Genomic DNA, 43,736 nt, shown 5'->3' with positions numbered 1-43,736 from the left:
CCTCCCCCCCCCCCCCCCCCCCCCCCCCCCCCCCCCCCCCCCCCCCCCCCGCCCCCCCCCCCCCCCCCCCCCCCCCCCTCCCCCCCCCCCCCCCCCCCCCCCGCCGCTCCTAACGTCCCTCCCATGACCCCTGACGACGCCTTCCCCACCGCCGAGACCCCCTCCACCGCCGGAACCGGCCCCTCCCCCGCCCCGGACTGCGTCGAGGTGCTGCCCCAGTTGCTGATGCTCCGCTTCCCCATCGGACAGGCCTATCTGTGGCGGGACTCCGACGACGACCTCACGCTGATCGACGCCGGGTGGGCGGGTGCGGCCCCGGCGATCGAGGCGGCGATACGCGGCCGGGGACTGCGCCCCGAGGCGCTGCGCCGGATCGTGCTGACCCACTGCCACCGCGACCATGTCGGCGCGGCCGGGGAGCTGGCCGCCCGGTACGGCGCCGAGGTGCTGGCCCACCCGGCCGACGCCCCGGTGGTACGGGGTGAGGCTCCCGTACCCGAACCGGTCCTGCTGGACTGGGAGGTGCCGCTGTACGCGCACGGGCTCACCGTCCCCGAGGCGCCGCCGACCCGGGTCGACCGCGAGGTGGTGGACGGGGAGGAACTGGGCTTCGGCGACGGGGCGCGGGTGGTGCACGGCCCGGGCCACACCGAGGGGTCCATCGCCGTCCATCTGCCGCGCCACGGCGTGCTGTTCACCGGTGACACGGTGGCCTCGGTGGGCCGGGTGGGGCTCGGTGTCTTCCATGTGGACCGCGAGCGGGCCAGGGCCTCGATGCGGCTCTTCGCCCAACTCGCCCCCACCACCGTCTGCTTCGGCCACGGCGACCCCCTCACCACGGACGCCGCCGCCCTGCGAGAGGCCGCCGAGCGGGACGCGACCTAGCAGCGTGCCGTCGCCGGCCCCCGCCCCGCCGCTCTCCCACTACTCAGTGATACCGTATAGCGGTACTCGGCAGCACGTAGTACCGACGGCTGAGGAGCATCCGCGATGGACGACCTGACGGAGATGTTGAAAGGCACGCTCGAAGGGTGCGTGCTCGAAATCATCGGCAGCGAGGAGACCTACGGGTACGCCATCACCCGCCGACTGAACGAGCTCGGCTTCGCCGATGTCATCGAGGGGACCGTGTACACCATCTTGCTGCGGCTGGAGCGGAACGGGCTCGTTCAGGTGGTGAAACGACCCTCCGGGATCGGTCCGCCGCGCAAGTTCTACACGCTCAACGACGCCGGCCGCGAGGAACTCGCGAAGTTCTGGGCGAAGTGGCAGTACCTCTCATCACGCATCGACCGGCTCAAGGAGGGCGGCAGATGAACTTCTGGGAGAAGGCCACCGGCAGCGATCTCACCAGGGAATGGAAGGCGTTCGAGGCCCGGGCCGATGTCCTGCCGGACGACCACCGGGCGGCGTGGGGCCAGATCATCGCCCACCTCTTCCCCTACGGGGACTTCACCGGTCGCAACCTGATGCCGATCCTCGACTCCGCCCTGGGGCTGCTCGAAGTAGCGGCGGCGGACGGCCAGAGCGTCCACGAGGTGCTCGGCGCGGACATCCAGGGCTTCTGCACCGCACTGGCCGGCGGCGCAGGGGCCCGGACCTACCGCGACCGGTGGCGCGAGCAGTTGAACAGGAACGTCGCGAGGAAACTGAGCCGGCTGGGAGGCTGACGTGGGCATCCAGGACATCATCGAAGGCAAGAAACAGTGGCGGGCGCACACGGCCCGGGTCAAGGCACTCCCGCCGGACTACCGGATCGTCTACGCGGAGATGCGGAAGTACCTGTTCAAGGTCGGGCCGATCAGCCTGCCCGACGGGCCCCTGCTCCCCGGGATCGTCGACTTCTTCGAGGAGGGCGCCGCCGCGGGCAAGGGAGTGGTGGAACTCATCGGCACCGACGTCGCCGCGTTCTGCGACGACCTGGTCAAGGACTCCCCCACCTACGCGGACGTCTACCAGGCATCCATCAGCCCGGAACCCGGCCCGGACGAGAAGTGACGCCCACCGCCCGGGTACGGGCCGCCGTCAAGGGCACCGCGTAACCGTCGACCGCCACCCCTCCGACCGGACCACCGGAGGCCTACCGGCGGGCTACCGTCGAGAAGGTCCCGAACGGCCCCTGGACGACCGCGCCGCGCCCCCGAAGCGTCCGCCGCCCAGGAGGACGCTCCCCTCGATCCCGTAACCGCACCTGTCATTCCACATCGCGCACCAACTCCCCCATGCCGACCGGGACTCCCGCCTCCAGGTTGAGCACCGTGCCGCTCTCCCGGGCCCGCAGGGCCCAGCGGAGCCGCTCGAAGCGGACCGGCGGCAGCATTCCGGCCGCCTCGCTCTCGGTGGCGAACCGCCAGCCACGCAGTTCCGCGCCCGGCAGCAGCAGTCGTGCGGCGCGGTCGGCGGCGATCCTGCCGCCGTCGAAGAGCAGCCGCAGTCCCCCGTAACCGGGAGGCCGCGGCCGCTCCCAGTCGACCACCAGCAGCCGGGGCACGGTGTCCAGGCGCAGCCCTATCTCCTCGGTGACCTCCCGCATCCCGGCGCGCGCCGGGGGTTCGCCCGCCTCGACGACGCCGCCGGGGAACTCCCAGCCCGGCTTGTAGGTCGGGTCGACCAGCAGCACCCGGTCCCGTTCGTCGAAGAGAAGCACCCCGGCCGCCAGGGTCTCGCCGGTCGGCTCGGGTGTCTGCACGATGCTGCATGCGCCTGCCTGTCCCCCGCGCACCGCGTCGGCGATGGCGCGCGCGGTCTCGGCGGGAGTGAGCCGGCCGTTGTCCACCGGGTAGGCGTCCCTCGCGAGCCAGCCGTCCCGGGCGGCCCGGTAGGGCTCGATGTGGTCGGCCGACCACTGGCGCACCCGCTCCTCGGTCTCGGGATCGCCGGGTGGGACCTCGCGGTCGGCGATCCGGGTGCGAAGGATCGTTTCGTCTGGCGTGAGCAGCACATGGTGCACCGGGATCCGCCGGGCGGCGAGCCCACCGAAGACCTCGTCGCGGTACTCCTGGCGCAGCAGGGTCATGGGCACCACGAGCACGCCGCCCACTTCGGCGAGCATGGCCGCGGCCGCGTCCACCACCATCCGCCGCCACATCGGCAGGTCCTGGTAGTCCATCACCTCGGCGAGCCGCTTGGGCGGCAGCAGCCGGCGCAGTGCTCCGCCGACGACCTCGGGGTCGTACAGGGTGCTGTCCGGGATCAACTCGACCAGTTCACGGGCGGCACTAGTCTTCCCGGCACCAAACGCACCGTTGATCCAGATGATCACGGTTCCCCCTCTTCGGTAGCCCCCAGAGGCTTGCCCGCAACACCCTGCCACGGAAACCCGCGCCGTCACGCGCCGGTCGCCCGCCAAAAGACTGCGACGGTATGTCGAGATGCCGGCGTGAGCCGTAACGCCGGGGGAACAAGCGTCGTTAGCACGGCCTCAGGAGTGGATCGAGCACCACAGGGGGTGCGGGATGCTGCGTACGGTGATGGAGAAGTTCCCGGCTGGAGGCCCGAGGGGCAGCTGGCCCGCGGAGGAGATGGCCCGGGCCTGCCGGGACGAGGGAATGGCCGCCAAGGTCGTCATGGACCTGGAGAACGACGCCTTCCTGGTCGTCGTCGAACGAGAAGCGGTACCGGCCGCGGCCGTGGGCTGACCCCACGTCACCCGCGCCCCTACCGGCGGCCGCCCTTCCGCTTTGGCGACCTCTCGCCATCCGTGCTCATCGGGCACTTCGGGCACCCCTCAGTTCGTTGCCCGAGAGAGAAGGAAGCGGCAGGGCGGCAAAGGCAGGGACGAGGGTGCCAGGGGCGGGGCCAGCCGCAAGGCGATCGGCGAGTGAAGGAAGAAGCGGTACCCAGGCCCTCAGGTCGCTGAAGAGCAAGCCCCGGGGGACCCCGGTCCTAGGACCGCAGGAGAGCCGGGAAAGCAATGCCCGAGCCCGAGGCCGCCGAAAAGCGGTACCCCAGCCCGGGGCCGCCGGAAAGCGGCGCCCGGGCCCAGGACCGTTGAAGAGCATGACCCGGGCTCAGCACCGCCGGAAGCAGGGCCGGGGCTCAGGGCCGCCGGAAAGCGGCGCCCGGGCCCGAGGCCGCTGAAGAGCAGTACCAGGCCTGAGCACCGCCGGAAGCAGGGCCGGGCCCCGGGGCCGCCGGAACGCGGGACCCGGGCCCGGCGGCGCCGAAGAGGGGTGCCCAGGGCTCAGGGTCACCGAAGAGTTCGGCGCTTACGCTCAGGCCCTAGGCCCAAGGTCGCCAAAGTGCAGGCCCTGGGCCCGAGCGTCACCAAATGGCGTGACCCGAGCCCAGGATCCCCGAGTACGGCCGCGCGGCCGGGGCCCGCCTACGGGCGGTGGGAGCAGGGCCCCGGGGCCCGGGGTGGCCGAAGAGCACGGCCTGGGGCCCCGGGGCCGCCGGAGAGCGGGCCCCGGGCTCAAGGTTGCCTGCCGAGCGGACCCCGGGCCCAGGGCCGCCGGAGAGCAGGACCCGGACTTAAGGATCGCCGGCCAAGCGGGCGCCGGGCACAGGGGCGCCAAACAGCAGGATCCGGGCCTCAGGGTCGCCCAACCAGCAGGACCGGGCCCAGACCGGGGAGTCGCGGCGCGGGTGGGCTGAGTGGGCTCGCCGAGCCGGCTCGCTGAGTCGGCTCGGGGCGGGGTCAGCCGGTGAGGCCGCCTACGCCGGCGGGCAGGCCGGGGTGGGGGTCTCGGTGCGCGGTGGCGGCGGCTGCGGCGCCGAGGAGGCCGGCGTCGGTGCCGGTGCGGGCGGGAGCGACGGACAGGTCGCGGACGAAGGAGAGGGTGGCGTAGTCGCGCAGGGCGCGCCGCAGCGGGGTGAAGAGCACATCGCCGGCGCCCGCGACTCCCCCGCCGACCACCGCGATGTCGATCTCGACCAGGGTGGCCGTCGCGGCGATACCGGCGGCCAGGGCCTGCGCGGCGCGTTCGAAGGAGGCCAGGGCCACCGGGTCGCCGGCGCGGGCGGCGGCGGCCACCCCGGCGGCGGTGGTGTCGCCGTCCGGGCCGGGGCGCCAGCCGTTCTCCAGGGCGCGGCGGGCGATGTGCGGGCCGCTGGCGATCCGTTCGACGCAGCCGCGGCCGCCGCAGGGGCACCGCTCGCCGTCGAGGTCGACGCTGATGTGGCCGATGTGCCCGGCGTTGCCCGTGGGCCCGGGGTGGAGGCGGCCGCCCAGGACCAGCCCGCCGCCCACGCCGGTGGACACCACCATGCAGAGCGCGTTGTCATGGCCGCGGGCGGCGCCCAGCCAGTGCTCGGCCGCGGCGATCGCCACCCCGTCACCGACCAGCCGCACCGGCAGCCGGCCACCGGCCGCCCGGTGGACCCGCTCCACCAGCGGGAAGTTCCGCCAGGCGGGCACGTTGACCGGGCTGACCGTGCCAGCGGAGGCGTCCACCGGCCCCGCGCTGCCGATTCCCACCGCCCGGACGTCCGGCCAGAGCGGGGAGGCGGTGAGCTCGGCGAGCACCGCCTCGACCGCACGGGCGACGGTCTCGCCGCTCTCCCCGGCCGGGGTCGGCCGCTGCGCCCGGACGAGGATCCCGCCGGCGCCGTCCACCAGCGCGCCGGCGATCTTGGTGCCGCCGATGTCCAGCGCGGCGACGAGCTCGGAATGCATGATGTCGGGTCCCCCGATGGGTGAAGTCGGTGCGAGGGCACCGGAGGGCGGTAGTCCGGTTCGCCCCGAGGAGCCTGCGGTGATCAATGGAGAACGGTACCGTCAGTCTCGCTTCTCCTGACAACGTTGTCCAGGGCCTATGCTTCGAGCCACACCGCCGATGACACGACACGACAGGACAGCGCACCGTGGCCGAGACCGTCCGCCGCTCCACCTCCCGCTACGGCAGCCGACCGACCATGAAGGATGTGGCCGCGCGCGCGGGCGTCGGGCTCAAGACGGTGTCCCGGGTGGTCAACGGCGAGGCGGGGGTCACCCAGGACACCGAGCGCCGGGTGCAGGAGGCCATCGAGGCGCTGGGCTTCCGGCGCAACGACAGCGCCCGGGTGCTGCGCAAGGGCCGCACCGCCACGGTGGGGCTGGTGCTGGAGGACCTGGCCGACCCGTTCTACGGGCCGCTCAGCCGGGCCGTGGAGGAGGTGGCCCGGGCGCACGGGGCGCTGCTGATCAACGGCTCCAGCGCGGAGGACCCGGAGCGGGAGCGGGAGTTGGCGCTCGCGCTGTGCGCGCGCCGGGTGGACGGGCTGATCGTGATCCCGGCCGGGTCGGACCACCGCTATCTGGAGCCGGAGATACGGGCCGGGGTGGCCACGGTCTTCGTGGACCGCCCGGCGGGGCGGATCGAGGCGGACGCGGTGCTCACCGACAGCTTCGGCGGCGCCCGGCAGGGGGTGGCGCATCTGATCGCGGGCGGCCACCGGCGGATCGGCTTCATCGGCGACCTGCCGCGGATCCATACGGCGGTGGAGCGGTTGCGGGGCTACCGGGCGGCGATGGAGGACGCGGAGCTGCCGGTGGCGGACGGCTGGGTGTCGCTGGGTCCGACCGATCCGGAGCGGGTGCGGGAGGCGGCCGCGGCGATGCTCTCCGGTCCGGAGCCGGTGACGGCGCTGTTCGCGGGGAACAACCGGGTGACGGTGACCGTGGTGCGGCTCCTGGCGGAGTGGGAGCGCCCGGTGGCCCTGGTGGGGTTCGACGACATCGAGCTGGCGGATCTGCTCGGCATCACCGTGGTGGCGCAGGACGCGGCGGCGCTGGGCCGTACGGCGGCGGAGCGGCTGTTCCGGCGGCTGGAGGGCTTCGATGACGCCCCGTCGCGTACGGAGCTGCCCACGGTGCTGCATGCGCGGGGTTCGGGCGAGGTGCCGCCGGCGGAGGACTGACGGCTGCCGGGGATGCGGGGCTGCGGAGGCCGCGATCACGGCGGCTGTCGCGGGCGCCGGTTGACGGCTGCTCCCCTGCCCCCAATGACGGTGACCGGTCGGCGGCTGACGGGCGTCGGCTGATGGCTGCTGCGGACCTCGGCTGACGGGGGCGAGGGGCCGTGTGCCCCTCCCTCGGCGCGGGGAGGGGCTGGGGGGCGGCGGTCAGCGGGTGTGGGTGGTCAGTTCGGCGCGGCGGGGGGCGGCGAAGGCGTCGAGGTCGGCGCGGGTGAGGCCGGTGTGCCGGGCGACTTCGGCGGTGTCGAGGGCGCCGCAGTCGATGCCGCGCAGCAGGTAGGAGCTGAGGGCCTTGGCGGTGGCGGGCTCGTCCATGACGTCGCCGCCGGCCCGGTTGGCGTAGGCGGCCAGGCGGGCGGCGGCCTGCTCGAAGCCCTCGCGGTAGAAGGCGAAGACGGCGGCGTACCGGGTGGGCAGGTGGCCCGGGTGCATGTCCCAGCCCTGGTAGTAGGCGCGGGCCAGGGCGCGGCGGGTGAGGCCGTAGTGGAGCCGCCAGGCGTCGTGGACCTTCTCGGTGGTGCCGACGGGCAGCACGTTGGTGGAGCCGTCGGAGACGCGTACGCCGGTGCCGGCGGCGGCGACCTGCATGATCGCCTTGGCGTGGTCGGCGGCGGGGTGGTCGCTGGCCTGGTACGCGGCGGAGACGCCGAGGCAGGCGCTGTAGTCGAAGGTGCCGTAGTGGAGGCCGGTGGCGCGGCCCTCGGCGGCGTCGATCATGCGGGCGACGGCGGCGGTGCCGTCGGCGGCCAGGATGGACTGGCTGGTCTCGATCTGGATCTCGAAGCCGATCCGGCCGGGTGCGAGGCCGCGGGCCTTCTCGAACTGCTCCAGGAGCCGGACCATCGCGGTGACCTGCTGGGGGTAGGTGACCTTGGGCAGGGTGAGGACCAGCCCCTCGGGCAGGCCGCCGGCCTCCATCAGGCCGGTGAGGAAGATGTCGAGGGTGCGGATGCCGCGGTCGCGTACGGCGGCTTCCATGCACTTCATGCGGATGCCCATGTACGGGGCGGCGGTGCCGGCGGCGTGGGCCTCGGCGATCAGCCGGGCGGCGCGGGCGGCGTGGCCGTCCTCGTCGTCGGGGGACGCGGGGGTGTAGCCGTCCTCGAAGTCGACCCGCAGGTCTTCGACGGGTTCGCGTTCCAGTTTGGCGCGGACGCGGGTGTGGATGTCGTCGGCGAGTGCGCCGGGCAGGCCGAGGACGGCGGCGAGGGTGCCGGCGTCGGGGGCGTGCTCGTCCAGGGCGGCGAGGGCGGCGTCACCCCAGGAGCGGGTGGTGTCGGCTGCGAAGGCGTCGCCGGGGACGTAGACGGTGTGGACCGGCTGCCGGGTGCCGGGGTCGCCGGGGTAGCGGCGGGCGAGCTCCTCGTCCACCGGGGCGAGGGAGGCGCTGATCTCCTCGCTGACCGCTCCGGTCAGGCTCGTCGCCGGCTTCTCCTGCTGACCCATTCCCACACCCTTCTCCGTGCCGCCGCCGCTGCTCATTGTCCTCGCGGGGCCGTGCTGTCTGCGCCTGCCGACCGCATGCCTGGGGTGGCATGCTTTCCGCTGGGCGGAATCAGTAGTCCGTATGGTGAAGTTAGTATCCGCTGTGAGCTGCGTCAATGGGTGTCTTGAGCGGCGACCGGGGGCGGCGGTGAGGGTGGGGGGCCGGGGGAAACGGCCGGGGGCCGCGTGGCGCAGTGCGCCGCGCGGCCCCCGGACCGTCGATGAAGCCGTGCGGGTCAGCCCTTGCGGGACTTGACCTCCTGGGTCAGCTGCGGGACGACCTCGAAGAGGTCGCCGACCACGCCGTAGTCGACCAGGTCGAAGATCGGCGCCTCGGCGTCCTTGTTGACGGCGACGATCGTCTTGGAGGTCTGCATGCCGGCCCGGTGCTGGATGGCGCCGGAGATGCCGGTGGCGACGTACAGCTGCGGGGAGACCGACTTGCCGGTCTGGCCGACCTGGTTGGTGTGCGGGTACCAGCCGGCGTCCACGGCGGCGCGGGAGGCGCCGACGGCCGCGCCGAGCGAGTCGGCGAGCTCCTCGATGATCGAGAAGTTCTCGGCGCCGTTGACCCCGCGGCCGCCGGAGACCACGATCGCGGCCTCGGTCAGCTCCGGGCGGCCGGTGGACTCGCGCGGGGTGCGGCCGACGACCTTGGTGCCGGTGGCCTGGTCGGAGAAGGACACCGACAGGGCCTCCACCGCGCCCGCGGCGGGGGCGGCCTCCACGGCGGCCGAGTTCGGCTTGACCGTGATGACCGGGGTGCCCTTGGAGACACGGGACTTGGTGGTGAAGGAGGCGGCGAACACCGACTGGGTGGCCACCGGGCCCTCGGCGCCGGACTCAAGGTCCACGGCGTCGGTGATGATGCCGGAGCCGATGCGGACGGCGAGGCGGGCGGCGATCTCCTTGCCCTCGGTGGAGGAGGGGACCAGTACGGCGACCGGGGAGACGGCCTCGTGGGCGGCCTGGAGCGCGTCGACCTTCGGTACCACGAGGTAGTCGGCGAACTCGGGGGCGTCGGCGGTGAGGACCTTGACCGCGCCGTGCTCACCGAGCACGGCGGCGGTGGCCTCGGCGCCGGCGCCGAGCGCGACGGCGACCGGGTCGCCGACGCGGCGGGCGAGGGTCAGCAGCTCCAGGGTCGGCTTGCGGACGGCGCCGTCCACGTGGTCGACGTAGACGAGGACTTCAGCCATGGGACTTCTTCTCTCCTGCTTGCGACGTGTGAAGGGGGGCGGGTGCGCGGCCGGAGCCGGTGCGGGGCTCCGGGCCGGCCGGGGCGGGGATCAGATGAACTTCTGACCCGCCAGGAACTCGGCCAGCTGCTTGCCGCCCTCGCCCTCGTCCTTGACGATCGTGCCGGCGGTGCGGGCCGGACGCTCGTCCGCGGAGTCGACCTTGGTCCAGGCGCCCTCCAGGCCGACGAGCTCGGCGTCGAGGTCGAGGTCGTCCAGGTCCAGAGACTCCACCGGCTTCTTCTTGGCGGCCATGATGCCCTTGAAGGACGGGTAGCGGGCCTCGCCCGACTGGTCCGTCACGGAGACGACGGCCGGCAGGGACGCCTGGAGCTGCTCGGAGGCGGTGTCGCCGTCCCGGCGGCCGGTGACGGTGCCGTCCTCGACGCTGACCTCGGAGAGCAGGGTGACCTGCGGGACGCCCAGGCGCTCGGCGAGGATCGCGGGCAGCACGCCCATCACACCGTCGGTGGAGGCCATACCGCAGATGACCAGGTCGTAACCGGTCTTCTCGATCGCCTTGGCGAGCACCAGGGAGGTGCCCATGACGTCGGAGCCGTGGAGGTCGTCGTCCTCGACGTGGACGGCCTTGTCGGCACCCATGGACAGCGCCTTGCGCAGCGCGTCCTTGGCGTCCTCGGGGCCCACCGTGAGCACGGTGATCTCCGCGTCGTCGGCCTCGTCGGCGATCTGCAGGGCCTGCTCGACCGCGTACTCGTCGAGCTCCGACAGCAGGCCGTCGACGTCGTCCCGGTCGACGGTCAGGTCATCGGCGAAGTGCCGGTCGCCGGTGGCGTCGGGCACGTACTTCACACAGACAACGATCCTCAAGCTCACGCCGGCTCTCCTACTGCATCGTCTTAACTGAGCTGCCTTCTTGCAGGCAGCATAGGCGCCTGATCGGGCGGTTTCCGCTCGGGGCGGAGGGTGCCGCCGCCGAAAATATTACTCGCCAGTACATCCACTCCGTACCCGCTGAGCAAGCGCTTTGCACTGTGACCTGAATTACGCTCCGTAACCGGAGCCGGGCGGTCCCGGTCGGCCGGTGCCAGGCGGTCCCGCCCGGTCCGGCCGGGCTTTTGCGGTCAGTCCCGCAGACCGCGGAAGCGGCCCTGGTGGTAGACGAGCGGGGGTCCGCCCGGCTCCTCGTCGAGGCCGCCGACCACCACCTCGGCCAGCACCAGCCGGTGGTCGCCGGCCGGGACCAGCGCCACCACCCGGCACACCAGCCAGGCCGGCACCCCGTCGAGCACCGGCACACCGTGCGGGCCGGTGGACCAGCGGGTGGGCGGGGCGAAGCGGTCGGCGCCGCTGCGGGCGAAGGTGGCCGCCAGCTCCCGCTGGTCCTCGGCCAGGATGTGCACGCCCACGTACTCGGCCTCGGCGAGGGCGGGCCAGCTGGAGGAGCCGGTGCCCACGCCGAAGGAGACCATCGGCGGTTCGGCGGAGACGGAGGTCACCGAGGTGGCGGTGAATCCCACCGGCCGTGCGCCCGAAGCGGTGACGACGGCGACCCCGGCGGCGTGCCGCCGGAAGGCGGAGCGGAGCAGCGCGGGTGAGGCGGGGTGGCGGGCATGGGAGGTGGCGAGGTCCGGCTGGACCGTCATGGAGTCGTCCTTCTGCGTCGGGCCGCGTCGGGCGCGGGCGGGGTCCGGGGCTGTCGGCCACCCGTCGGCCGGGCGGGCCGAGCGGGTGTGCGCGGTTTCAGTCCGGACAGCGCGCGCTGGCGGTACGGAGAAGGTCGACATGGACCCGCCGGCGGAGAAGCAGTTTCCTGGCCACGGCGCCAGCCTGTCCGCGCGACACGGGCGCAGTCAAGGGCGCCCGGACCGATGCGAGATGCATCACCGCACGTCAGCGGGGGTGCGACGGACATCACGCGGACCCGGCGCACCTCAGCGGCCGGATGGCACACCCCAGAGGCCACCCGGGGGCCTTGCGGGGTCAGCCGGCGGTGACGGCGGCACCGAGCGCGGCGACGACCTCGGCGGTGCGCGGCTGCCCCTCGGCCCGCCGCACGATCCGCCCGGCGGCGTCCAGGACGAGGGTGGTGGGGGTACGGGCGATGCCCAGCGCGCGGACCAGGTCGAGCTCCCGCTCGGCGTCGATCTCGATGTGCGCCACGCCCTCGACCATGGCGGCGACCCCGGCCAGCACCCGGCGGGTGGCGCGGCACGGCTGGCAGAAGGCGGTGGAGAACTGCACCAGGGTGGCCCGCTCCCCCGGCTGCGCGCCGAGCTCGGCCGCGCCCAGCCGGTCCGGCACCCCACCCGGCCGGTGCGGCATCCCACTTGTCCGGTACGGCACCCCACCCGGCCGGTCCGGCATCCCACGTGTCCGGTCCGGCCCCGGCGTCGAGCGGTCCGGCTCCGGGGGCAGCCGGTCCGGGGCCGAGGTCGACCGGTCAGGCCCCGGGCTCGGGCGGTCGAGGCCGGGGTGCGGGTCGCCGGGGTTGTCGACGGCCGGTGGCCGTACCACGTCAGGTCGGGCGGGCGGGTGTGCGCCCGGCATCCGCTCCCCGCGCCCGCGCGGTTCGCCGCTTCCGTCCCGTACCGCCATCGCTCTCCTTCCCCGCCGTTCCCGGCACTCCCGTGGTCACACTCCGCCACAACGTGACGAGAATCTCGCTCTCCGGAGTCACCAGGGCTGGCCTGTATGGCCGCCATGGTGCACGATCGGCCCAACGCGGGGTACCTACGCCTGCGTAACCTCCACCGGGAGAACCCTCCCCAGTGCCCATCACCAGAAGGGTCATCTCCAGATGGCAGAGCTCGTCTATCGGCCGGTCGTCGGCGCCGCACTCACCCTGTTCAAGGCGCTGGACCTGAAGATCGACGTACAGGGCGCGGAGAACATCCCGCGCCGGGGCGGTGCGGTGCTGGTCAGCAACCACATCAGCTATCTGGACTTCATCTTCACAGGGCTGGCGGCGCTGCCGCAAAAGCGCCTGGTGCGGTTCATGGCCAAGGACTCGGTCTTCCGGCACCGGATCTCCGGGCCGCTGATGCGCGGGATGAAGCACATCCCGGTCGACCGCGCGCAGGGCGAGGCCGCCTACCGGCACGCGCTGGAGTCGCTGCGCTCCGGCGAGATCGTCGGGGTGTTCCCGGAGGCGACCATCTCCCAGTCCTTCACCCTGAAGAGCTTCAAGTCGGGTGCGGCCCGGCTGGCCCAGGAGGCCGGGGTGCCGCTGGTGCCGATGGCCCTGTGGGGCACCCAGCGGCTGTGGACCAAGGGGCGGCCGCGCAACTTCAAGCGCCAGCACATCCCGGTGACCATCCGCGTCGGCGAGGCCGTGGAGGCGCCCACGGACCAGTACGCGGGCGCGATCACCCGGCGGCTGCGGGAGCGGGTGCAGGAGCTGCTGGAGGCCGCCCAGCGGGCCTACCCGGTGCGCCCGAAGGACACCGGGGACACCTGGTGGGTGCCGGCCCATCTGGGCGGTACGGCGCCCACGCCGGCGGAGGTCCGCGAGGCCACCTGAGCCAGGCAGTGGCCGGGGCCGGGCCCCTCGCCGCCGCGAGCGCATATCGAGCGACCCCGCCGTCACCGTACGGCGGGGTCGTCCGCGTCCAGGCCCCGGGGCAGCAGGGTCTCCAGGTGGGCCCGGTCCCGGGCGGAGCGCAGGGCGCGCAGCACGGCCGGGTGGGGCGCGGCGTACAGCAGCGGGTGGTCCGCCTCGCCGGCCTCGGGCCGTACGGTGAACGCCGGCCGCTCCCGGTCGGCCGAGAAGCGCGCGGCGCTGCCGGCGGCTCCTCCGCGCGGGTCCTGGCGTATCCACTCCCTCCCGCCGGGGAGCCGTACCGCGACCAGTCCGTGGACGGTGGGGAAGGTCTGGTAGCAGAGGGCGGCGGGGAGGGCGCGGGCCCGCAGCAGGGCGGCCAGGGCATGCGCCTTGGCGTGGCAGATGCCGGTGCGCTGCCCGATGGCGTCGGAGGCGCGCCAGGTGACGCGGGGGTCGCCGGTGTCCATGGAGTGCCCGATGGCGTCGCGGACGAAGGTGAAGGCGGCCTCGGCGTACGCGAGGATGCCGGGGTGCCGGACGGCGAGGCGGTCGGCCGCCTCGCGTACCCGCGGGTGGTCATGGTCGACGGCCTCGTCCGCGGCGAGACAGGCGGAGAGGTCCGGGCCCCGCTGGACGAGTCGCATGGCAGCGACGGTAGGGGAACGGCCGACCGGATGCCAATGGTCTTCCGGTCGGCCGTATGGTTATGCGCTGCTTCGAGCGTGCGCGGTGGGCCGCTCAGCCGCGGGCCATCTCCTCCTTGAGGGCGAGCAGGAAGGCGTCCACGTCGTCCTCGGTGGTGTCGAAGGAGCACATCCAGCGGACGTCGCCGGCCGTCTCGTCCCAGAAGTAGAAGCGGAAGCGCTCCTGGAGCCGGCGGGTGACCTGGTGCGGCAGCCGCGCGAAGACGGCGTTGGCCTGCACCGGGTAGAGGATCTCCACCCCGTCCACCGCCCGTACGCCCTCGGCGAGGCGCTGCGCCATGGCGTTGGCGTGCCGGGCGTTGCGCAGCCAGAGGTCCTTGGCGAGCAGCGCTTCGAACTGCACGGACAGGAAGCGCATCTTGGAGGCGAGCTGCATCGACATCTTGCGCAGGTGCTTCATATGGCGGGCGACAGCCGGGTCGAGGACGACGATCGCCTCGCCGAAGAGCAGCCCGTTCTTGGTGCCGCCGTAGGAGAGCACGTCCACGCCGACGGCGTTGGTGAACGCCCGCATGGGGACGTTCAGCGAGGCGGCCGCGTTGGCGATGCGGGCGCCGTCCAGGTGCACCTTCATGCCGAGGCCGTGGGCGTGCTCCACGATGGCGCGGATCTCGTCCACCGTGTAGACGGTGCCGAGCTCGGTGTTCTGGGTGATCGAGACGACCTGCGGCATGGCGCGGTGCTCGTCGTCGAAGCCCCAGGCCTGCCGGTCGATCAGCTCGGGGGTGAGCTTGCCGTCCGGGGTGGGCACGGTGAGCAGCTTGAGCCCGGCCATCCGCTCGGGCGCGCCGCCCTCGTCCACGTTGATGTGGGCGGACTCGGCGCAGACCACGGCGCCCCAGCGGTCGGTGAGCGCCTGGAGGGCGGTGACGTTGGCGCCGGTGCCGTTGAAGACCGGGAAGGTCTCGGCGGTGGGGCCGAAGTGGCTGTGCATGACCCGCTGGAGGTGGTCGGTGTACTCGTCCTCGCCGTAGGCGACCTGGTGGCCGCCGTTGGCGAGCGCGACGGCGGCGAGCACCTCGGGATGGGCGCCGGCGTAGTTGTCGCTGGCGAAGCCCCGGACGGCCGGGTCGTGGCGCCGGCGGGCGTCGGTCTTCGCGGGGTGCGCGGTGGGTGCGGGCTGTGCGGGATGGCTCACGGCGTGGCGGTCCAAGCTTGGTCGGTCACGGCTCGGTCGAGGGGTCCCCGGTCGACGGGGCGGTACGGCGGACGGGCGGGGGCGCCGGGGCCGCTCCCTCGCGGGGGCGGCCCCGGCGCCGGGGCCGGTGCCGGGTGGGTCAGGGCTGCGGGGTCAGCCATACGCGCTGGGCGTTGACGTCCGCGGCGGGCCGGTCCCAGATCCCGGCGATCCGCTCGGCCAGCTCGCCGACGTCGGTGAAGCCGGCGAACTTGGCGTGGGGGCGTTCGGCGCGCATGGCGTCGTGCACCAGGGCCTTGATGACCAGGACGGTGGCGGCGGCCTTCGGGCCCTGCTCGCCGCCCGCCTTGCGGAAGGCGTCGCCGAGGGCGAGGGTCCAGGCCTCGGCGGCGGCCTTGGCGGCCCCGTACGCGGCGTTGCCGGCGGTGGGCTTGCTCGCGCCCGCGGCGCTGACCAGCACATACCGTCCGCGGTCGCTGCGCAGCAGCGGGTCATGGAAGGCGAGGGTGGTGTGCTGGACGGTCTTGACCAGCAGCTTCTCCAGCAGCGTCCAGTGGGACAGGTCGGTCTCCGGGAAGGAGGAGGAGCCGCGCCAGCCGCCCACCAGGTGGACCAGCCCGTCGATGCGGCCGAACTCCTTCTCGGTCTTGTCCGCCCACTCGCGGGTGGCGGCCAGGTCGAGCAGGTCGACGGTGTCGCCGGTGACGGTGGCCCCGCCGTGCGCGTAGCGGGCGGCGTCCACCGCCTCGGCCAGCCGCGCGGGGTCGGCGTCGGCGCCGACCACGGTGGCCCCGGCCTCGGCCAGCCGCAGCAGCGCGGCGCGTCCGGCCGGTCCGGCGGCTCCGGCCACCGCGATCACCGCGCCGTCCAGCACTCCGCTCGTCTCGCCCTTGCCCGTCATCGCCGTCGCCTCCTCCGTACCCGTACCCGCGTTCACGCGGCCACCGGCCCGACCGTATCCGCGGTGATCCCCTTGGTGGAAGCGATCACGTGCTTCAGCTTCTTGGACAGGGCCTCATAGAACATGCTCAGCGGAAACTCGTCCGGGAGCACGTCGTCCACCAGCTTGCGGGGCGGCAGGGTCAGGTCGAGGGCGTCGGGGCCCTTGGCCCAGCGGGAGCCGGGGTGCGGGGCGAGGTAGGTGGAGACCAGGTCGTAGGCGGCGAACCAGTGGACCAGCTTGGGCCGGTCGATACCGTCGCGGTAGAGCTTCTCGATCTCGGCGCAGAGCTGGTTGGTGACCTTGGGGGCCCGCTCCCAGTCGATGCGCAGGGTGTTGTCGGTCCAGCGGACGACGTCGTGCTTGTGCAGGTAGGCGAAGAGCAGCTGGCCGCCGAGGCCGTCGTAGTTGCGGACCCGGTCGCCGGTGACGGGGAAGCGGAACATCCGGTCGAAGAGCACCGCGTACTGGACGTCCCGGCCGTGCGGGTTGCCCTCGGACTCCAGCTTGACCGCCTCCTTGAAGGCGGTGAGGTCGCAGCGCAGCTCCTCCAGGCCGTACATCCAGAACGGCTGGCGCTGCTTGATCATGAAGGGGTCGAACGGCAGGTCGCCGTGGCTGTGGGTGCGGTCGTGGACCATGTCCCAGAGCACGAAGGCCTGCTCGCAGCGGGCCTGGTCGGCGACCATGGCCTGGATGTCCTCGGGCAGGTCGATGCCGAGGAGGTCGACGGAGGCCTCGGTGACCCGGCGGAAGCGGGCGGCCTCGCGGTCGCAGAAGATGCCGCCCCAGCTGAAGCGCTCGGGGGCCTCGCGCACGGCGATGGTCTCCGGGAAGAGGACGGCCGAGTTGGTGTCGTAGCCGGCGGTGAAGTCCTCGAAGGTGATGCCGCAGAACAGCGGGTTGTCGTAGCGGGTGGCCTCCAGCTCGGCCAGCCACTCCGGCCACACCATCCGCAGCACGACCGCCTCGAAGTTGCGGTCCGGGTTGCCGTTCTGGGTGTACATGGGGAAGAGGACCAGGTGCTGCAGGCCGTCCACGCGGTTGGCGGCGGGCTGGAAGGCGAGCAGCGAGTCCAGGAAGTCCGGTACGGCGAAGCCGCCGCCGGCCCAGCGGCGCAGGTCGGCGACGAGGGCGCGGTGGTATTCGGCGTCGTGCGGGAGCAGCGGGGAGAGCTGCTCGACTCCGGCCACGACCCGGTCGACGGCCGCCTCGGCGGTGGCCCGGGAGGGGGCGTCATCGGCGTCGAAGCCGATGGAGCCGTCCGCGGACTGCCAGACGCGGATCTCCTCCACGGCATTCTTGAGCTCGGACCACGCCGGATGGCCGATCACCTGGGCTGCGGTGGATACGTCCGCGCCGACTACGTCCTGCACAAGAATTTCCGTCATCTCACTTCCTCCACGGGAGAACCTCGCGTCAACGCACCGTATCTATTCACGGATCTCCACCACAAGTGCGTTCGAAACAAATTATCCTGCGCAGCCGCATCGTTACCGGGAATCTTCCTGTCGGACCCGCTCGCGGGGGCCGGTACGCCGCCGGTCGTGGTGCGCGGTCCTCGGAGGCGGCCTTCCGGGGCGGCCCTCCGGGACGGTCTCCGGTACGGGTCGGAGACCCACGGTCCCGTACCGCCGGCCGCGCCGCGAACCGGGCGGACCGCCCCCGGTCCAGCCCGGGCCGGCGCCGGTTCGGCGCCGGTTCGGTTCGGTGCCGGTTCGGTTCGGTGCCGGTTCGGTTCGGTGCCGGTTCGGTTCGGTGCCGGTTCGGTGCCGGGGGGCGGCCGCTACCCTGCCGGGTGACCCGCCGTACGCACTCCCCGGAGGCGCCCGTGAGCACGGTTCCACCCGCCGACCTGCCCACCGGCGGCCGGGGCCGCCCGTTCCGGGTGCTGGGCCACCGCGGGGTGATGGGCGTCGAGCCGGAGAACACCCTGCGCTCCTTCCGCCGCGCCGAACGCGCCGGGCTGGACGCCGTCGAGCTGGACCTGCATCTGAGCGCCGACGGGGCGCTGGTGGTGATGCACGACGCCGAGGTGGACCGCACCACCGACGGCACCGGGCCGATCGCCGGGCACACCCTGGAGCGGCTGCGGGCGCTGGACGCCGGGCGCGGTGAGCGGGTGCCGGTCTTCGAGGAGGTGCTGGACGCGGTGGACTGCCCGATCCAGGCCGAGATCAAGGACGTGGCGGCGGCCCGGGCGCTGGCCGGGGTGGTGCGGGCGCGCGGGCTGACCGGCCGGGTGGAGGTGTCCTCGTTCCATGACGAGGCGGTCGCCGAGACCGCGCGGCTGCTGCCGGGCGTACGGACGGTGCTGATCGCCAGCCACTGGGGCGGGGACATCGCCGAGCGGGCGCTGGCGGTGGGCGCGGCGACGCTGGCGCTGAACATCCGCAGGCTCACCCTGGAGACCGTCGAACGGGCCCGGGCCGCCGAGCTGGACCTGATCGGCTGGGTGGTCAACACCCCCGAGCACTGGCGGCTGGTGCGCGCCTTCGGGCTGGACGGGGCGACCACGGACTTCCCGCCCGAGGGCCCCGGGTCTCGGCGGTCCCAGCAGCCCCAGGTGTAACGGGGAGGGCGCCGGGAACCCGCGTCGTGGACTCACGGCAGGTCTCACGTACAGCGTGTCCCGGTGCGGCGTGCGCGTGCCGTAGGACGTGTGCCCGCGCGCCTCCGGGGACACCGGAACGGAAGCGATATGAGCAGTCCTTTCCCGGGTCCGGAGGGATACGGCTCCGACCCCTTCAGCGAGTTCCTGGCCCGCTTCTTCGGCAGCGGACCGGCATCGCCGGCGGGCGGGCGCCAGGTGCCCCGGTACATCGACATCGGGCGCCTGATGAGCGAGCCGGCCCGGCGGATGGTCGGCGACGCCGCCTCCTACGCGGCGGAGCACGGCAGTACGGACCTGGAGACCGAGCACCTGCTGCGCGCCGCGCTCGCCACCGAGCCGACCCGCGACCTGATCGCCCGGGCGGGCGCCGACCCGGACGCGCTGGCCGAGCAGATCGACCGGTCCGCCGGGGACGGGCCGCCGCAGTCGCGGATCGCCGTCACCCCGGCGGTCAAGCGGGCCCTGCTGGACGCCCACGACCTGGCCCGGCACTCCGGCGCCTCCTACATCGGGCCCGAGCACGTGCTGTCGGCGCTGGCCGCCAACCCCGACTCGGCGGCCGGCCGCATCCTCAACGCCGCCAAGTACGACGGCGGCGGCCCCGCGGTGCACGGGCGCGGTCCGGGGCGCGGCGGCGGGCCGGGCCCGTGGGTGGGCGACCCGGAGGCACGGCCCGCGCCGCAGCACGGCACCCCGACGCTCGACACCTACGGGCGCGATCTGACCGACATGGCCCGGGAGGGCCGGATCGACCCGGTGATCGGGCGCGAGGAGGAGATCGAGCAGACCGTGGAGGTGCTCTCGCGCCGCGGCAAGAACAACCCGGTGCTGATCGGCGACGCCGGTGTGGGCAAGACCGCGATCGTGGAGGGCCTGGCCCAGCGGATCGCCGAGAACGACGTCCCGGGCACCCTGCACGGGCGCCGGGTGGTCGCCCTCGACCTGTCCGGGGTGGTGGCCGGCACCCGCTACCGCGGCGACTTCGAGGAGCGGCTGAACGCGATCATCGAGGAGATCCGGGAGCACTCCGAGGAGCTGATCGTCTTCATCGACGAACTGCACACGGTGGTCGGCGCCGGCGGGGGCGGCGGCGGTTCGGAGGGCGGTTCGATGGACGCCTCCAACATGCTGAAGCCGGCCCTGGCCCGCGGTGAGCTGCATGTCATCGGCGCGACCACGATGGAGGAGTACCGCCGCCACATCGAGAAGGACGCGGCGCTCGCCCGCCGCTTCCAGCCGATCCTGGTGCCCGAGCCCAGTGCGGAGGACGCGGTGGAGATCCTGCGCGGGCTGCGCGACCGCTACGAGGCCCACCACCAGGTCCGCTACACCGACGAGGCGCTGCTGGCCGCGGTCGGGCTGTCCGACCGCTACCTCACCGAGCGGTTCCTGCCCGACAAGGCGATCGACCTGATCGACCAGGCCGGTGCCCGGGTGCGGCTGCGCGCCCACACCGACACCGACATCCGGGCGCTGGAGCGCCAGGTGGACCAGCTGACCCGGGACAAGGACCAGGCGGTGGCCGCCGAGCAGTACGAGCGGGCCACCGAACTGCGGGACCGCATCCAGGACCTCCAGACGCGGATCAGCACCGGCCGCGGCGAGGAGCCGGCCGGGGACGGCCGGGTGGTGGAGGTGACCGCCGCGGACATCGCCGAGGTGGTCAGCCGGCAGACCGGCATCCCGGTCGCCAGCCTCACCCAGGAGGAGAAGGACCGGCTGCTCGGCCTGGAGGAGCAGCTGCGCAAGCGGGTCATCGGCCAGGAGGACGCGATCGCCGCCGTCTGTGAGGCGGTGCTGCGCTCGCGGGCCGGTCTGGCCGATCCCAAACGGCCGATCGGCAGCTTCCTCTTCCTCGGTCCGACCGGGGTGGGCAAGACCGAGCTGGCCCGGGCGCTGGCCGACGCGCTGTTCGGCAGCGAGGAGCGGATGGTGCGCCTGGACATGAGCGAGTTCCAGGAGCGCCACACCGTCAGCCGGCTGGTCGGGGCGCCTCCCGGGTACGTCGGCCATGACGAGGCCGGGCAGCTGACCGAGGCGGTGCGCCGCCACCCGTACTCGCTGCTGCTGCTGGACGAGGTGGAGAAGGCCCACCCGGACGTCTTCAACGTGCTGCTCCAGGTGCTGGACGACGGGCGGCTGACCGACTCGCAGGGCCGCACGGTGGACTTCAAGAACACGGTCATCGTGATGACCAGCAACCTGGGCTCGGAGGCGATCGGTTCGGGCCGGGGGCTGCTGGGCTTCGGGGCCGGGCGCGAGGGCGCGGACGACGACGCGGCCCGGGACCGGGCGCTGCGGCCGCTGCGGGAGCACTTCCGGCCGGAGTTCCTCAACCGGATCGACGAGATCGTCGTCTTCCGCCGCCTGGACGAGGAGCAGCTGCGCCGGATCACCGATCTGCTGCTGGACGAGACCCGGCGCCGGATGCGGGCGCAGGACATCGCGGTGGAGTTCGCCCCGGACGCGGTGGACTGGCTGGCCCGGCGCGGCCATGAGCCGGAGTACGGGGCCAGGCCGCTGCGCCGCACCATCCAGCGCGAGGTGGACAACCGGCTCTCCCGGCTGCTGCTGGACGGGCGGCTGCCGGCCGGCTCCCGGGTGCGGGTCTCGGAGGGCGACGGAACCCTGGTGTTCCGCACCGACGAGCCGGGCGACCCGACGGAGTAGGCCGGGGAAACGTGCGGGAGACGCCCGGTGCGCCGCGGGTCTCCCGCGGGAAACCCGGGGTCGAGGGGAAACGGCCCGGGGAACCCGTGCACGGGTGGGAAACCCGGCACCCGGGCGGGCAACCCGGCGCCCGCCCGGGAAACCCCGGTGGTCTGGCGGGAAACCCGGTGATCGGTCGGGAAACCCCGGTGCCCGGGCGGGAAACCCGGGAGACACCCGGGGAAACGTGCGGCCGCCTTCCGTACCCGGGCCGGGTACGGAAGGCGGCCGTTTCCGCGCTACGCCGCGGGCGCCGCGGGCAGGTCGGACAGGACCGCCAGGGCCGGGAGGTCCTTGACCAGCAGCTCGAACTCCAGGTCCGGACGCTGCGGCAGGCCGAAGCGCTCGTCGCGGTACGGGAAGGGGGTCATCGTCCCGGTGCGCCGGTAGCCGCGCCGCTCGTACCAGGCGATCAGCTCCTCGCGGACCGAGATCACCGTCATCTGCATCTGGCGGGCGCCCCAGTCGGCGGCGGCCAGCCGCTCGGCCTCGGCGATGACCTGGCGGCCCAGGCCACCGCCCTGGAGCCCGGGGCGGACCGCGAAGGTGCCGAAGTAGGCGGCCTCGCCGCGGTGTTCCAGCTGGCAGCAGGCGACCAGCGCGCCGTCCCGTTCGACCACCAGCAGCCGCGAGGCGGGGGCGGTGATGACCGCGCGGATGCCCGCGGGGTCGGTGCGCCGGCCCTGGAGGATGTCGGCCTCGGTGGTCCAGCCCGCCCGGCTGGCCTCGCCCCGGTAGGCCGACTCGACGAGGGCGACCAGCGCCGGGATGTCGGCCTCGGTGGCGTCCCGGTAGGTGAGGGCGTCCGCTCTGCGGGGTGCTGCGGTGTCCATGGCGGGTGGCTCTCCTCCGGTCGGCTCTGGCGGGCGGCCCCGAGCGTAACGCGCCGGTCGTACGCCCCCGTACTCCCCTCGTACCTCCTCGCGCCCGCGTGCGCGACCCCGGGGCCGGGCATCGTCCAGGGCGGACGCCGGTCCGACCGGGACCGCGCGCCGGGGGAGGTGCGAGGTGCACGGACCTGTGGTGCCCGGCTGGCTGCTGGTGGCGTTGTGCGCGGTCGCCGGGGTGTCCTGTCTGGTGCGGGCGCACGGCTGCCCCGGGCATGTCGGGCGGTCGGCCGCCGCCGGTGAGGCGGTGATGGGGCTGGGGATGGCCGCGATGGCGGTCCCGGCCGCGGTGGCGGCGCCGCCCGCCTGGGTGTGGTCCGGGTACGCGGCGCTGTTCACGGCGGCCGCCGTCCCCGCCGTCGGGGCCGTCGGGCCGCTGTGGCGCGGGCGGACGGGTGGCCGCGGGCAGGTGGTAGGCCGTGGAGGAGCGGGTGGCCGCGGGTGGGCGGCGGACCACGGCCACCATCTGGTGGGCTCGCTGGCGATGGTCTACATGGCCCTGGTGATGGCCGCCGGCGGTGGTACGGGGCCGGGGCCGCATCCCGGGCACGGCGGGCCGGGCGGTGGGCTGCCGTTGCTGACGGCCGCGCTCCTCGCGTACTACACGGTGTACGTACTGCGCGCGGGAGGCCGGCTGGTGCCCGCGGGGACGGCGTCACCCGGGGTGACGGAGGGCTGGGCCGCCGGGCCGCAGCCTGCGCTCGCCTGCCGGCTGGCGATGGCCCTGGGGATGGTGGCGATGCTGCTCGCCTTGTGAGGAGGCTCCCGGCTCTCGGGGAGGTGCGGAATCCGAAGCTCCGGTGCTGCGGTTTCCGTGGTGTGCGTCACTTGCTGTGCGAGGCCGTATCTATCAACCCCGGCCCGCTCATAGGGTGGACGCATGGTCATCCCCTTGACGCTGCTGGCGCTCGGTTCCGTGGCCGCCGTACTGGCCCCCTCCCTGCTGGCGCGGGCCCGCTGGCCGGAGCGCGAACCGGTGGTGGCCCTGTGGGTGTGGCAGTGCGTGGTGGCGGGGGTGCTGCTCAGCTTCGCCCTGTCCATGGTGTTCAGCGCGGCCGCGGCCTGGCAGGAGGTGCGCGGGCACGTCTTCGCCCCGGCCCCGCGGGCGGTGGTGGAGGCGTACGCGCTCGGCGCGGACGGCCCCTGGTCCGGTGCGCTGGCCGTGCTGCTGGCCTGCGGTGGGCTGTGGAGCGGGGCGATGCTGACCCGCGAGGTGCGCCGGGCGCGGGCGCGCCGCCGCCGGCGCCGGGCCGAGCTGCTGGTGCGGTCCCCGCTGCTGCCCGGTGAGGAGGCCGGCCGGGAGCCGCTGGTGCTGCTGGAGGGCGAGCGGCCGGACGCCTGGTGGCTGGCCGGGCCCACCCCGCGGCTGGTGGTCACCACGGCGGCGCTGCGGCGGTTGAAGGGGCGGCAGCTGGATGCCGTACTCGCCCATGAGCAGGGGCACGCCCGGGCCCGGCACGACTGGCTGCTGCACTGCTCCTCGGCGCTGGCCACCGGCTTCCCGCAGGTCCCGGTGTTCGCCGCGTTCCGCGACGAGATGCACCGGCTGGTGGAGCTGGCCGCGGACGACTCGGCCTCCAAGCGGTTCGGCCGGCTGACCATCGCGCTGGCGCTGGTGGAGCTCAACGAGGACCGCGGGGTCTTCGGCCCCTGCCCGGCGCAGGACGCCCAGCTGCCGCGGCGGGTGAACCGGCTGCTGACCGCCGAGCCCCGGTTGACCGCGGGCCGCCGGCTGCGGCTGACGGCGGCCGCGGCGCTGGTCCCGGTGGTGCCGCTGCTGGTGGCCTTCGTCCCGGCGCTGCGCACCCTGGGGTAGGAGGGCGCCGTGTCCTCGCGGTTGCCCTCGGGTGTCCTGCCGGTTTCCCTCGGGTTGCCCCGGTGGGCGGGTCGGGGGGCGTAGCCGGGCGTTCGCCGGTAAGGATCAGGGCATGCACGCCCCCTCCCCCACCCGCGGCCTGCCCGCTTCCGTCGCCCTCTGGTCCGGCGCCCTGTCCGGGCTGCTACTCGCCCTGGTGGTGGTCGAGGCGGGGCCGGTGGTCTCCTTCGACCGCACGGTAGCGGACGGGTTGCACGCCTCGGCGGTGCGCAGCCCGGTGCTCACCCGTACCGCCCGGGTGCTGACCGACTGGGTGTGGGACCCGTGGGCGATGCGGCTGCTGGTGGCGGCCGCGGTGGTGTGGCTGTGGGGGCGCGGGGAGCGGGCGCTGGCGGTGTGGGCGGTGCTGGTCAGCGCGGTGGGCACGGTGTGGCAGCAGGGGTTGAAGGCGCTGGTGGGGCGGGAGCGCCCGGTGTGGCCTGATCCGGTGGACACCGCGCACTTCGCGTCCTTCCCGTCGGGGCACGCGATGACGGCGGCGTTCACGGTGGCGGTGCTGCTGTGGCTGGCCCGGAGGTTCGGCGCCGGCGGCTGGGTCTGGCGGCTGGCGGTGGCGGCCGGGGCGGTGTCGGTGCTGGGGGTGGGGGTGACCCGGCTGTATCTCGGGGTGCACTGGTTCTCGGATGTGCTCGCGGGCTGGCTGATGGGGGCCTGCTTCGCCGCGCTGGCGGTCGGGGCGTACGAGCGGTGGTACGCGGCCCGGCGGCCGGAGGGCGGCGGGGCGGTGGTGAGCGGAGGGGCGCCGGACAGGCGACCCGGGCAACGCGGGCAGTGAGAAGCCGTACGGCCCGGACGATCCCCCGCGTCGCCCGGTCCGCACGGCATCCACCGCGTAGACCCTCGGGCAGCGGCCGTCGCGGTGGCGATGGCCCGAGTATATTGGCTGCCAGCCAGTCAACGCAGGAGTTAAAGCATGACCCCGCGGAGCGCATCGGTCAATGAAGAGCTCCGTCGGCGTTCCCGGGAGCGGCTGCTGCAGGCGGCGGTGGAGCTGGTGGCCGAGCGGGGGTACGAGGACACCACGCTGGGGGCCGTCGCGGACCGGGCCGGGTCGGCGCGCGGGCTGGTGTCCTACTACTTCGCGGGCAAGCGGGAGTTGCTGCAGTCCGCGGTGCACCGGCTGATGCATCTGAGGCTGGCGGAGGCGCTGGAGCGCGAGCCGCGCTCCGAGGACGGCCGGGAGCGGCTGGCCCGGGCCATCGACGCGGTGCTGGGGCTGGCGGTGGAGCAGCCCCGGCTGATGCGGACGCATATGGCCGGCATCCTGCAGGCCGAGGGGTTCGTCCGCTGCGACGAGCAGCAGCGGCTGGCGGCCCTGCTGCGGGACACGGTGGTCCGCTACGGCTCGCGGGACGTGGACGTGGACTATCCGCTGCTGCGGGCGCTGCTGATGGGCGCGGTGTTCGCGGTGGTGCTGCCCGGGGCGCCGATGCCGCGGGCGCGGCTGCGTTCGGAGCTGTTCCAGCGCTACGGGCTGGACTGGGAGGCGGGTACGCCGCCGGGCGGCCCCGAGGAGAGGCCGCCCGGCGGTGGTGAGTGGTCGCCGGGGCCCGGTGGACTGCCACCGGACCCGTGGGCTCAGTCGCGGTCGAAGTCCTCGAAGTAGTTTGGCTGCGTCTGGACGTTGAGCTCGTCCATCCGCACCCGCTTCGCCGGGTCGGTGCGCCGGTCGTCGAGCCTCAGCACGTCGAAGCCCTTGGCCATGTCGTTGGAGTAGATGTGGCCGTTGTAGTAGTACGCGGACCACGACCCGCCGGTGACGAGCTGGGTGGTGCTCAGCGGCCCGCGCTCGAAGTAGGCGATCTCCTTGGGCTTGGCGGAGTCGGTGAAGTCCCAGACGGAGATGCCGCCCTGGTACCAGGCCTGGACCATCAGGTCCTTGCCCTTGACCGGGATGAGCGAGCCGTTGTGGGCGACGCAGTTCTCGGTGTCGGCCTGGTGGCGGTCGATCTTGAAGTAGCTGCGGAAGACCAGCTTGCGCTTGTCGCCGCGGCCCTTGATGTCATAGATGCCGTCCGCGCCGCGGTTCGGGCCGACCTCGGCGTTGCACGTCGGGGCGCCGCCGCCGCCGAGCTCGTCGGTGAAGACGACCTTGTCGGCCTTCTGGTTGAAGGTGGCCGAGTGCCAGAACGCGAAGTTCACGTTGTCCTGGACCCGGTCGATGACCTTGGGCCGCTCGGGGTCGGCGATGGAGAACAGGATGCCGTCGCCCATGCAGGCGCCGGCCGCGAGGTCCTTGCCGGGCAGCACGGTGAGGTCGTGGCAGCCGGTGGTCTTGGTGACGCCCGGGTTGGTGGGGGCGCCCGGGTTGCCGCCGCCGTCGGGACCCTCGCCCGGGAAGAGCACCGGGAAGCCGACGAGCTTCGCCTGGTGCGGGGCCTTGCGGGGCACCTTGATGACGGAGATCCCGTCATGCGGGGGCTGGCAGTCGGGGAAGGTTGCGTTCGGCGCGTACGAGGAGACGTACACGTAGACGTTCCGCCGCTCGGGCACCAGGGTGTGGGTGTGCGAGCCGCAGGCGGTCTCGACGGCGGCGACATAACGCGGGTTGCGGATGTCGCTGATGTCGAAGACCTTCACGCCCTCCCAGGAGTTCTTCTCGGTGGCCGGCTGGGTGGTGGACGAGCACGAGTCGTCGCTGCGCGAGGAGTCGGTCGACAGGAAGAGCAGGTCGCCGGAGACCGATATGTCGTTCTGCGAACCCGGGCAGAGCACCTGGGCGACGGTGCGCGGCTTGGCGGGGTTCCTGATGTCGAAGATCCGGAATCCGTCGTAGTTGCCGGCGAAGGCGTACCGGCCCTGGAAGGCCAGGTCGGAGTTGGTGCCGGGCAGCACGTCCTTGGGGATGTTGGCGAGATGGGTGATGTTGGGGCTGTGCACGACCTCGTCCACGCCGGGTATCTCGCCGGACCGGATGGCCGCGGTGGCCTCGGCCTTCTGCTGGGCGGAGACGCTCCCGGAGACAGTGGGGGCGTCTCCGGGATCGGGGGTGGCGGCGGCGGGGCCGGCGGTCAGCAAGGTGGCGAGCAGGCCGGCCGCGGCGGTGGCCACGCCCAGTCGTCTGCGCCGAGCGCGTACGGTGCGCAGGATCACTACGTCCTCCCAGGTTTCCGTTCGGAGTTGAACGGTGCACGGACCACGGCAGTATCTTCTTTTGCATGCACATCTCAACAGATGGCAACAGCAACGTCATGAGGATTTCTCGACAGGTGGACATGCCGACCGCTTCGGCGCGCCCGCGCACCCGTCCACGGCCCCTGGGAGGCAGCAGTGCGCAAGTCCGGTAGTGGTGCGTCCCGTTGGGCGGCCCCGGCGGCACGAGCGGGCCGGCCGCGGGCCGGGGTGCCGGCCGCCGCGGTGGCCGTCGCCCTGGCCGCCCTCCTCGGTCTGACCGGCTGCGACGACTCCGCGGCGAAGCCGGACGCCACGCCGAAGGCGGCGGCCTCCGGCAGCGGCCCGGCGGTGGTGGCGCCCGGCCGGCCCGGTGAGCCGGCCCGCACGCTGTCGCCGGAGGACGCGGCCCGCGAGGTGGTGCCGGACACCCCCAACTCGGCCGACTACACCTACGCCCAGATGATGATCGTCCACCATGGGCAGGCCCTGGAGATGGCCGCCCTGGCGCCCAAGCAGGCGTCATCGGCCCAGGTGAAGGGGGTGGCCGGGCGGATCGCCGCCGCCCAGGGGCCGGAGGTCTCCGCGATGCGCGGATGGCTGGACCGCAACGGCGGGCCCCGCGCGCAGAGCGGTCACGACCACGGGAAGATGCCCGGGATGGCCACCGCGGCGGAGCTGAAGAGGCTGCGCGCGGCCCGGGGCGCGGCGTTCGACGAGCTGTTCCTGAAGCTGATGATCACCCATCACCAGGGCGCCCTCGCCATGGCCACCGAGGCGCTGTCGGACGGCAACAACGTCCAGGTGGAGGAGATGGCGACCGATGTGATCGCCCAGCAGACCGCGGAGATCGAGCGGATGCGGCGGATGTGACGCGGTGGGGCGGCCGGACGAAGGGGGCGCGGGGCCCGGCGCGTCCGGCCGCGGGTGCGGCGGCCGGGGAGCGGGTCCCCCGGCCGCGGCCCTCGTGCGCGCGGCCCGGTACGGGCTCGGCCGTATACGGGCCGGGGCGGGTCAGGGGTGGCGCATCCAGATGTTGGGCTCCCGGTAGACCCCGGTGCCGGCGGCCCGGTCGACGTGCAGCACCGTGAGCCCGCCCGGGATGACGTACTCCCCGGACTCGGGGAGGGCCAGGCCGGTCCACTTCTCCCATTCGGCGACCGTGCCGGTCATCGTCTGGGAGGCGGGCGCCGCGGCGAGCAGGGTGGCCCCCAGCCGTTCATGGGTGCGGATCCAGGGATCGAGCGCGGTGCCGTCCTCGCGGCGCCAGGTCATGAACCGCTCGATCGGCGTCAGCGGGTACCGCTCCTTGGTGGTGGGGCGGACCGGGGCGAGGACCTGGGTGAGCCCGGCCGCGCGGCCCGTCTCGCGCAGACCCGTCAGCATCCGCCGGCCAGCCCGCGCCCCTGCAGCGCGGGAGTGACGACGGCGTCGCAGACGACCAGGGTGTTGGGGGTGCGCCCCTGCTCCCGGCCCTCGACCGCCCGGACCAGGGAGTCGGTGTACCCGGCGGGCAGCGAGGAGACCTCGCCGTCCCAGTGCAGCGGTACGCCCCAGCCGGCCGCCCCCGGCACCCGGTCCTCGTCCACCAGCATCAGGTCCAGCCGGGCGAACACTCCCTCTTCGCGGGCCTTGGGCGGAACTCAGTCCTCGGCGGGGCCGAGGCGGGCGGCCTGGGCGTCGGCGGCGGCGAGCACGGCGGCGAGCAGTCCGGGGAAGAGGGCCTCCAGCTCCTCGCCGCGCAGGGCGTTCATCTTGGCGGTCCCCCGGTAGGCCTGCCGGATGACACCGCTCTCCCGCAGCACCCGGAAGTGGTGGGTGCTGGTCGACTTGGTGACCGGCAACTCCACTTCGGAACAGGCCAGTTCGGCACCGGCCTCGGCGAGCCGGCACACCACGCGCATCCGCATCGGGTCGGCGAGCGCGTGCAACACCTCGGCCAGCCGGATCCGGTCCGGCTCGGGGTGGGGCAGCTCCCGCCCGGGGGTCATGGTCGTCATGGCGGCTCCACACTCGTCGACGGGCGGCTGCGGGGGCGGGGCGGGCGAGGCCCGCGGCAACAGCACCATCATAGGTCGGCACTCGGCATAGTCGGACGGTCATCGTAGTTTGACAGTGACCGTAGTACGAGGTTTACCGTACTACCGGTCGGCCCCACCGACCCGCCCGTCGCCGGCCCGTGCCGCGGCGGCCGGTCCCACCCTGAGAGGAGCGCCCCCGTGAGCGCACTGTTCGAGCCCCGTACCCTGCGGTCGCTGACCATCCCCAACCGCGTCTGGATGGCGCCGATGTGCCAGTACAGCGCCGAGGCGACCGGCCTCGACGCCGGGGTGGCCGGGGACTGGCACTTCGCGCACTACGCGGCGCGGGCGGCCGGGGGCACCGGGCTGATCCTGCTGGAGGCGACGGCCGTATCGCCCGAGGGCCGGATCTCCCCGTACGACCTGGGCCTCTGGAACGACCGGCAGGCCGGGGCGCTGCGGCGGATCACCGACTTCCTGCGGACCCAGGGCACCGTTCCCGGTATCCAGCTGGGTCATTCCGGACGCAAGGGATCGACCGACCGCCCCTGGAAGGGCGGCGCCCCGGTGACGGACCCGGAGACCGGCTGGCAGCCGGTGGGGCCGAGCCCGCTGCCCTTCGACACCGGCCACCCGGTGCCGGAGGAGCTGACCACCGAGCAGATCGCGGCCGTAGGGGCGCAGTTCGCCGACGCCGCCCGACGGGCCCGGGACGCCGGGTTCGACGTGGTGGAGGTGCACGGGGCGCACGGCTATCTGATCGGCGAGTTCCTCTCCCCGTACTCCAACCACCGCACCGACGCCTACGGCGGCTCCTTCGAGAACCGCGTGCGGCTGGCCTTGGAGGTGGTGGACACGGTGCGTGCGGTCTGGCCCGAGGAGCTGCCGGTGTTCTTCCGGATCTCGGCCACCGACTGGCTGGACGAGGCGGGGTGGACCGCGGACGAGACGGTACGGCTGGCCGCGCTGCTGAAGGAGCACGGGGTGGATCTGCTCGATGTGTCCACCGGCGGCAACGCCCCGCGGGCGGCCATCCCGACCGGCCCGGGCTACCAGGTGCCGTTCGCCGCCCGGGTGCGGAGCGAGACGGGCCTGCCGGTCGCCGCCGTGGGGCTGATCACCGAGCCGGCCCAGGCCGAGAAGATCGTGGCCAACGGGGAGGCGGACGCGGTGCTGCTCGGCCGCGAGCTGCTGCGCGACCCCTCCTGGGCGCGGCGCGCGGCGCGGACCCTGGGCGGGGCCGTGCATGTGCCCGACCAGTACCACCGCTCGGTCTGAGGCCACCGGCCCCGATCCGGCCGCACAGGGGCTGACCTGCGGTGAAACCGCTGGGAGGGCCGTTGTCAGTGGGCGGGTGCAGACTGGCCCGTATCCGCGACAACGGCGTCAGCGGTGGCACGGAGGAGTGGGCGCACCATGACCGACGTACTACTGGCCGCGGGCACCCGCAAGGGGCTGTTCCTCGGCCGCAGGAAGGGCGGGCGGTGGGACTTCGAGGGTCCCTTCTTCACCGCCCAGGCGATCTATTCGGCCGCCATCGACACGCGGGCGGGCACGCCCCGGCTGCTGGCGGGCGGGGACAGCGCCCACTGGGGCCCGTCGGTGTTCCACTCCGACGACCTGGGGGCGAGCTGGACAGAGCCGGCCCGGCCCGCGGTCTCCTTCCCGAAGGACACCGGGGCGTCACTGGAGCGGGTCTGGCAGCTCCATCCGGCGGGCCCGGCCGCCCCGGGTGTCGTCTACGCGGGCACCGAGCCGGCCGCGCTGTTCCGGTCCGAGGACGGCGGGGAGAGCTTCGCACTGGTGCGGCCGCTGTGGGAGCACCCGACCCGCTCGCAGTGGGTGCCGGGCGGCGGAGGCGAGGGGCTGCACACGGTGGTCACCGACCCGCGAACACCGGACGCGGTGACGGTGGCGGTCTCCACCGCCGGGGTGTTCCGGACCGAGGACGGCGGCGCGCACTGGTCCCCGTCCAATCACGGGGTGTCGGCGGTCTTCCTGCCGGACCGGCACCCGGAGTTCGGGCAGTGCGTGCACAAGGTCGCCCAGGGCGCGGGCGACCCGGACCGGCTGTACCTGCAAAATCATTGGGGCGTCTACCGCAGCGATGACGCGGGGGCGAGCTGGACCGACATCGGCGAGGGCCTGCCGTCCGACTTCGGCTTCGCCCTCGCCGCCCATCCGCACCGGACGGACACCGCCTACGTCTTCCCGATCACCGCGGACGCCGACCGGGTGCCGGTCGACCGGCGCTGCCGGGTCTACCGCACCGGCGACGGGGGCGGCAGCTGGGAGGCGCTGTCGGCCGGGCTGCCGGAGCACGACCACTACGGCACGGTGCTGCGGGACGCGCTGTGCACCGACGACGCCGACCCGGCGGGTGTCTACTTCGGCAACCGCAACGGCGAGTTGTACGCCAGCGGCGACGACGGGGAGAGCTGGGAGCTGCTCGCCTCCCATCTGCCCGATGTGCTCTGCGTACGGGCGGCGGTGGTCGGCTGAGCGCACCGGCCCCGGGACGGGCCCGGGGAGGCGGGCGGCCTCAGGCGAGCACCTTCAGGGCGCCCGGCTGCACCCGCACGGTCACCGGCAGGACGGCGTCCACCTCGCCGTCGGCGCCGTAGGGCACGGGCCGGTCGGCCTCGATGCGGATCTCCTTGCCGCGCAGCACCCGCACCTGGGGGCGGGAGAGATGGGCGCCGGTCTTCAGCTCGTTCATGAGGGAGAAGAACAGCCGCCGGGGGCCGTGCCGGATGACGACCACGTCCAGCAGCCCGTCGTCCAGCAGGGCGCCGGGGGCGATGTGGCGGCCGAAGCCGTAGTAGCCGGAGTTGGCGGCGACCACGGTGTAGCCGCGCTCCCTGTGCTCGGTGCCGTCCACGGTGATCCGGTAGGCGGCCGGGCGCCAGCCGGCCACCGCCCGGGCCCCGCCGACGTAGTACGAGGCGGCGCCGCTGAGCAGCCGGGAGGTGTTGGCGTGGCGGTTGGCCACGGCGTCCACCCCCGCGTAGACGCTGCCGAGTACGGAGACGCCAGGGTGGACGGCGGAGGTGACCTCGATGGTGTCCACCACCCTGGGGGTGGAGTGCAGCAGGGTCTTCGCGAGGGCGGGTACGTCGAGGGCCTTGCCGGTCCGGCCGAGCGCGCGGGCGAAGTCGTTGCCGCGCCCGGCCGGGACCAGCCCGAGGACGGCGCCGGTGCCGCTGAGGGCGCCGCCTACGCCGCCCGCGATGCCGTCCCCGCCGACCGCCAGCACCACCCGGCCGCGTCCGCCGGCCTCCCGGGCCAGCTCGCGGGCGTGCTCCAGGCTGCGGCTGTAGCGGGTCTCCAGCCCCGCCCCGGCCTCCCGGAGCAGTCGGGCGAGCGCCAGCAGGTCCGCCGCGCCGCTGGAACTGCCGGCGGCCGGGTTGACCACGGCGGTGAACTGTCGCATGTGCGCGCCTCCAGGGGGCGGGGCCGGGTCAGGGCCGGTCGGCGGAAGAGGGGACGGAAGGGGTACGGGAGGAGGAACCGGCGGCCGGGGCCGGGGCCGGGGCCGGGGCCGGGAGGAGGATGCCGGGGTTGAGGATGCCGTCGGGGTCGAGGGCGGCCTTGACGGAGCTCAGGGCGCGGATGCCGAGCTCTCCGGCCTCCCGGGCGTACCAGTCGCGATGGTCGGTGCCGACGCCGTGGTGGTGGCTGATGGTACCGCCGGCCTCCAGGATGGCCTCGTTGGCGGCGTGCTTGGCCGGCTCCCAGTGGGCCACCGGGTCCTCGCCCTGGGCGGAGACCACGGTGAAGTAGAGCGAGGCGCCGTTCTCGTAGACGTGCGAGATGTGGCACATCACCAGCGGGGTGGTGCCGGCCTCGGTGAGGGTGTCGGTGAGGGCGCGGCGCACCCCCTCGTAGAGCGCGGGGATGTCCGACCAGAAGGCCGCGGTCTCCAGGGTCTCGGCGAAGGCGCCCGCGTCCAGCAGGGCATCGCGCAGATAGGGGGCGTCATAGCGGCCGCGGGCCCAGTGCTCGCCGGGCTCCTCCCCCGCGTACGTACCGCCCGCCGCGGTCAGTGCCTTGCGGGCGGCCGAGCGGCGTTCGGCGGTGTCCTCGGCGGTGCCCTCGTAGCCGACGACGGCCATGCAGCCGGCCGTCTCCGGCGCGGTGGAGCCGATGCGGTCGGGGTGGGCGAGGCCGATGAAGGTCTCGGTCTCGTCGGACAGCCGCAGCACGGTGGGGCGCGGGCCGTCCTGGGCGAGCCCGCGCAGTGCCGCGGCGCCGGCCTCGAAGGAGGCGAAGCGCCAGCCCTCGTAAACCCGGCGTACCGGCAGCGGCCGGATCCGCACGGTCACCGAGGTGATCACGCCGAAGGCGCCCTCGGAGCCCAGGACCAGCTGGCGCAGGTCGGGGCCGGCGGCCGAGCGGGGGGCGCGGCCCGCCTGCCAGCCGCCCTCGGGGGTGGCGACGGTCAGGCCGAGCACCATCTCGTCGAAGCGGCCGTAGCCCGCGGAGGCCTGGCCGCTGGAGCGGGCCGCGGCGAAGCCGCCGATGGTGGCCCATTCGAAGGACTGCGGGAAGTGGCCGAGGGTGTAGCCGCGTTCGTTGAGCAGGGCCTCGGCCTTCGGGGCGCGCAGCCCGGCGGGCAGGACGGCGGTGCGGGAGACCTCGTCGATCTCCGGCGGGGTGTTCAGCCGGCGCAGGTCCAGGGCGACGAAGGGCCGGGCGCCTTCGGGCGCCAGTCCGCCGACCACGGAGGTGCCGCCGCCGAACGGCACGGCGGAGACCTGGTGTTCGGCGCAGAGCCGGAGCACGGCCAGCACCTCGTCATGGCTGCCGGGCAGCAGGACGGCCGCCGGCAGGTCGGTGACGTCCCCGGCACGCAGCCGCAGCAGGTCGGGGGTGGACTTGCCGCGGGTGTGGCGGACGCGGCCGACGGCGTCGGTGCGGACGTACCGTCCCCAGCCGGGCTCCGCCCCGTCGCGCCCATCCCCGCCGCGGTCCGCCCCGCGGCGCTCCTGCCGTTCGTGCTCCTGCCCGCCGAGAGCCTCCCCGCTCAGGGCCTCGGCGAAGGCGGCGAGTGTGGTGGCGGAGAGCGGGGTCGGCGGGACCTCGATGTCGTCCGGGGCGGCCGGTACCGGCGTTTCCCGCGGGGTGACGCCGAGCATGTCGCGCAGCAGCCCGACCACGGACTCCGGCAGCCGTTTCGCCCGGGCCGGGTCGCCCCAGCCGTTCCACAACATGTCCACTTCGGTCGTTCCTCACCGTCGACGGCGCGGGGGCCCGGATGGGTGCCCCCCGGCTCCACTGGCATTACACTGTGACAGATGACGCCCATTCGTCACAACCATGCGGACGCCGACACCGTGCTCGACGCGGCCCGGGACTGCGTCCTCGCCGTCGGGGTGCGCCGCACCACGCTGACCGATGTGGCCCGGCGGGCCGGGGTCTCCCGGATGACGCTGTACCGCCGCTGGCCGGACGTGCGGACCCTCGTCGGCGATCTGATGACCCGGGAGTGGATCGCGGTCGCCATGTCGGTGATGCCGGAGCGGGAGGACGGCACGGCCACCCGGGACCGGCTGGTCGACGGGCTGGTGGCGGGGGTGGCGGCGTTCCGCGCCCATCCGCTCTTCCACAAGATCCTCGACGTCGATCCCGAGCTGCTGCTGCCGTACATGCTCGACCGGCGCGGTGCCACCCAGGACGCCCTGCTCGGGCTGCTGACCGGCGCCCTCGCCGAGGGCCACGCCGACGGCTCGGTCCGGCCGGGCCGCCCCGACCTCCAGGCCCGTTCGCTGCTGCTGGTCGTCCAGTCGTTCACCCTCTCGCTGCGCACCATGGCCGACGAGGCCGCCCCGGGGCTCGCCGAGGCGGACTTCCTGGACGAGCTGCGCACCCTGCTGGAAAGGACCCTCGCCCCATGACTCGCACCGTCCCGCCCACCGGTTCCTCCCTGACCGCCGAGCGCCGCCGCCGCGAGCTGGCCGAACTGGCCGGAACGGGCGGGCCGGGTGGGCCGGCCGGTGGGCGGCGGGTGGACGTGCTGGTCGTCGGCCTCGGCGCCACCGGTGCCGGGGTCGCCCTGGACGCCGCGTCCCGAGGGCTGAGCGTCGCCGCGATCGACGCCCATGACCTGGCCTTCGGCACCTCCCGATGGAGCTCCAAGCTGATCCACGGCGGACTGCGCTATCTGGCCGGCGGGCAGCTCGACGTCGCCCATGAGAGCGCGGTCGAACGCGGGGTGCTGATGGAGCGCACCGCCCCGCACCTGGTGCGCGCCCAGCCGTTCGTACTCCCGCTCACCCCGCTGGTGTCCCGGTCACAGGCCGCGCTGGTGCGCGCCGGGCTGCGCGCCGGGGACCTGCTGCGGGCCTCCGCCCGTACCTCCCGGGCCAGCCTGCCCGCCCCGCGCGGGCTGTCCGCGGTGGAGACCCGCCATCTGGCGCCGGTCCTGCGGCCGGCCGGGCTGCGCGGCGGACTGCTCTCCTGGGACGGCCAACTCTCCGACGACGCACGCCTGGTGACCGCGATCGCCCGTACCGCGGCGGGCCGTGGCGCGCGGATCCTCACCCGGGTCCGGGCGCTCGCCCTGGATGCCGACGGGGCCCGGGTACGGGACGAACTCACCGGCGAGGAGACCCGGATCAAGGCCCGGGCGGTGGTCAACGCGACCGGCGTCTGGGCCGGCGGACTGGACCCGAGCCTGCGGCTGCGCCCCTCGCGCGGCACCCATCTGGTGCTGCGCTCCGCCGAGTTGGCCCACCTCGGGGCCGGGCTGCACATCCCCGTACCCGGCGAGTCCAACCGCTTCGTGCTGGTGCTGCCGCAGGGGGACGGGCGCACCTATGTGGGGCTGACCGACGAGCCGGTGGACGGTCCGGTGCCGGAGGTGCCCGAGGTGCCGGAGACCGACATCGGCTTCCTGCTCGATGTGCTCGGCTCGGCGCTGGAGGTCTGTCCGGACCGCGCGGACGTGGTGGGCGCCTTCGCCGGGCTGCGGCCGCTGCTCGACACCTCCGGCGGCACCGGGACCGCCCGTACCGCCGACATCTCCCGCCGGCACGCCGTCCTCACCTCCCCCGACGGGGTGGTGACCGTGGTCGGCGGCAAGCTGACCACCTACCGGCGGATGGCCCAGGACGCGGTGGACGCGACTGTCACCGCCCGGGGCCTGGCCGCCGGCCCCTGCCGCACCGCCTTGCTGCCGCTGGTCGGCGCCGCCGCCCCGGACCGGCTGGCCGCCCTGGACGCGCCCGCCCGGCTGGTGCGGTGCTACGGCACCGAGGCCCCGGCCGTACACGCCCTCGCCCTGACCGACCCGGCCCTGGCCGAGCCGGTGGCGCCCGGGCATCCGGTGACGGCGGCCGAACTGGTCTGGGCGGTACGCCATGAGGGTGCCCTCGACGCGGCCGACCTGCTCGACCGGCGCACCCGGGTGGGCCTGGTCCCCGAGGACCGCGCGGCTGCGCTGGAGAGCGCGGCGCGGGTGCTGGAGCGGTACGCGGAGAGCCCGGCGCGATAGCGGGGGGCTCTCCGTGGCGGGGGCCGGGGCCCGGCGCGGTAGCGGGGGCCGGTGGCGGGGGCCGGGGCCCGAGGTGGTCGGCTGCGGCTGCGGCTGGGGGCGTGACGGGCAGCGGCTCGGATGACGGAGTGGCGGCGGCCTCGCAACGGCGGCTTGTTGGTGGAATTTTCAACCACCAGGGCCGGTTGTCAGGGCTGCGAGCCGGCACCGGGCCGGTCGAGGAGGGAGCGCCGTGAGCTACTACGAGTTCGGCACCGCCGCCGAGCGGTGGGACCGCGCCCGGATGTTCTTCGACGCCAAGGAGTACGTCACCGCCGCCCGCATCCTCGACGGACTGGTGGAGGAGGCCCCCGAGCAGGTCGCCCCGCGGCTGCTGCTGGCCCGCGCCTACTACCACTCGGCGCGGCTGGGCCGGGCGGAGACCGAGCTGCGCGCCGTCCTGGAGCGCGACCCGGTGGAGCGGTACGCCCGGCTGCTGCTCGGCCGCACCCTGGAGCGCCAGGGCCGCGACGCCGAAGCCGCCCCGCAACTGCGGCTGGCGGCGGCGATGGGCGGCGAGCCGGTGGAGTGAGCGGGGCGGGTGGCGGAGTTGGCGGGGGCTGTGAATTGAGCGGGGCCGGACGGCGGCCCGTCTCTCAATAGGCCCCCGCCGCGGTCGGCCCCCACCGCCGTGGGCCCTCGCTGCCGTGGGCCCCCACCGCCGTGGGCCCTCGCAGCCGTGGGCCCTCGCTGTCCGAGGTTGATGGCTCTGGGAGGGGGCTGTGGTGGCGTGGCAGCAGACGGAGAGGGGTGGGTCGTCGGTAGCGGAGCCGCGATGGCAGGCGGGGCCGCGGTGGCGGGCGGGGCCGCCGCCCGGGGCGTTCAACCGGTTCGGTCGGTCCCTGCTGCTGTCGGTGACCGTGCTGTTCTGGGAGACCGCCCTGGCCACCGCGGTCCTTGAGGCCTACGACTCCGTCCAGCAGGCGCATCTGGCGACCGATGCGGCGGGCGGGGCCATCCTGCTGGTCTGCGGGGCACCTCTCGGGTTCATCTCGGTGACGGCGGTGCTGCCGCTGGTGGAGCCGGCCGGATGGCTGGAGCGCCGCTCCGGGCGCCCGTCCTGGTGGTGGACGCCCGCCCTGGCGGCGGTGCCCGCCCCGTTCCTGCCGGGCGTCTCGCTGCTCCTCGGCGGTACGTCGGCGGTCGGCGCCGCTTGGACCTGGCTGGTGTCCACCGCCGCCCTGGCCGTACCAGCGCTGGCGGTGCGGCCTGTCGCGCTGCGCCCGGTGCCGATCCGCACCGGGAAGGCGTGCGGACTCACCGCCGTCGGCGGGCTGCTGGTGCCGGCGGTGGTCGGCGGAGCGATCGCGGCGGCCTTCGGCACGGGTCTGCTGACGGAGTACGAGCCGCCGCGGCTCTCCCGTGAGCAGGCCGTCGGTGTCTGGACCGACGGGGACGGCGGCACGCCGCGGCTGGAGTCCGACGGCACGGCGACCGCCCGGGACGTCGAGCACGAGGGGAGCGTCCCCGACCGGGTGGGCACCTGCTCAGGCACCGGCACCTGGTCGTATACCGAGGGCGACTCCCCGTAAGGGCAGTCGGTGGTGGTGACCGTCGAGGGGTGCACGACGATCGACTGGAACGTCAGCGGCACCCCGGGCGCGGTCACGCTGTACACCGTCCTCGGCGACCCGGACTCGGGCGACACCTATGCACTGCGCCGCGCCCCCGGTGAGTGACCGGCTACGGCAGGCGCCAGTCCACCGGCTCGGCGCCCTGCTTGGCCAGCAGTTCGTTGACCCGGCTGAAGGGGCGGGAGCCGAAGAAGCCGCGATCCGCCGACATGGGCGAGGGGTGGGCGGACTCGATGGCCGGCAGGTCGCCGAGGAGCGGGCGCAGATTGCGGGCGTCCCGGCCCCAGAGCACCGAGACCAGCGGCTTGCCACGGGCGACCAGTGCCTTGATGGCCTGCTCGGTCACCTCCTCCCAGCCCTTGCCGCGGTGCGCGGCGGGCTTGCGGGGTTCGGTGGTGAGCGCCCTGTTGAGCAGCAGCACGCCCTGGCCGGTCCACGGGGTCAGGTCGCCGTTGGAGGGGCGCGGCAGGCCGAGGTCGTCGCCCATCTCGCGGAAAATGTTCTCCAGGCTGCCGGGCAGCCGGCGGACGTCGGGCGCGACGGCGAAGCTCAGCCCGATGGCCATCCCCGGGGTGGGGTAGGGGTCCTGACCCATGATCAGTACCCTTACGTCCTGGAAGGGCTGCTGGAAGGCGCGCAGGACGTTCGCCCCGGACGGGAGGTAGGTGCGGCCCGCCGCGATCTCCCCCCGCAGGAAGTCCCCCATGTGCGCGATGCGCCCGGCCACCGGGGCCAGCGCCTCGGCCCAGCCCGGCTCGACAAGTTCACTCAACGGTCGTGCTGCCACGCCGTCACTCTACTGGTGTAACGCGCATGCTCATGGCGGCTCCGCGCATCCCGGTGACGGGCCGGTCCGGTCACATGACCCGACATAACCGGACCAAGGCCGCCCTACCTCCCCCTCCCCACACCTCGGTGAGGGGCGAACCAGTAGCATGCGGCGCCATGAGCACCCCCACAGGGCCCGACAACGGCCTTCCTGTACGAATGCCGCGTCCCCGCCAGCCGGGGCGGCACCGCCGACCCGAGCCTGCCGTGGCGCCCGAGGGGGCGCCCGCGCTCGTGCTCGCCGTACCCGGTACGCCCTCCCCCGCCGTCCGGGGAGTGGCGGAGGAGATCGTGAGCATCGCCCGCTCCGAGCTCCCCGGTCTGGAGGCGGCCGTCGGGTTCCTGGACGGCGATGACGTCGCGTTCCCCTCGCTCTCCTCGGTGCTGGCGCAGGCCGCCGCGCTGCGGGTGGAGCGGTACGAGTTCGCGCGCGCGGCCGGGCGCGAGGTGGCCGAGCCGACGGGCCCGGCCGCCGTCGTGGTGCCGCTGCTGGCCGGTCCGGACGCCGTGCTGACGGGCCGGGTCCGGGAGGCGGCCGCGGCCAGTGGCGCGCCGGTTGAGCTGACCGATGTGCTGGGCCCGCACCCGCTGCTCGCCGAGGCGCTGCACGTACGGCTGTCGGAGGCCGGGCTGGCCCGCGCCGACCGGGCCCGGCTGTTCACGGTGGCCACGGCGGCCGACGGCATCGTGCTGGCGACCACCGGCGGCGAGGAGGCCGTGCAGGCGGCCGGGATCACCGGGATGCTGCTGGCCGCGCGCCTGGCCGTGCCGGTGATGGCGGCCGCGCTGGACCAGGAGGGCTCGGTGGCCGCGGTGGCGGAGCAGCTGCGCGGTTCGGGTTCGCAGGCGCTCGCGCTGGCGCCGTATCTGATCGGCCCCGAGCTGGCCGCGGGGCTGCTGGACGAGGCCGCCCGGGTGGCCGGCTGCTCGGTGGCCGAGCCGCTCGGCGCGTACCCGGCGGTCGGCAAGCTGGTGCTGTCGCAGTACTCGGCGGCGCTGGGCATCACCCCGCAGCCGCAGGGCGTCGCCGCACGCTGAGCCGCTTGCCCGCGGCGCTTTCCCGCGCCCGGCACTTTGTTCGACACACCGAAGGGGCCCGCACCGAGGAATCTCGGTACGGGCCCTTCGGGTTTCCCGGGGCTGCCCATGGGTTTCCCGGGTCGCCTACGGGTTTCCTCGGGTTTCCAGGGTTTACCCAAGGGTTTCCCAGCCCCCTCGACCGGCCCGGCGACGGCGGGCGGACAGCGGCGAGGGCGCGCGGTCAGGCGAAGACCACGCAGGAGGCGGCGGGGGCCTCGATCGATCCGGCCCGTACCGGGGTGCCGGTCTCGGGGTCGAGAGCGAACCAGGTGACATCACCGGAGTGCTCATGGGCCGCGTACAGCCACTTCCCCGAGGGGTGCAGGACCAGGTCGCGGGGCCAGACGCCGCCGCAGTCCACGGTGGCGCGGAGTTCGGGCTTCTCGCCGCTCTCGTCCAGCGCGAGGACGGAGACGCTGTCGTCGCCGCGGACCGCCACCCAGGCGAACCGACCGTCGGGGGCGATCGCGATCTCGGACGGGAAGCCGGTCGCGGAGCCGTCCTCGGGCAGCAGCGGCGTCTCGCCGACCGGCACCAGGAGGCCGGCCTCGCCGTCCCAGCGGCAGACGGTGAGCGTGGGCTTCAGCTCCCCGACCACATAGGCGTGGCCGCCGGCCGGGTGGAAGGCGAGATGGCGCGGGCCGGTGCCGGGGCGCAGCGCGGTCTCGCCGTGCGGGGTGAACCGGCCGGTGACCGGGTCGAGCACGGTGATGCGTACGGAGTCGGTGCCCAGGTCCACGCTGAGCACCCAGCGGCCGGCCGGATCGGCGGTGACCTGGTGGGCGTGCGGACCGGCCTGGCGCTCCTCGTCGGGACCGCCGCCCTGGTGCTGGACGACATGTATGGCGGGCCCAGGCCGTCCACCGCCGTCGATCGGCAGGGCGCTGACACTCCCGGAGCCGTAGTTGGCGGTGAGCACATGGCCGTGGGCGAGCGCGAGATGGGTCGGCGACTCTCCGCGTACGGGGGCGGGCCGGCCGAGCAGCCGGGGCGCGGGTCCGTCGAGGACGAGCGCGGCGACGGCGCCGCGCTCGGTCTCGGAGACCGCGTAGAGCAGGCCACCGCCGGGGGCGACGGCGAGGTAGGAGGGGTCGGCCACCTCGTCGCAGGCACCGGTGACGGTGAGTGCGCCGCTGTGCGGGTCCACGGTGGCGGCGAGCACCCCTCGGCCGCCGTTCGAGGTGAACGACCCGATGTAGGCCCGTCCGCCCACCCGTCCTGACTGGTCCGCCACCGCGCCGCCCCTTCCCGCCGTTCGCCGGCGCCGCCGATCGGCACCCGCGCGCGCCCGACGCTAGCAGGTCTAGACCAAGTCCCGGGAGCCGGTGGGACGATGACGCCCCTCCCCTACCCCGATCAGCCGCGTCCCGCGCCCGTGCACGCGGGTTCGGCTAGGCCCGGACGCGCCGCGGTCCGACACCGGGAACCGCCACACGGCCGCCGCCTCTCAGGTCGGCTCGTGGCGAGCTCTCGCCAACCCGGCACTTCCGCGGTCTCCGGCTCGTTGCCCAAAGAGGAAGTCAAAAGGGGGCAGGGCGTGCGGACGCGCACGGGGAGTCAGACGGGGGCGGGCGTGCGGACGCGCACGGGAAGGCAGAAGGGGGCGGGGACATGAGGACACATCGGCGCCAGCCGCTCAAGCGCGGCCCCGGGTCACTCAGGGGGTCACTCAGGCACGGCTCAGGTCGCTCGGGCGCGGCCCTGGTAGCCCAGGCGCAGTCGTAGTCGCTGCGCGGCCCTGGTAGCCCAGGCGCGGCCGTAGTCGCTCAGGTCCGGCCCTGGCCGCCCAGGCGCCGATCAGTCGCTCCAGCTGAGTCGCCCAGGCGCCTGATGAATCACCCCGGCGCTGATCAGTCGCTCAGGCGCTGGTCAGCCGCTCAGGCGCCGATCAAGGGGGCGCGGGTGGGGCTGCGGAGGGGGTGGGCCAGCTCGATGAGAGCCTTCTCCAGCTGGTGCAGGTGAGCGAGGGCGGGGATCGGGTCGGTGGCCGGGTGGGGCGCGTCGGCCGGGGCGGCGGTGGTGAGCTCGCGGGCGGCCTCGGGGGTGGTCAGGGCCTCCACGGCGGCCTCGACCCGCCAGCAGGCGGCGGCCAGCCGGGCGTCGTGGGAGGCCTCGGGGTCGGCGGCGACGGAGGCGAGGCCGCGCACCTCGCGGGCGCAGTCGTCGAGCAGCGCCAGCACCTGGCGGGCGCGGGCCTTGCGGGCGCGCAGGGGGCTGAGCGGGTGGACCAGGGGGGCGAGTGAGAGCCGCACCCGGCCGAGCAGGGCCTCCAGCTGGGCCACGTGGGGGGCCGGGTCGGCGTCCGGGGTGCCGGAGAGCCGGGCGGCGGCCTCGGCGGTGCAGGCGTGCACACACCGCAGGGCCCGGGCGATCCAGGCGTCGGTGGTGGCGTGGGTGGTGACCGGCAGGACCAGGAGCACCGCGAGCACGGCGCCGAGCGCGCCCACACCGGTCTCCAGCATGCGCAGGGCGAGCAGGGCCGGGTCGAGGACGCCGAGCAGCCCGTACAGCCCGCCCGCCAGCAGCGTCACCGAGAGCATCATCCAGGTGTAGGAGACCGCGGCCGTGTAGAAGATGCCGAAGACGCAGACCGCGACCAGGGCGGCGGTCGGGCCGGGGGCGCCCTTCAGCGGGATGACGACGACCAGGCCGACGGCGATGCCGATCAGGGTGCCCAGCACCCGGCGGAAGCCCCGCACCAGGGTCTCGCCCCGGGAGGCGGTGTTCACGAAGATCCACCAGGTGGCGCCCACCGCCCAGTACCAGCGCTCGCCCGACAGCCCCTGTCCGATGACCAGGGCGACCGCGCAGCCCAGGGTGGCCTGGACCGCCTGCCGGGTGGTGGTGCGGGCGAGCCCGCGCCCCTCCTGGTACGTCGGCGGCGCGGGCAGCGCGATCCGGCGCTCGTAGCACCAGGCCCCGAAGCGCACCGTCGAGCAGGTCAGTAGCGACAGCCCGACCGCGGCGTACAGCTCGGGCAGCTGGCCGGGGGCCGTGTGCAGGAACTGCGTGACGAAGAAGGTCATGAAGGCGAAGACGCCCAGGGCGTGACCGCGGGGCCCCCAGCGGCGAGCGTAGACCCCGGCGCCGACGATGGCGAGGAAGACCAAGTCGCGGGCGAACGGGTGGTCGTGCAGCAGGGCGGCGAGGGCCAGCACCGGGAAGCCGGCCGCCGGGAGCAGCGCGGTGGTGATGAGCTGGCCGCGCACGGCGGCGTCGGTGACGGTGAACAGGGCGAGGAGCGCGGCGAGCCCGCCGGTGACCGCGGCGGTGAGCGAGTGGCCGGCCAGTCCGGTCACCCCCACCGCGCCCCCGATGCCGAGGACGGCCCGGGTGGCGGCGCGCAGCCGCAGCCGTCCCGGGTCCGGAGCCGCGAACATCCTCTTCAGCACTCTGTCTCCCGCCCCTTCGCCCTGGTCTCTCCGGTGTCCCGATGACCGGCATGAAAAAGGCGCCGCGGAGTTCCGCAGCGCCATCGACACCCCTATGAGACCATCCGCGGCGCTGTTGGCTCAACCGGCACAGGAGGGGATGGGCCAATGGCACGTTGGCGGGTGGGATGAGGAAGCCAGGGGTGAGCCATTGGCGCCGGTGG

The 43,736-nt window shown here is 74.2% G+C and carries 43 protein-coding genes; 22 read left to right on the top strand and 21 right to left on the bottom strand.

Annotation, left to right across the window (positions count from 1 at the left end; translation table 11 throughout):
• The first annotated feature begins 225 nt into the window (after nt 1–225).
• The 4 genes from M1O15_RS29775 (at nt 226) to M1O15_RS29760 (ending at nt 1,998) form a co-directional block, all read left to right on the top strand.
• Nucleotides 226–885, top strand: coding sequence for an MBL fold metallo-hydrolase (locus tag M1O15_RS29775; protein WP_248637336.1), 660 nt, complete (start codon nt 226–228; stop codon nt 883–885).
• A 105-nt stretch (nt 886–990) separates the two neighbouring features.
• A complete protein-coding gene (locus M1O15_RS29770; protein ID WP_248637331.1) occupies nt 991–1,317 on the top strand; it encodes a PadR family transcriptional regulator in 327 nt (108 codons plus the stop codon).
• Nucleotides 1,314–1,670, top strand: coding sequence for a DUF1048 domain-containing protein (locus M1O15_RS29765; protein ID WP_248637330.1), 357 nt, complete (start codon nt 1,314–1,316; stop codon nt 1,668–1,670). The genes M1O15_RS29770 and M1O15_RS29765 overlap by 4 nt, the downstream gene beginning before the upstream one ends.
• A gap of 1 nt (nt 1,671) precedes the next feature.
• Entirely contained in the window at nt 1,672–1,998 is a 327-nt protein-coding gene (locus M1O15_RS29760; protein ID WP_248637329.1) for a DUF1048 domain-containing protein, read from the top strand.
• Between the two features lie 196 nt (nt 1,999–2,194).
• Here M1O15_RS29760 and M1O15_RS29755 read toward each other — a convergent pair whose 3' ends face one another.
• On the bottom strand, nt 2,195–3,262 hold the full coding sequence (locus M1O15_RS29755; RefSeq protein ID WP_248637328.1) for an NUDIX hydrolase: 1,068 nt from the start codon (nt 3,260–3,262) through the stop codon (nt 2,195–2,197).
• 193 nt (nt 3,263–3,455) lie between these two features.
• Here M1O15_RS29755 and M1O15_RS29750 point away from each other — a divergent pair, with 193 nt between their 5' ends.
• Complete coding sequence (locus M1O15_RS29750; protein WP_248637327.1) at nt 3,456–3,638, top strand: DUF8839 family protein; 183 nt, start codon at nt 3,456–3,458, stop codon at nt 3,636–3,638.
• A gap of 1,001 nt (nt 3,639–4,639) precedes the next feature.
• On the opposite strand, the gene M1O15_RS29745 is transcribed toward M1O15_RS29750, so the two are convergent.
• A complete protein-coding gene (locus M1O15_RS29745; RefSeq protein WP_248637326.1) occupies nt 4,640–5,617 on the bottom strand; it encodes an ROK family protein in 978 nt (325 codons plus the stop codon).
• 188 nt (nt 5,618–5,805) lie between these two features.
• Here M1O15_RS29745 and M1O15_RS29740 point away from each other — a divergent pair, with 188 nt between their 5' ends.
• Nucleotides 5,806–6,840 carry a LacI family DNA-binding transcriptional regulator gene (locus tag M1O15_RS29740; protein ID WP_248637325.1) on the top strand — a complete coding sequence of 345 codons (1,035 nt, stop codon included), beginning with the start codon at nt 5,806–5,808 and terminating at the stop codon, nt 6,838–6,840.
• Between the two features lie 204 nt (nt 6,841–7,044).
• On the opposite strand, the gene M1O15_RS29735 is transcribed toward M1O15_RS29740, so the two are convergent.
• The 5 genes from M1O15_RS29735 to M1O15_RS29715 all read right to left on the bottom strand — a co-directional run bounded on the left by M1O15_RS29735 (nt 7,045) and on the right by M1O15_RS29715 (nt 11,906).
• Complete coding sequence (locus M1O15_RS29735; RefSeq protein ID WP_248637324.1) at nt 7,045–8,343, bottom strand: DUF6986 family protein; 1,299 nt, start codon at nt 8,341–8,343, stop codon at nt 7,045–7,047.
• A gap of 275 nt (nt 8,344–8,618) precedes the next feature.
• Nucleotides 8,619–9,581: an electron transfer flavoprotein subunit alpha/FixB family protein gene (locus M1O15_RS29730; protein WP_248637323.1), complete on the bottom strand. Its 963-nt coding sequence runs from the start codon at nt 9,579–9,581 to the stop codon at nt 8,619–8,621.
• Nucleotides 9,582–9,671: 90 nt separating this feature from the next.
• Entirely contained in the window at nt 9,672–10,457 is a 786-nt protein-coding gene (locus tag M1O15_RS29725; protein WP_248637322.1) for an electron transfer flavoprotein subunit beta/FixA family protein, read from the bottom strand.
• 248 nt (nt 10,458–10,705) lie between these two features.
• Nucleotides 10,706–11,227 carry a flavin reductase family protein gene (locus M1O15_RS29720; RefSeq protein WP_248637321.1) on the bottom strand — a complete coding sequence of 174 codons (522 nt, stop codon included), beginning with the start codon at nt 11,225–11,227 and terminating at the stop codon, nt 10,706–10,708.
• Between the two features lie 337 nt (nt 11,228–11,564).
• The gene (locus tag M1O15_RS29715) at nt 11,565–11,906 is read right to left on the bottom strand and encodes a TlpA family protein disulfide reductase (protein ID WP_248637320.1); all 342 of its coding nucleotides are present in this window, start codon (nt 11,904–11,906) and stop codon (nt 11,565–11,567) included.
• A 475-nt stretch (nt 11,907–12,381) separates the two neighbouring features.
• Between M1O15_RS29715 and M1O15_RS29710 the strand changes: the two genes are divergently transcribed.
• Nucleotides 12,382–13,104, top strand: a complete 723-nt coding sequence (locus M1O15_RS29710) for a lysophospholipid acyltransferase family protein (RefSeq protein ID WP_248637319.1) — start codon at nt 12,382–12,384, stop codon at nt 13,102–13,104.
• Between the two features lie 62 nt (nt 13,105–13,166).
• On the opposite strand, the gene M1O15_RS29705 is transcribed toward M1O15_RS29710, so the two are convergent.
• The 4 genes from M1O15_RS29705 to M1O15_RS29690 form a co-directional block, all read right to left on the bottom strand.
• Nucleotides 13,167–13,769, bottom strand: coding sequence for a transglutaminase domain-containing protein (locus tag M1O15_RS29705; protein WP_248637318.1), 603 nt, complete (start codon nt 13,767–13,769; stop codon nt 13,167–13,169).
• A gap of 94 nt (nt 13,770–13,863) precedes the next feature.
• Nucleotides 13,864–14,967, bottom strand: coding sequence for a threonine aldolase family protein (locus tag M1O15_RS29700; RefSeq protein ID WP_248637317.1), 1,104 nt, complete (start codon nt 14,965–14,967; stop codon nt 13,864–13,866).
• Nucleotides 14,968–15,106: 139 nt separating this feature from the next.
• Nucleotides 15,107–15,868, bottom strand: a complete 762-nt coding sequence (locus M1O15_RS29695) for an SDR family NAD(P)-dependent oxidoreductase (RefSeq protein ID WP_248637316.1) — start codon at nt 15,866–15,868, stop codon at nt 15,107–15,109.
• A gap of 32 nt (nt 15,869–15,900) precedes the next feature.
• The gene (locus M1O15_RS29690; protein ID WP_248637315.1) at nt 15,901–17,298 is read right to left on the bottom strand and encodes a DUF6421 family protein; all 1,398 of its coding nucleotides are present in this window, start codon (nt 17,296–17,298) and stop codon (nt 15,901–15,903) included.
• Nucleotides 17,299–17,816: 518 nt separating this feature from the next.
• On the opposite strand from M1O15_RS29690, the gene M1O15_RS29685 reads away from it, so the two are divergent.
• Both M1O15_RS29685 and M1O15_RS29680 read left to right on the top strand, forming a co-directional pair.
• Entirely contained in the window at nt 17,817–18,479 is a 663-nt protein-coding gene (locus M1O15_RS29685) for a glycerophosphodiester phosphodiesterase (RefSeq protein ID WP_248637335.1), read from the top strand.
• A 129-nt stretch (nt 18,480–18,608) separates the two neighbouring features.
• A complete protein-coding gene (locus tag M1O15_RS29680) occupies nt 18,609–21,191 on the top strand; it encodes an ATP-dependent Clp protease ATP-binding subunit (protein WP_248637314.1) in 2,583 nt (860 codons plus the stop codon).
• A gap of 278 nt (nt 21,192–21,469) precedes the next feature.
• Here the strand turns inward: M1O15_RS29680 and M1O15_RS29675 are convergent, their stop codons facing one another.
• Nucleotides 21,470–22,063, bottom strand: a complete 594-nt coding sequence (locus M1O15_RS29675) for a GNAT family N-acetyltransferase (RefSeq protein ID WP_248637313.1) — start codon at nt 22,061–22,063, stop codon at nt 21,470–21,472.
• 175 nt (nt 22,064–22,238) lie between these two features.
• On the opposite strand from M1O15_RS29675, the gene M1O15_RS29670 reads away from it, so the two are divergent.
• The 4 genes from M1O15_RS29670 (at nt 22,239) to M1O15_RS29655 (ending at nt 25,599) form a co-directional block, all read left to right on the top strand.
• On the top strand, nt 22,239–22,874 hold the full coding sequence (locus M1O15_RS29670; RefSeq protein ID WP_248637312.1) for a DUF5134 domain-containing protein: 636 nt from the start codon (nt 22,239–22,241) through the stop codon (nt 22,872–22,874).
• Between the two features lie 123 nt (nt 22,875–22,997).
• On the top strand, nt 22,998–23,933 hold the full coding sequence (locus tag M1O15_RS29665; protein WP_248637311.1) for a M56 family metallopeptidase: 936 nt from the start codon (nt 22,998–23,000) through the stop codon (nt 23,931–23,933).
• A gap of 112 nt (nt 23,934–24,045) precedes the next feature.
• Nucleotides 24,046–24,768 (top strand): phosphatase PAP2 family protein, encoded by a 723-nt coding sequence (locus tag M1O15_RS29660; protein ID WP_248637310.1) that lies wholly within the window; start codon nt 24,046–24,048, stop codon nt 24,766–24,768.
• A gap of 138 nt (nt 24,769–24,906) precedes the next feature.
• A complete protein-coding gene (locus tag M1O15_RS29655) occupies nt 24,907–25,599 on the top strand; it encodes a TetR/AcrR family transcriptional regulator (RefSeq protein ID WP_248637309.1) in 693 nt (230 codons plus the stop codon).
• Here the strand turns inward: M1O15_RS29655 and M1O15_RS29650 are convergent.
• A complete protein-coding gene (locus M1O15_RS29650; RefSeq protein WP_248637334.1) occupies nt 25,572–27,080 on the bottom strand; it encodes an LVIVD repeat-containing protein in 1,509 nt (502 codons plus the stop codon). The two genes, M1O15_RS29655 and M1O15_RS29650, sit on opposite strands and share 28 nt — an antisense overlap.
• A 183-nt stretch (nt 27,081–27,263) precedes the next feature.
• Between M1O15_RS29650 and M1O15_RS29645 the strand changes: the two genes are divergently transcribed.
• A complete protein-coding gene (locus tag M1O15_RS29645) occupies nt 27,264–27,977 on the top strand; it encodes a DUF305 domain-containing protein (RefSeq protein WP_372499619.1) in 714 nt (237 codons plus the stop codon).
• 141 nt (nt 27,978–28,118) lie between these two features.
• Here M1O15_RS29645 and M1O15_RS29640 read toward each other — a convergent pair whose 3' ends face one another.
• Genes M1O15_RS29640 through M1O15_RS29630 form a run of 3 tightly spaced genes read right to left on the bottom strand, consistent with a single transcriptional unit; the run spans nt 28,119 to nt 29,104 of the window.
• Nucleotides 28,119–28,490 (bottom strand): hypothetical protein, encoded by a 372-nt coding sequence (locus M1O15_RS29640; RefSeq protein ID WP_248637308.1) that lies wholly within the window; start codon nt 28,488–28,490, stop codon nt 28,119–28,121.
• Nucleotides 28,484–28,720, bottom strand: coding sequence for a hypothetical protein (locus tag M1O15_RS29635; RefSeq protein ID WP_248637307.1), 237 nt, complete (start codon nt 28,718–28,720; stop codon nt 28,484–28,486). The genes M1O15_RS29640 and M1O15_RS29635 overlap by 7 nt, the downstream gene beginning before the upstream one ends.
• A gap of 27 nt (nt 28,721–28,747) precedes the next feature.
• Nucleotides 28,748–29,104 (bottom strand): ArsR/SmtB family transcription factor, encoded by a 357-nt coding sequence (locus M1O15_RS29630; RefSeq protein ID WP_248637306.1) that lies wholly within the window; start codon nt 29,102–29,104, stop codon nt 28,748–28,750.
• A gap of 219 nt (nt 29,105–29,323) precedes the next feature.
• Here M1O15_RS29630 and M1O15_RS29625 point away from each other — a divergent pair, with 219 nt between their 5' ends.
• Together M1O15_RS29625 and M1O15_RS29620 are read left to right on the top strand one after the other, a co-directional pair.
• The gene (locus M1O15_RS29625) at nt 29,324–30,403 is read left to right on the top strand and encodes an NADH:flavin oxidoreductase/NADH oxidase (RefSeq protein WP_248637305.1); all 1,080 of its coding nucleotides are present in this window, start codon (nt 29,324–29,326) and stop codon (nt 30,401–30,403) included.
• A gap of 138 nt (nt 30,404–30,541) precedes the next feature.
• A complete protein-coding gene (locus M1O15_RS29620; RefSeq protein ID WP_248637304.1) occupies nt 30,542–31,627 on the top strand; it encodes a WD40/YVTN/BNR-like repeat-containing protein in 1,086 nt (361 codons plus the stop codon).
• Between the two features lie 40 nt (nt 31,628–31,667).
• On the opposite strand, the gene M1O15_RS29615 is transcribed toward M1O15_RS29620, so the two are convergent.
• Nucleotides 31,668–32,558: a diacylglycerol kinase family protein gene (locus M1O15_RS29615; RefSeq protein WP_248637303.1), complete on the bottom strand. Its 891-nt coding sequence runs from the start codon at nt 32,556–32,558 to the stop codon at nt 31,668–31,670.
• 28 nt (nt 32,559–32,586) lie between these two features.
• Complete coding sequence (locus tag M1O15_RS29610; protein ID WP_248637302.1) at nt 32,587–34,344, bottom strand: FAD-binding oxidoreductase; 1,758 nt, start codon at nt 34,342–34,344, stop codon at nt 32,587–32,589.
• Between the two features lie 78 nt (nt 34,345–34,422).
• Between M1O15_RS29610 and M1O15_RS29605 the strand changes: the two genes are divergently transcribed.
• The 5 genes from M1O15_RS29605 to M1O15_RS29585 all read left to right on the top strand — a co-directional run bounded on the left by M1O15_RS29605 (nt 34,423) and on the right by M1O15_RS29585 (nt 38,338).
• Nucleotides 34,423–35,022, top strand: a complete 600-nt coding sequence (locus tag M1O15_RS29605; protein ID WP_248637301.1) for a TetR/AcrR family transcriptional regulator — start codon at nt 34,423–34,425, stop codon at nt 35,020–35,022.
• Nucleotides 35,019–36,620: a glycerol-3-phosphate dehydrogenase/oxidase gene (locus M1O15_RS29600; protein ID WP_248637300.1), complete on the top strand. Its 1,602-nt coding sequence runs from the start codon at nt 35,019–35,021 to the stop codon at nt 36,618–36,620. The genes M1O15_RS29605 and M1O15_RS29600 overlap by 4 nt, the downstream gene beginning before the upstream one ends.
• A gap of 283 nt (nt 36,621–36,903) precedes the next feature.
• A complete protein-coding gene (locus M1O15_RS29595) occupies nt 36,904–37,191 on the top strand; it encodes a tetratricopeptide repeat protein (protein WP_248637332.1) in 288 nt (95 codons plus the stop codon).
• A 322-nt stretch (nt 37,192–37,513) separates the two neighbouring features.
• Nucleotides 37,514–38,191: a hypothetical protein gene (locus M1O15_RS29590; protein ID WP_248637299.1), complete on the top strand. Its 678-nt coding sequence runs from the start codon at nt 37,514–37,516 to the stop codon at nt 38,189–38,191.
• Nucleotides 38,192–38,200: 9 nt separating this feature from the next.
• On the top strand, nt 38,201–38,338 hold the full coding sequence (locus tag M1O15_RS29585) for a hypothetical protein (RefSeq protein WP_248637298.1): 138 nt from the start codon (nt 38,201–38,203) through the stop codon (nt 38,336–38,338).
• 4 nt (nt 38,339–38,342) lie between these two features.
• On the opposite strand, the gene M1O15_RS29580 is transcribed toward M1O15_RS29585, so the two are convergent.
• On the bottom strand, nt 38,343–39,020 hold the full coding sequence (locus M1O15_RS29580) for a uracil-DNA glycosylase (protein ID WP_248637297.1): 678 nt from the start codon (nt 39,018–39,020) through the stop codon (nt 38,343–38,345).
• A gap of 158 nt (nt 39,021–39,178) precedes the next feature.
• Here M1O15_RS29580 and M1O15_RS29575 point away from each other — a divergent pair, with 158 nt between their 5' ends.
• Nucleotides 39,179–40,099, top strand: a complete 921-nt coding sequence (locus M1O15_RS29575; RefSeq protein WP_248637296.1) for a sirohydrochlorin chelatase — start codon at nt 39,179–39,181, stop codon at nt 40,097–40,099.
• 223 nt (nt 40,100–40,322) lie between these two features.
• Here the strand turns inward: M1O15_RS29575 and M1O15_RS29570 are convergent, their stop codons facing one another.
• Nucleotides 40,323–41,375: a lactonase family protein gene (locus M1O15_RS29570; protein ID WP_248637295.1), complete on the bottom strand. Its 1,053-nt coding sequence runs from the start codon at nt 41,373–41,375 to the stop codon at nt 40,323–40,325.
• Nucleotides 41,376–42,018: 643 nt separating this feature from the next.
• Nucleotides 42,019–43,533 carry an FUSC family protein gene (locus tag M1O15_RS29565; RefSeq protein ID WP_248637294.1) on the bottom strand — a complete coding sequence of 505 codons (1,515 nt, stop codon included), beginning with the start codon at nt 43,531–43,533 and terminating at the stop codon, nt 42,019–42,021.
• Nucleotides 43,534–43,736 lie beyond the last annotated feature (203 nt).

The organism is Streptomyces lichenis (assembly GCF_023218175.1).
GTDB classification, from domain to species: Bacteria; Actinomycetota; Actinomycetes; order Streptomycetales; family Streptomycetaceae; genus Streptomyces; species Streptomyces lichenis.
Note: the sequence above shows the minus strand (reverse complement) of the source record. Positions and strands in the feature narration are given on the sequence as shown.

Coding starts and splice junctions, on each gene's coding strand:
- M1O15_RS29695 (WP_248637316.1), bottom strand. CDS start 15,868: ATGACGGGCAAGGGCGAGACGAGCGGAGTGCTGGACGGCGCGGTGATC.
- M1O15_RS29705 (WP_248637318.1), bottom strand. CDS start 13,769: ATGCGACTCGTCCAGCGGGGCCCGGACCTCTCCGCCTGTCTCGCCGCG.
- M1O15_RS29630 (WP_248637306.1), bottom strand. CDS start 29,104: ATGACGACCATGACCCCCGGGCGGGAGCTGCCCCACCCCGAGCCGGAC.
- M1O15_RS29615 (WP_248637303.1), bottom strand. CDS start 32,558: ATGCGACAGTTCACCGCCGTGGTCAACCCGGCCGCCGGCAGTTCCAGC.
- M1O15_RS29770 (WP_248637331.1), top strand. CDS start 991: ATGGACGACCTGACGGAGATGTTGAAAGGCACGCTCGAAGGGTGCGTG.
- M1O15_RS29675 (WP_248637313.1), bottom strand. CDS start 22,063: ATGGACACCGCAGCACCCCGCAGAGCGGACGCCCTCACCTACCGGGAC.
- M1O15_RS29730 (WP_248637323.1), bottom strand. CDS start 9,581: ATGGCTGAAGTCCTCGTCTACGTCGACCACGTGGACGGCGCCGTCCGC.
- M1O15_RS29750 (WP_248637327.1), top strand. CDS start 3,456: ATGCTGCGTACGGTGATGGAGAAGTTCCCGGCTGGAGGCCCGAGGGGC.
- M1O15_RS29735 (WP_248637324.1), bottom strand. CDS start 8,343: ATGGGTCAGCAGGAGAAGCCGGCGACGAGCCTGACCGGAGCGGTCAGC.
- M1O15_RS29685 (WP_248637335.1), top strand. CDS start 17,817: ATGGGCGTCGAGCCGGAGAACACCCTGCGCTCCTTCCGCCGCGCCGAA.
- M1O15_RS29605 (WP_248637301.1), top strand. CDS start 34,423: ATGACGCCCATTCGTCACAACCATGCGGACGCCGACACCGTGCTCGAC.
- M1O15_RS29690 (WP_248637315.1), bottom strand. CDS start 17,298: ATGACGGAAATTCTTGTGCAGGACGTAGTCGGCGCGGACGTATCCACC.
- M1O15_RS29665 (WP_248637311.1), top strand. CDS start 22,998: ATGGTCATCCCCTTGACGCTGCTGGCGCTCGGTTCCGTGGCCGCCGTA.
- M1O15_RS29655 (WP_248637309.1), top strand. CDS start 24,907: ATGACCCCGCGGAGCGCATCGGTCAATGAAGAGCTCCGTCGGCGTTCC.
- M1O15_RS29640 (WP_248637308.1), bottom strand. CDS start 28,490: ATGCTGACGGGTCTGCGCGAGACGGGCCGCGCGGCCGGGCTCACCCAG.
- M1O15_RS29745 (WP_248637326.1), bottom strand. CDS start 5,617: ATGCATTCCGAGCTCGTCGCCGCGCTGGACATCGGCGGCACCAAGATC.
- M1O15_RS29620 (WP_248637304.1), top strand. CDS start 30,542: ATGACCGACGTACTACTGGCCGCGGGCACCCGCAAGGGGCTGTTCCTC.
- M1O15_RS29575 (WP_248637296.1), top strand. CDS start 39,179: ATGAGCACCCCCACAGGGCCCGACAACGGCCTTCCTGTACGAATGCCG.
- M1O15_RS29595 (WP_248637332.1), top strand. CDS start 36,904: ATGTTCTTCGACGCCAAGGAGTACGTCACCGCCGCCCGCATCCTCGAC.
- M1O15_RS29775 (WP_248637336.1), top strand. CDS start 226: ATGCTCCGCTTCCCCATCGGACAGGCCTATCTGTGGCGGGACTCCGAC.
- M1O15_RS29765 (WP_248637330.1), top strand. CDS start 1,314: ATGAACTTCTGGGAGAAGGCCACCGGCAGCGATCTCACCAGGGAATGG.
- M1O15_RS29600 (WP_248637300.1), top strand. CDS start 35,019: ATGACTCGCACCGTCCCGCCCACCGGTTCCTCCCTGACCGCCGAGCGC.
- M1O15_RS29715 (WP_248637320.1), bottom strand. CDS start 11,906: ATGCCGCACCGGCCGGGTGGGGTGCCGGACCGGCTGGGCGCGGCCGAG.
- M1O15_RS29720 (WP_248637321.1), bottom strand. CDS start 11,227: ATGACGGTCCAGCCGGACCTCGCCACCTCCCATGCCCGCCACCCCGCC.
- M1O15_RS29680 (WP_248637314.1), top strand. CDS start 18,609: ATGAGCAGTCCTTTCCCGGGTCCGGAGGGATACGGCTCCGACCCCTTC.
- M1O15_RS29660 (WP_248637310.1), top strand. CDS start 24,046: ATGCACGCCCCCTCCCCCACCCGCGGCCTGCCCGCTTCCGTCGCCCTC.
- M1O15_RS29710 (WP_248637319.1), top strand. CDS start 12,382: ATGGCAGAGCTCGTCTATCGGCCGGTCGTCGGCGCCGCACTCACCCTG.